The 57,671-nt window shown below is 57.2% G+C and carries 35 protein-coding genes (1 of these 35 running past the window's edge); 12 read left to right on the top strand and 23 right to left on the bottom strand.

Translation table 11 applies throughout. The features are described from left to right. A protein-coding gene (locus tag AKU79_RS15280; protein ID WP_050524447.1) for a calcium-binding protein crosses the window boundary here: on the bottom strand, positions 1-985 show its start. 1,556 nt of this gene lie to the left of the window's left edge; only the first 985 of its 2,541 coding nucleotides appear in the window; its start codon is at positions 983-985; the stop codon falls past the left edge of the window. A gap of 189 nt (positions 986-1,174) precedes the next feature. Between AKU79_RS15280 and glf the strand changes: the two genes are divergently transcribed. Both glf and AKU79_RS15270 read left to right on the top strand, forming a co-directional pair. Next, positions 1,175-2,341, top strand: a complete 1,167-nt coding sequence (gene glf, locus AKU79_RS15275) for a UDP-galactopyranose mutase (RefSeq protein ID WP_082224072.1) — start codon at positions 1,175-1,177, stop codon at positions 2,339-2,341. A 186-nt stretch (positions 2,342-2,527) separates the two neighbouring features. Then, the gene (locus tag AKU79_RS15270) at positions 2,528-4,414 is read left to right on the top strand and encodes a heavy metal translocating P-type ATPase (protein WP_231580206.1); all 1,887 of its coding nucleotides are present in this window, start codon (positions 2,528-2,530) and stop codon (positions 4,412-4,414) included. 86 nt (positions 4,415-4,500) lie between these two features. On the opposite strand, the gene AKU79_RS15265 is transcribed toward AKU79_RS15270, so the two are convergent. After that, positions 4,501-10,548 carry a glycosyltransferase gene (locus AKU79_RS15265; RefSeq protein WP_050524446.1) on the bottom strand — a complete coding sequence of 2,016 codons (6,048 nt, stop codon included), beginning with the start codon at positions 10,546-10,548 and terminating at the stop codon, positions 4,501-4,503. A gap of 151 nt (positions 10,549-10,699) precedes the next feature. Between AKU79_RS15265 and AKU79_RS15260 the strand changes: the two genes are divergently transcribed. Together AKU79_RS15260 and AKU79_RS15255 are read left to right on the top strand one after the other, a co-directional pair. Next, the gene (locus tag AKU79_RS15260; RefSeq protein WP_156209812.1) at positions 10,700-11,470 is read left to right on the top strand and encodes a hypothetical protein; all 771 of its coding nucleotides are present in this window, start codon (positions 10,700-10,702) and stop codon (positions 11,468-11,470) included. 174 nt (positions 11,471-11,644) lie between these two features. After that, positions 11,645-12,553: an alpha/beta hydrolase family protein gene (locus tag AKU79_RS15255; protein WP_231580220.1), complete on the top strand. Its 909-nt coding sequence runs from the start codon at positions 11,645-11,647 to the stop codon at positions 12,551-12,553. Between the two features lie 6 nt (positions 12,554-12,559). Here AKU79_RS15255 and AKU79_RS15250 read toward each other — a convergent pair whose 3' ends face one another. Genes AKU79_RS15250 through bglB form a run of 7 tightly spaced genes read right to left on the bottom strand, consistent with a single transcriptional unit; the run spans position 12,560 to position 21,422 of the window. After that, positions 12,560-13,618, bottom strand: coding sequence for an ABC transporter ATP-binding protein (locus AKU79_RS15250; RefSeq protein WP_050524444.1), 1,059 nt, complete (start codon positions 13,616-13,618; stop codon positions 12,560-12,562). A 9-nt stretch (positions 13,619-13,627) separates the two neighbouring features. Next, a complete protein-coding gene (locus AKU79_RS15245; protein WP_050524443.1) occupies positions 13,628-14,677 on the bottom strand; it encodes a carbohydrate ABC transporter permease in 1,050 nt (349 codons plus the stop codon). Next, positions 14,674-15,687 carry a carbohydrate ABC transporter permease gene (locus AKU79_RS15240; RefSeq protein WP_050524442.1) on the bottom strand — a complete coding sequence of 338 codons (1,014 nt, stop codon included), beginning with the start codon at positions 15,685-15,687 and terminating at the stop codon, positions 14,674-14,676. Before AKU79_RS15240 ends, AKU79_RS15245 begins: the two co-directional genes overlap by 4 nt. A gap of 3 nt (positions 15,688-15,690) precedes the next feature. Further along, positions 15,691-16,953, bottom strand: a complete 1,263-nt coding sequence (locus tag AKU79_RS15235; protein WP_082224071.1) for an ABC transporter substrate-binding protein — start codon at positions 16,951-16,953, stop codon at positions 15,691-15,693. 57 nt (positions 16,954-17,010) lie between these two features. After that, entirely contained in the window at positions 17,011-19,482 is a 2,472-nt protein-coding gene (locus AKU79_RS15230; RefSeq protein WP_050524440.1) for a hypothetical protein, read from the bottom strand. Between the two features lie 9 nt (positions 19,483-19,491). Continuing rightward, positions 19,492-20,325: a 5-dehydro-4-deoxy-D-glucuronate isomerase gene (gene kduI, locus AKU79_RS15225; RefSeq protein ID WP_050524439.1), complete on the bottom strand. Its 834-nt coding sequence runs from the start codon at positions 20,323-20,325 to the stop codon at positions 19,492-19,494. Beyond that, entirely contained in the window at positions 20,322-21,422 is a 1,101-nt protein-coding gene (gene bglB, locus AKU79_RS15220; RefSeq protein ID WP_050524832.1) for a beta-galactosidase BglB, read from the bottom strand. Before bglB ends, kduI begins: the two co-directional genes overlap by 4 nt. A gap of 107 nt (positions 21,423-21,529) precedes the next feature. Here bglB and AKU79_RS15215 point away from each other — a divergent pair, with 107 nt between their 5' ends. Continuing rightward, positions 21,530-22,585, top strand: a complete 1,056-nt coding sequence (locus tag AKU79_RS15215) for a LacI family DNA-binding transcriptional regulator (RefSeq protein WP_050524438.1) — start codon at positions 21,530-21,532, stop codon at positions 22,583-22,585. Between the two features lie 21 nt (positions 22,586-22,606). On the opposite strand, the gene AKU79_RS15210 is transcribed toward AKU79_RS15215, so the two are convergent. The 4 genes from AKU79_RS15210 to AKU79_RS15195 all read right to left on the bottom strand — a co-directional run bounded on the left by AKU79_RS15210 (position 22,607) and on the right by AKU79_RS15195 (position 26,824). Further along, positions 22,607-24,142, bottom strand: a complete 1,536-nt coding sequence (locus AKU79_RS15210; RefSeq protein WP_156209810.1) for a glycosyltransferase — start codon at positions 24,140-24,142, stop codon at positions 22,607-22,609. Further along, positions 24,139-24,855 carry a sulfotransferase gene (locus AKU79_RS15205; protein ID WP_050524436.1) on the bottom strand — a complete coding sequence of 239 codons (717 nt, stop codon included), beginning with the start codon at positions 24,853-24,855 and terminating at the stop codon, positions 24,139-24,141. Before AKU79_RS15205 ends, AKU79_RS15210 begins: the two co-directional genes overlap by 4 nt. A gap of 92 nt (positions 24,856-24,947) precedes the next feature. Then, the gene (locus tag AKU79_RS15200; RefSeq protein WP_050524435.1) at positions 24,948-25,607 is read right to left on the bottom strand and encodes an ABC transporter ATP-binding protein; all 660 of its coding nucleotides are present in this window, start codon (positions 25,605-25,607) and stop codon (positions 24,948-24,950) included. Positions 25,608-25,618: 11 nt separating this feature from the next. Next, on the bottom strand, positions 25,619-26,824 hold the full coding sequence (locus AKU79_RS15195; protein WP_156209808.1) for a sugar transporter: 1,206 nt from the start codon (positions 26,822-26,824) through the stop codon (positions 25,619-25,621). A gap of 82 nt (positions 26,825-26,906) precedes the next feature. Here AKU79_RS15195 and AKU79_RS15190 point away from each other — a divergent pair, with 82 nt between their 5' ends. Further along, on the top strand, positions 26,907-27,719 hold the full coding sequence (locus AKU79_RS15190; protein WP_050524434.1) for an ABC transporter permease: 813 nt from the start codon (positions 26,907-26,909) through the stop codon (positions 27,717-27,719). 5 nt (positions 27,720-27,724) lie between these two features. Here the strand turns inward: AKU79_RS15190 and AKU79_RS15185 are convergent, their stop codons facing one another. Further along, a complete protein-coding gene (locus AKU79_RS15185) occupies positions 27,725-28,726 on the bottom strand; it encodes a glycosyltransferase (protein ID WP_050524830.1) in 1,002 nt (333 codons plus the stop codon). Positions 28,727-29,008: 282 nt separating this feature from the next. Here AKU79_RS15185 and AKU79_RS15180 point away from each other — a divergent pair, with 282 nt between their 5' ends. Both AKU79_RS15180 and AKU79_RS15175 read left to right on the top strand, forming a co-directional pair. Continuing rightward, complete coding sequence (locus tag AKU79_RS15180; protein ID WP_050524433.1) at positions 29,009-29,782, top strand: endonuclease/exonuclease/phosphatase family protein; 774 nt, start codon at positions 29,009-29,011, stop codon at positions 29,780-29,782. A 1-nt stretch (position 29,783) separates the two neighbouring features. Then, positions 29,784-31,316 carry a phospholipase D family protein gene (locus AKU79_RS15175; RefSeq protein WP_050524432.1) on the top strand — a complete coding sequence of 511 codons (1,533 nt, stop codon included), beginning with the start codon at positions 29,784-29,786 and terminating at the stop codon, positions 31,314-31,316. A gap of 117 nt (positions 31,317-31,433) precedes the next feature. On the opposite strand, the gene AKU79_RS15170 is transcribed toward AKU79_RS15175, so the two are convergent. The 8 genes from AKU79_RS15170 to AKU79_RS15135 all read right to left on the bottom strand — a co-directional run bounded on the left by AKU79_RS15170 (position 31,434) and on the right by AKU79_RS15135 (position 44,116). Then, positions 31,434-33,248, bottom strand: coding sequence for an SLC13 family permease (locus AKU79_RS15170; protein ID WP_050524431.1), 1,815 nt, complete (start codon positions 33,246-33,248; stop codon positions 31,434-31,436). 257 nt (positions 33,249-33,505) lie between these two features. Then, positions 33,506-34,507, bottom strand: a complete 1,002-nt coding sequence (locus tag AKU79_RS15165; protein WP_082224091.1) for a C45 family peptidase — start codon at positions 34,505-34,507, stop codon at positions 33,506-33,508. Positions 34,508-34,512: 5 nt separating this feature from the next. Further along, on the bottom strand, positions 34,513-35,973 hold the full coding sequence (locus AKU79_RS15160; protein ID WP_050524429.1) for a biotin carboxylase: 1,461 nt from the start codon (positions 35,971-35,973) through the stop codon (positions 34,513-34,515). A gap of 16 nt (positions 35,974-35,989) precedes the next feature. After that, positions 35,990-38,716 carry an aminotransferase class I/II-fold pyridoxal phosphate-dependent enzyme gene (locus AKU79_RS15155; protein ID WP_050524428.1) on the bottom strand — a complete coding sequence of 909 codons (2,727 nt, stop codon included), beginning with the start codon at positions 38,714-38,716 and terminating at the stop codon, positions 35,990-35,992. Positions 38,717-38,773: 57 nt separating this feature from the next. Then, positions 38,774-39,787, bottom strand: coding sequence for a carbon-nitrogen hydrolase family protein (locus tag AKU79_RS15150; RefSeq protein WP_082224069.1), 1,014 nt, complete (start codon positions 39,785-39,787; stop codon positions 38,774-38,776). A 60-nt stretch (positions 39,788-39,847) separates the two neighbouring features. Next, positions 39,848-40,276 carry a universal stress protein gene (locus AKU79_RS15145; protein ID WP_050524427.1) on the bottom strand — a complete coding sequence of 143 codons (429 nt, stop codon included), beginning with the start codon at positions 40,274-40,276 and terminating at the stop codon, positions 39,848-39,850. A 10-nt stretch (positions 40,277-40,286) separates the two neighbouring features. Continuing rightward, entirely contained in the window at positions 40,287-43,028 is a 2,742-nt protein-coding gene (locus AKU79_RS15140) for a TRAP transporter permease (RefSeq protein WP_050524426.1), read from the bottom strand. A gap of 131 nt (positions 43,029-43,159) precedes the next feature. Further along, the gene (locus AKU79_RS15135; protein ID WP_050524425.1) at positions 43,160-44,116 is read right to left on the bottom strand and encodes a TAXI family TRAP transporter solute-binding subunit; all 957 of its coding nucleotides are present in this window, start codon (positions 44,114-44,116) and stop codon (positions 43,160-43,162) included. A 47-nt stretch (positions 44,117-44,163) separates the two neighbouring features. Between AKU79_RS15135 and AKU79_RS19370 the strand changes: the two genes are divergently transcribed. Both AKU79_RS19370 and AKU79_RS15130 read left to right on the top strand, forming a co-directional pair. Beyond that, complete coding sequence (locus tag AKU79_RS19370) at positions 44,164-44,571, top strand: hypothetical protein (RefSeq protein ID WP_197087363.1); 408 nt, start codon at positions 44,164-44,166, stop codon at positions 44,569-44,571. Between the two features lie 339 nt (positions 44,572-44,910). Continuing rightward, complete coding sequence (locus AKU79_RS15130) at positions 44,911-47,259, top strand: DEAD/DEAH box helicase (RefSeq protein WP_050524424.1); 2,349 nt, start codon at positions 44,911-44,913, stop codon at positions 47,257-47,259. 62 nt (positions 47,260-47,321) lie between these two features. On the opposite strand, the gene AKU79_RS15125 is transcribed toward AKU79_RS15130, so the two are convergent. Then, a complete protein-coding gene (locus AKU79_RS15125) occupies positions 47,322-49,877 on the bottom strand; it encodes a response regulator (RefSeq protein ID WP_050524829.1) in 2,556 nt (851 codons plus the stop codon). A gap of 245 nt (positions 49,878-50,122) precedes the next feature. Here AKU79_RS15125 and AKU79_RS15115 point away from each other — a divergent pair, with 245 nt between their 5' ends. After that, positions 50,123-55,579, top strand: coding sequence for an alpha-2-macroglobulin family protein (locus tag AKU79_RS15115; protein WP_050524422.1), 5,457 nt, complete (start codon positions 50,123-50,125; stop codon positions 55,577-55,579). Beyond that, positions 55,579-57,627: a penicillin-binding protein 1C gene (pbpC, locus tag AKU79_RS15110; protein ID WP_050524421.1), complete on the top strand. Its 2,049-nt coding sequence runs from the start codon at positions 55,579-55,581 to the stop codon at positions 57,625-57,627. The genes AKU79_RS15115 and pbpC overlap by 1 nt, the downstream gene beginning before the upstream one ends. Positions 57,628-57,671 lie beyond the last annotated feature (44 nt).

Here is a 57,671-nt window from a genome sequence, read left to right as displayed (position 1 = left end):
CATTGGCCAACACCGCAGTTTCGATGCTGACTACATTCATCAGGCCGGCGCCGACGGTTTGGCTTATCGTTTCAAGGTGAAGCAACTTGCCATCTGGCAAAAGCGTGAACAAGCTCAGCCCGTCATCGGCGCCGCCTGCCACCACAAAAACCCGGTCCCCGACCTGTGCGACGGAAACGGCATTTACACCGCCAAAGCGGGTACCAAGCGTATCAAGAACGTGGTCGACCGTCTTCAAACGGCCCGTTGCATCTATTTCGAGGACGCTCAGGGAATCACTGCCGCTGCTGCCCAAAATGACCCAAGTTTTGCCAAAGGCAGTCACGGTTTCAAACGCGGTGGGGGTGTTGATGCCCAGCCCCTGTTCGCCGCCGACTTCCATTACGCGTGTAAGCGCGCCGCTGTTGGTGTTAATGCTGTAGCTGCTGATGCTTTGTGTGCCGTATTGCGCTGACAGCAAAAAGCTTTGACTGCCGATTTTGACAGTATCCAGCACCGAGACGCTATTCAGGGTGATTTGCTGGGCAGTAACTGCAGTTGCCGTATGCAGCATCACCTGCCCGCTGCCCTGAGCGACGCTGTAATAAACGGTTCCGCCGGTCAGTTGGGCAGCCGCAATCACATTGCTGCCGCTGGTTGCGTTGGTTCCCGAAGTCGTTGCAAAATTTCCATTGGCGTCAAGGGTATAGTGCATCGTTGCCGTGCCAATCCCGACAGCCAGCGCAATCGTGCCATTGGCCCCACCGCTCGCCGTTGCCATCCCGCCACTGACGCCGTTGCGTTGGTTAATTGAAAAATATTCGGTGTCTGCTACGCCACTTACAACACCGTTTGTCCCGAGCCGATACGCGGCCAGCCCGCCATTCACCCCGGTCAAAGACAACAAATAGCTGTGACCGGCCAAATCGACAACTTGCAGCTTGCGGATGTCACCATCGAGCGCCACGTCTCCGGTAACCACACGTTGTCGATACGCCAGATACATTTAGCCCAACCCTTGCATGTTCAGTGATTCAGTTTGACAGCGCATCAGGGATCGAAGGGGACAGAAAGCAGGCGGAAACAGGCCGCTTTCTCCTCTTTTTAAGTGCCTTTTCATTAGTTTTTAACGCTTGGGATGGCACCTTCGCTTGGCAGGTGCGCGCCCGAAGGCGTGCGATTTGAAAGGGCAGGGATGAAGTTTCTGACTGTGGGTGCAGGGCTTAGCGGCGCGGTATTGGCGCGGGGTTTGGCGCAGGCCGGACATATGGTCACTGTGATCGACAGCCGTCATCATGTTGCGGGAAACTGCCATACCGAACGCTGCACCGAAACCGGTGTGCTGATACACGCCTATGGCCCGCATATTTTTCACACCGATGACGCAGAGGTGTGGGCCTATGCGAACAGATTTGCGCGGTTCATGCCCTTTAGCAACCGCGTCAAAAGCACTGTCGACGGTGCTGTTTATTCCTTGCCCATTAACTTGCATACGATCAACCAGTTTTTCGGCAAGACGTTTAGCCCCAGTGAAGCGCGTGCCTTTATTGAAACCACTCAGGCTGACCGATCGCTGACCAACCCGCAAAATTTTGAAGAACAGGCGCTGCGGTTTATCGGGCGCGACCTTTATGACGCGTTTTTCAAAGGCTATACCGAAAAGCAATGGGGCTGTGCCCCCTCTGCATTGCCTGCCGCAATCCTCAAACGGTTGCCCCTGCGGTTCAATTATGATGACAGCTATTTTTCGCACCGCTTCCAAGGCATTCCCGAGCAGGGGTATACGGCGATGGTCACGTCAATTCTGAACCATGTGAATATTGATGTGCATTTGGAAACCGCCTTTACCCGCGCTATTGAGGCCACAGTCGATCATGTGATTTGGTCAGGACCATTGGACAGCTATTTTGGCCACCGGCTTGGGCGGCTTGGCTATCGCACACTCGATTTCGAGCGCTTTGTCGCGCAAGGCGACTGGCAGGGATGTGCGGTAATGAATTATGGCAGCCGTGATGTGCCGTTTACCCGCATCACCGAACACAAACATTTCGCCCCGTGGGAAATGCATGACGCCACTGTTTGCTACCGCGAATATGCCCGCGACTGTGGCCCGACAGATACCCCATATTATCCGATCCGTCTGGTTGCGGAAAAGGCACTGCTTGGTCAGTACCAGGATTTGGCAGCGGCTGAAAAAAATGTAAGCTTTGTCGGGCGGTTGGGAACCTATCGCTATCTGGATATGGACGTAACCATCCGAGAGTCGCTGGATTTATTGCCACTGCTGTTGGCGCGCTTCGGCCATGTTGGCGCAGGCCAAACCGCGCGAACAACCCACATCGGCAACAGCCTAAGGATATGACATAGCGTTATAGGTATTCTTGCGTCGGAAATTGGCAAACCGCCTTATTTTTTTCCTTGGCTTTGCCCGAGGCCGCCCCAGATTTTGAAAGATTTGACAGGTCGGATTACTGCGTCAAAATGTGCTTTGCGGGTAGACCATGGTGACAAAGCCTTTTGTTTTCATTTGAAACGTTGAATGCTTCGGATGCGGGAAACAATGGGCTGGATACTGCAAATGGTGAATGATCGGTTCAAAGTCGTCCTTTTGCTTGTTGCGGCGTCGGGTTTGTGTTTGGGGCTGGCCAGCTATTTTTCGGGCTATCCTGATATTGCAAACGTCATTTGGTTTGCCTCGGTGGTTCCAGTGCTGGCGGCGCTTTCAATCGAAATTTTGCGCAGCCTTTCACGGGGCGAGTTTGGGCTTGATATTGTCGCGGCACTTTCGATGACGGCCGCGCTGGTGTTTGGCGAGGAATTGGCCGCCGCGGTTGTGGCTGTGATGTATTCCGGTGGTACATTTCTGGAAAGCTTTGCCGAAGGTCGCGCGCGCCGCGAAATGCATGCGCTATTGGCGCGGGTTCCGCGGATAGCGATGCGGCACAGAAACGGCGGGCTGGAAGAGGTCTCACTTGATGAAATTGGGCCAGATGACGTGCTGCTGATCCGCAAAGGTGATGTTGTTCCGGTGGATGGCAAAATCGCGTCGCTTGCCGCCTTTGTTGACAGCTCGGCCCTGACGGGTGAATCGCTGCCCGTGCGCCTGTCGCAAGGCATGGAGGCTATGAGCGGGTCTACAAATGCGGGTGAGCCGTTTGATCTGATCGCGCTTCGCCGGGCCGAGGAAAGCACCTATGCCGGGATTGTGCGGCTGGTTGAAGCGGCGCAGCGGTCCAAGGCGCCGATGGCGCGGTTAGCGGATCAATGGTCGCTGGGGTTCTTGGCGGTTACGGTTGCAATTGCCTTTGCCGCCTGGTGGTTTACGGGCGACCCTATTCGGGCGGTTGCGGTTTTGGTGGTGGCGACGCCTTGCCCGCTTATTCTTGCTGTACCGGTGGCCTTGGTTGCGGGCCTGTCGCGCGCTGCCCATTTCGGGGTTTTGATCAAAGGCGCAAGACCGCTTGAGGCAATGGTGCGCATTCAGACATTGATCCTTGATAAGACCGGAACACTGACGGACGGCCGCCCCCAGATCGTGGCGATTAATTGCAACGCGGGTTTTGCCGAAAGCGACATTTTGCGGCTTGCGGCTTCGCTCGATCAGGCCTCGAAACATCCTGTTGCGCAAGCGGTTGTTCAGGCTGCACGGGCGCGGGGTATTGATTTGGCGGTGCCGTCCGAGGTTGCCGAGATTGCAGGCGAAGGGGTTATCGGGCGTGTCGACGGCCATAATATCGTTGTGGGTGGTGATGGATTTGTCGCGGGGCGCATAGGCCAAAAGCCCGGCGATCATTCGGCGCTTGTTGCTGGTTCTGTTTTGGTGGCCGTGGCGGTCGATGGACAGATGATAGGGCATCTTGTCATGGCAGATCCCTTGCGAGAGGGCACGCGCGATATGCTGGCCAAGCTCCGCCATGAAGGCATCGCGCGCATTTTGCTGGCAACAGGCGACCGTGTCGAGGTTGCCAGGCGGGTAACAGACGGTCTTGGTCTAGACGGCATTCATGCTGGTTTGACGCCGGACCAAAAGGTTCTGCTTGTTCTTGTAGAGCGCAAGAATGGCCCGGTGATGATGGTGGGAGATGGCGTCAATGATGCGCCTGCGCTTGCCGCCGCAGATGTAGGGGTGGCAATGGGCGCCCGAGGGGCCGCGGCATCGGCAGAGGCTGCCGACGTAGTTTTGCTTGTCGACAGAATAGACCGGCTTGGTTTGGGGATGGAAATCGCAAAGGCCTCGCGCCGAATTGCCCTTGAAAGCGTGGTGGCCGGGGTAGGGTTTTCTATTGTCGGCATGATCGCGGCTGCCTTTGGGTATTTGACCCCTGTCCAAGGTGCGCTGCTGCAAGAGGCTATCGATGTGGCTGTTATCTTGAATGCGCTGCGCGCCTTGCATGTCGCGCCCAACAGGGATGCAATTTTGAATCAGGCCGCCTGATCAACGCCCGGTGATCGCACCGGGATCGAGGACCGAACAGAAGAACTATTGGCTCGCGCCAGCTGAAACGCTAGCTGCATTCACCGCTATAACCTGCGTTTGACGAAATCAACAGTTGACCAGTGTTGCGAATGGTCCGGGTCAAAGATCACACTGCGCCCTTCTGAAACCAAGGCGAGGTATTTGCGGTATTCTTCGGCATCGTTGAAGTGCTGGCCGCGCATGACTTCGGCTTGCGCTTTGCGTCGAAAATCCGCGTTATATTTGAAATGGGCGAACAGCAACTCGCGCTGGGCGATGCGCACATCGCCGACGAAATGCAGCCCCGCAGAAAGCCGCATCCACGGTTGATAGCGCAGCAACGCAAGCTTTTGCGCCACAAACAGGCTGCGATGAGAACCTTTTATCAACCGGTGCCGCAGTGCCGAGGTCCAACAAGGTTGGTTCGAATAGGGACCATGCGTCAATGTGTTGGACAAGAAAGGAACGCTATCGGCAAATCCGGCCTGATCAAAAGGCGAGCCTGTGGCAAAATCGGCCTCTTCCAGCGGCCCTTGCGGATACATATCAAGCATGAAGATACGGGCAGCATCGACATCGGCAAACGCAGGCTGTCTCAGCAGTTCTGGCAATGTCTGGGATTGCCTTTCTTGCCAAACCAGCAGTTCATCGGCATCTGCCACCAAAGACCATTTCCCGACGCGAAAGGCCGACATCATGGCCTGTTGCCACGCGACGCCGTAATGCGACAACTTGTAATCTGTATCGACCGAAAACAGCGTCACATCGGGTTGCTGGGCCAGATACTCCAAAGTGCCATCGTCCGAACAATTGTCCGCGATCAGGAATGCCTCGGCGCCCAGTTTGCGGTAGTGGTTCAGAAAATGCGGTAACATGAACATCTCATTGCGCATGCAGGCCACCACGGCCACCGCTGCATTGCGGGCATTTTCTACGCTCTGCTCGGTGCTGATAAGTTCCAGCGCATTGCTTTGGTAACCCAGTTTTACATCCTGATAGCTGGGCCAGATTTTGCGTGGCCAGAGCCCGGGTTTATCCAGCCGTGCCAGCGCGTCGGCCTGATCGAGATGGGTATCCAGATGCACCAGCTGCAAAGGCGCGGTCTGGCTGGGGTGGAAACTGTTGTGCCACAGGGCCACAGGGATAGCGGCGCCATAAGTTCGGCGGCGCATGGAAATGCGGTAGTCTTGTTCATTTGGCCGGATGTCGCGCATCGCCAGCAAGTCGCCCAACATCTTGTCTTCCATAAACGACGTAGCGATCAGTTGCTGCCCTTCGGCGCTATCGGCGGCCTCCAGCGCTGCGGCCATGGCTGTGCGGCTAAGGGCATAGCCGGTACCGCCATCGGCATACTCGCTCGGCTCGGGCGATTTATCCAGATCAAGCCGACCCCGCTGAGAGCTGGATTTGCCTTGATGCCATTTGCGATCCATCTGTCCAACGGCACGATAAAGGTATCGACCGTAATAGTCGAACTTGCGGTAACTGAGCGATTGGAAAAACAGAGGGGCGTTCAGAAAGCAATCATCGTCGATTTTCAGCATGTGCCCGTAGCGGGTATTGTTATGGACCCATTTAATGGCGGCTAAGGTCTTTTGCGGCAAGCCTTCGTAATCATCGGGCGCATCAAGGTGCACGATGTCGTTGGTTCGTGTGCCATCCCCGCCACCGACAACCACAACATAAGGCACGCCCAGATCCACAAGCCGGCCAAGCCAGCCTGCGCGCATAGCGGGGATGCGGCTATCAAGGTATGGCACACAGGAAAACACGGTGACGATCGTGTCAAACAGCGGGTGCCCGTCAGGCAGGCCACCGTTGTCAGCAACGGGGAACATGGCGAGAGGAATGGCAAGATCATCGACAAGTGCTTGCGCCGCAGGCAGCAAATCGGCACGATCTGTCAGGCGGCGCAAAGGTTGGTACAGGGCGGGCGCGGAACGCCAGCTTTCAGGCGGGGCGGCGCCAATTTGCGCACTGTCAGCTGTGGATATACTGTCAAGCATTGTGACCGTTGTTCGAACCCAATCGCAGAAAACCTCTGCGCGGTCAGGGCTGGTATCGTGCAAGGCGTCTATTATCGACACTGCAATACCCAGCCCCAAATGATGCGAATCTGCATCCGAGATCTGGCCAAGACTGTCGGTCAAGGCCGCCGCCAAGCTATCTTGCGATGGGTCTTTCAATAGCGCCAAGGCTTGCTGTGTCGCATGTTGTTGGGTTTCAAGATAGGGCGCGCGCGGGGTTTGCGGATAAAGATCGGGCAAAGCCGTGCGCGCCATTTCGGCGACCTGTGGCTGAACCGGCGCGCTGCCCGGAAAGGCCATATGCCGCAGAATATTGCGGCCAAGTGTATTGCTGTTGGGGGTGAGCAGAGCGCCCAGATCGGCCGGGGCAATCGCACCTTCGCTGGCGGCGGGTAGGCCTGCGGGGCCAAACAGTTCGCGGCGCATTCGGGGGGCATCGACGGCTTTCTCAGTCTCGAACAGGCGCAGCGCCTTGTCCTTTTGCGCCGCGTCTGCGTGATCTGATGCAATCACGGCAAAGGCCGCTTGGGCCTGCAACAGGTCGAATGGCAAATCAGATGCCCCCGCCAGCTCGGCCCAGAACTGGCGTGACAGGCCATAGATCTGTACGCAGATGGCCACAGCATTTTGCTGCTGATCCGGCATCAGGCGGTGACGCTGAAGGATCAGTGCAGCGGCGGTGCGGGTCAGCTCATGGCAGTGCAATCGGTCCCAGTAATTGTCCACGCGGGCCCAGAGAAAGGCGCAAAAAGCATCGAACATATAGCTGCGACTGCGTGCCGGTGTTTGGGGCTGCGAAATGCAGATACGCACGGCCCATGCGATGGCCGGTGTTACCAGCCAGTCGGTTGTGGGTTCTTTAAGGGTTGTCAGGTCTTTGGCGGCCTGATGATAGCGTTTATCGGCCACCAGATAGGGCAGGTTAGCGGAAACCGCCCAGCGGCTGCCTGCATGCGGCAAGGGCAGCAAGCCCCGCGCTTTGGCAAGCTGGAAAAGACCTTCGAAATCACGGCCTTGGGTGCAGAAATGCTCGGCAAGCTCTAGAAACAGGGGTGCCTGCGCCGCGGGCGAAACTTGCATGAGCGCCAAAACAGCAAGCGGATCAGGCCGTTGGGCCGGCGCCACCGATTGGCTTTGGGCCAGACGGGCGACAACGCTTGCGACCTCTTGGTCAATCGGGTCGTGTAAGCTGGGGGGGGGCGTAAGTGGTGTGGGTGGCTGCGAAATCGGCCCCGCGTCGTCATCTTTCACAAAGCTTTGAACATCATATTGGGCGGCCAGCCTGTCCAGATGTGTCAGCGCGGGCACCGAAAGCAATGGTCGCAAATTGGCATAGCGGACGTGTTCGATCAGGGTAAGGCACAAGGTGCTGTCACTTGGTGCAAGCGGCAACAACAGCAAAGCCTCGATCCGCGCGGCAAGGCAGCTGCGGGTTAACGTCAACCGATCCGTTCTCGCGCCTTGAACCAGCTCTAGCGTCAGGCCTTTGTCTGCGGACAAGTCGCGCCAAAGCGAGGCTGGAACCAGAGTGGTCGCTGTGCCCTGTGGCGCCGTGATGAGGCCTAGCTCGGCAGGCGGCTGGTTTGCATCACAGGTCAGCGAATGCCGTAAGGCGGTTGGGCTCGGGCTGCGTAAACGCAGGGTAAGGCGGCTGTCAAAGACCAACGCGGCCTGCGGCATTTGCGGCAGCAAATGGATGGGCATAAAGCCGCCATTGGTGTGGAAACCTTCGATCATCCCCAGTTCGGCAAAGCGGGCATCTTTGTGTTGGCCTTGCGTGCCAAGGTTAAATATCTCGGCCCCATCCAAAAGGACGCGCACGCAATGCGGGCCAAATTCAAGGGTAACTTCAGCGCTGGTTGAAGGCAGCGTCACCGCACGGCGGATTTCGGCTTTCCACTGACCATCCGGACCTTGGCTGTTGCATACCGCAAGTCCCTCGTTTTGGCGCAACGACAGGTGAAACAGCACCTGATCACGTCCTGCAGCTTGAAAATATATATTGGCGTAGGAGCTTAAATGAAACTTGGCCCGCAGTATCAGCAGCCCGTGATCTTTCAAATCAAAGGCGTGCAAAGGCCTGCTTTCTTTGGCGGGCAAGGTGGCGGATGCACGACGGTTGATTGCGATTCTTCCGATCCGCCCCATACGTCCTAACACTACCCCTATTGGGTCCAGCATTCGCGCCAGCCGGGGCCCGACAAACGGGTCAAGACCGGCATCCCGGTTTGCCCCATAGCCGTGCCACAGCGCGGTACAGGCAGCGCCTGCCAGCATTTGCCATCGAGACAGACGGCCTGTGTAGTCGCCGAAATAGACCTGTTCGCGCAGCGCACGGGCGAACAACCTGCGCTGCCAACCCTCCGGCAAGCGTGGTGCATTGCCTTGTGACATGACGCGCCCCACGGCCTGCACAAGTGCTGAATGTCCGCGTGCAAGGGCAAGTGCCCCCCACGGGATGTGCCAGCGCTCAAAGCCATCATCGCGCATTGCTATTAATGCGCCTGCATGGGGAATATAGGTGGCGCGCGCCGCCAGCAGGGCCACGTTCAGACACAGCGCCCAATCCGGACGCGGGCCGCTGGTGAAGCCCAGCCGATGTAGACCAAGGAATGCCCGCAAGAAAATCTTGGCGCTGCAATGGGCTTCAAGGCTGATTGCCTGCGCAGGTGTCAGCATTGACAACCCCGCAGGCGGCGCGCCAAGCGGCCACGGCCCCATATCAAGCATACCATTGTGATAGCTGGTCTGGTCTGTATCGCGATGGGCCAGTTGCATTTGGGTTATGCCAAACGCGGCCTCTGTGTGCAGCATTGCCTCAGTGCGTTGCAGCAAGGTCCAGGGTGTCAGGGCATCACCCGTTTGAACAAACATCACATAGGTTCCGCGTGCCTGTGCCAGCCCGTGGTTAAAGCCTGCACCTTCGCCTTTATGTGGTGCGCATATGGTTTGCCAATGGCTTGGCATGTCAGGGTAGCGTGCGACCAACCTGCGCCGCGCGGCTTTGCTTTGGCATACAATCAATGCCTCAAAGCCTGGCGCGGTTTGATCGCGCAGGGCAACAAGACTGCGATCAAGCGCTGCGCGATCTTTGCCATCCCAACTCAGGACCACGCTAAGCGGCAGCGATCCTGCCATCTCTATGGCCCAGCTGCGACCGATGCCGGCGTCCCAGTCGGGGCTGTATGTCAGACCATGCTTTTGCAAGAAAATCCGCGCGGCATCGGCAAAGCGTGCACGGCGGTCGGCATCTGCGATGACAGTGCTGCGTTCAAAGATCAAGCGGCTGGCGATGCGCGCAAAAGCGGTTTGCCCGCCGGGGCGGGTTGCGGTGTCAAACTGCCGCCCAAGGGTTTCAAGCACGGCAAACTGGTCGAAAACACGTTCATCGTCTTGTGTGGTGATCTGGCCTGTTCGCCCGCGGGTTTGCAGGTACAGTGCCTCGGGCAGATGCAGGATGTGATCGGCGCGCGCGGCAGCACGGTAGAAGAAGCCATGATCCTCGAACCAAATGCCTGTATCAAAGCGCAAGCCCTCGATCAGCGACCGGCGGTAAAGTTTGTTCCACGCCGAAGGAAAGTGGACAATCACGTCGCACCAGTTGTCTAGCGGATAGCGTCTTAGCGCGGTATGCTGGCCCAGATCTGCATGGCCGTGGATGGCAGAATGCCTGCCGCCGCTGCCGTCTGCCGCGTTGAATTGAATTGCGCAGGCCACCCAATCGGCGCCCGAGTCTTCCAGCACCTGCCACATCCGCATAAGGTAGTCGGGCATAACCCGGTCATCACTGTCGACAAAGGCGATATAGCTGCCTGTTGCGTGGTCCAACCCGGTGTTGCGGGCCGCCGCAAGACCAGCGTTTTCTTGCCGGATCAGGCGAAAGCGCGGGTCCCCTTGGGCAGCCGCCAACGCAATGTCGCCGCTGCCATCGGTTGATCCGTCATCAACCAGCAACACCTCGAATTCGGTCAAGGTCTGGGCCCGCACGCTTTGGATGCAGGCAGCCACATGTGCTGCAACATTGTATATCGGGACAATCACCGAAATACGCGGCGCGCAACGGATGTTAGAGGCAGATATTGTCATTGTGTGACGGCTTTGAGAGCAAATTTCATAGAATTGTTGTTTCGCAACATACTCTTTGGGTAAAGCGCCATCGTCGAAAACGCACGTTTCTATTTCCCGTTTTGCGCGAATGATGTATAAGAAACACAACCGACGCGCTCAGGAGCTGTTTTTGAGTTATCCCTATGTAATCTGGACGATGCGCCGTACTGGCGGCACGACGCTTGCGTCATTGCTGAGCACGCTTTCCGAACACACAGGCATTCAGCACGAGCCTTTCAACACCGAGCGCATCTACGGCCACATTTCCGGTGCATTTGCGCAGACCGGCGATATCGCGCAACTGCGGGCGGACCTGCATGCAAGCCTGGGGAAAACGCCTTTGGTCAAGCATTGCCATGAGTTGATGTCACCAGCCTTTAACGAGGTTTTGTTGGAGGTGAGTACTGCGCTGGGGTATCGGCATATTATTCTGGACCGGCACAGCGAAGCAGACCGTATCATATCGCTAGAGCTCGCCTATCTTACGGGTGCTTGGGGCAGTGATGCCGCACAAAAAATCTATCCGGCGATCGAGGCTGGTGAGATTGTCTTGGACCCGTTGAATATTCAGCGCGCTGTGCAACACACGCGCCAGTGCATGACCCGCCGGCAAGAGTTGGCAAAGATGATGGACGCGGCAGGCCTTTCGCCTTTTGTTGTCTATTTTGAAGACGTCTATAGTGACCCCAAGGCAGGCCGCTTGCTGATCAAGCGTTTGTTGGCGTTTCTGGAAATCCAGATCAACGATCCGGTCGCCTATGATAAGCTTGTCGATGATGCACTGCTAAGGCGCGGCCAGAAATCGGCGCGAATTTTGCAGGCCGTCCCCAATGCAGCTGTGGCGAAGCAAGAGCTGGAAGCAATGCTGCGTACACAGGCACCTGTCTTTCGGGCAAGTTGAATTTATCCCAGTCGCTTTTGCCGGTGGGCAAGGATAACGCGAACCGGTTAGGGGCGAAGCCGCAGCCATGGCACCAGTCATGCGGCAATGGTTGTTTTGTGCTTGGGCGTTGAGTTAGGGTCGGCTAGCCTGCCGCAAAGCAATCGCGCAAAATACCTTGGATTGGTGCTGCAAATGACCCCCAAAGCGGCAAGTTTGACAGATATGTTCGAGCTGTTCGACCATCCATTGCGCATGGCTGATTGCAGCAAACATCCTGCAGAAACAAACGGCGCAATCGTTACAGAGCTGGCTTTTGCGACTGCCCAGCAAGAATTGATACGGGGGGTCTTTTGCCAACCCGAAAATCGTACAAAGCCATTGCCAGCGGTTCTGGTAATTCACGCACATGGCGCGCGCTTTGACATTGGCGCGGATGAATTGATGCATGGTCGTCCGGCGTTGCACCGCCCCTTGGGGCCAGATCTGGCCAGCCTCGGGATTGCCTCACTTTGTCTCGATATGCCCTGCTTTGGCGGTCGCCGCGATCAAATCGAAAGCGTGGCGGCAAAGGCCCGCCTTTGGGAGGGGCGAAGCCTTGCCGGTCAGATGATGGGCGAATGCAAGTCTGCGTTGGATTGGCTAAGCCAGCACCCGGATGTTTTGCCAAAGCAGATCGGGGTTTTCGGAATCTCTATGGGGGCGACGCTTGGGTATTGGCTGGCCGCGATGGACACCAGGGTTTCCGCTGTAGCACATGAATGTTGCCTGAGCGATTTTCGGGCGCTGATTGAAACGGGGGCGCATGATTTACACGGGATATACCTAACTATTCCCGGCCTGCTGGCCCGCATTTCGAATGGTGCACTTGCGGGTATGGTTGCCCCGCGACCGCAGTTCATCGGTTTGGGTGATCTGGACCCGCTTACGCCACCGTATGCTACCGACATTGCGCTAACCCAACTTCGCGACGCCTATGACGTTGCCGGCGGCACGTTGGTCGTGCACCGAGAGTCAGGCGCCGGGCATCAAGAAACCGCGGCAATGCGCAACGCGTTGCTGAAGTTCTTTGCCGATACTCTGGTCGGGTCAGGACACGATTAACCGCCTTCAGCCTGTTTTGACCCTTTGACCTTGTGCATCAAAAACATGCAGCGCGGCAGGGTCAAAGGCAAAGCGGATCTGGCTGCGAAGCGCAAGATCGGGTTGACCGGGCAGCACCGCAAGCAATCGGACGCCACCTTCCAGTTCGGCATGAACCACACTTTCAGCGCCAAGTGCTTCGACCAAAGTGACCTTGGCTGTGAGGGGGCCGTTTTCATCAAGGCGCAGATGCTGGGGCCGCAAGCCAAACGTAACCGGACCAGCCAGATCAAGATGCGGCAACTCAAGCTTTGTGCCGCCCTCAAGCAGGAAGCTGCCTTTTGTTTCGGGGGTAGCGGGCCATAGGTTCATACCCGGTGCGCCGATGAAGCCGGCAACAAAAAGGTTATTCGGCACGTTGTAAAGGTTAAGCGGCGTATCAACCTGCTCAACCCGACCTGCGCGCAATACGACGATCCGGTCGGCCATGGTCATAGCCTCTACTTGATCATGGGTAACATGGATCATCGTCGCCCCAAGGCGGCTGTGCAGGGCGGTCAATTCTGCGCGCATGGATACGCGCAATTCAGCGTCGAGGTTTGACAACGGCTCATCCAGCAAGAATGCCGTGGGCCTGCGCACAATGGCCCGCCCGATCGCAACACGCTGGCGTTGCCCGCCCGACAACTGGCCCGGCCGCCGATCCAGCAGGGGTTCTATCTCTAACAATCGGGCGGCATCGGCAATGCGCTCGGCAATTTCGGCCTTGGGCATTCGGGTGTTTTGCAGGCCAAAAGCCATATTCTGCCAAACGGTCATATGCGGATAAAGCGCATAGCTTTGGAACACCATTGCAAGGCCACGGTCGGCAGCGCTGCGCCGTGTCACATCTTGTCCGTCAATCTCGATCGTACCGCCTGTCGGCCGATCAAGGCCTGAAATCATGCGCAACAAAGTGGATTTGCCACAGCCCGACGGGCCGACAAACACCACCAACTCTCCCTCGTTTATCGACAGGTCAATGCCTTTCAGAACCTCGACAGCCCCATATGCCTTGCGAATATTATGTAATGCGATGCGACCCATGCCAGACCCCTATTTCAGTCCCGATCCGGCAATGCCGGCAGTTATGAAGCGTTGTAGAAAAATGAACACCAACACGACCGGAACCATTGTCATAACAGTCATCGCCAACAGATAGTGCCATTGTACATTCAATTCGCCCGCATAGGCATTCAGTCCTACTTGCAGGGTATATACCTCTTGCCGCGACAAAACGATCAACGGCCAGAGAAAGTCGTTCCAGCGCCAAACCACCGAGAAAATGGCCAGCACGGCCAGCGCAGGCGCCGTAAGGGGCAGGACGATGCGCCAATAAATCTGCCACTCGCTTGCATGGTCCATGCGGGCGGCCTCTAGTAATTCGTAGGGGATAGTCAGCATGTACTGCCGCAGCAAAAACACACCTGTCGGCGTCGCGACCGTGGGCAAAATCACCCCCCAAAGCGAGTTTATCAACCCGACGCCCGAGATGATGGAATAGAGCGGCACCAGAATGACCGACAAGGGAATCATCAAAGTCGCAACAATCAGCACGATAACAAAACCACGCCCGCGAAACTCGTATTTCGACAAGGCAAAAGCCGCCATCGAGTTGGTGAGAAGCGTGATCAACGTGGCCATCGTGGTTACGAAAACCGAATTTTTGGTATAATTCAGGAAGTCGAACTTTAAGAAAGGGTCGGTATAGTTGGACCAGGAAAATCCAATGTCCCTTTCGGGGGTTCGGTTCGCGATGTTGATCTTTTGGATGGTGCCGGGATCGGCCGGATCGACCATTTGCGCGACTGTGCCAACGCGGCGTACCTCGGCCAAGGTGCGGGTGCCAGCGTCATCTGTCACCTTGTATAGCGGCAATGGGTTTTCATATCCTGCAACTATGACGCTGCGGGCCTCATATGGCATCAAAGTCGGCGGAAATTCTGACAGTTGCGCAGGCGACTTCAACGAGGACAGCACCAGCCAGAGCGCGGGCCCAAATACAATGAACAGCCCGGCCCCCAGCCAGACAAAGGTTACGATATCCGTCCAATCCCAATTGGAACCGGCTCGCCGACGTGACAGGAAGGCCCAAGCACGGGTCATTTCTGTTTACCCTTCTTTTCATTGCGGTTGCTAAGGCCAAGCTGCACCAAAGTAAGCACAATCAGCACGCCTCCCATAAGGATAGAGGCGGCAGATGCCAGTCCGGGGTTCTTCAACAGCGAGGCAAAACCGACTTCATAGATATATTGGGTCAGATACAGCGTTGCTGTGCCAGGCCCGCCCCCTGTCAGCACATAGGCCTCATCAAAAACCTGAACTGCGCGGATCAAGGACAGCACAATCACAACAAGCAGGTTTGGCATTAGTAGCGGCAAGGTAATGCGCCAGAACACGCGGCCGGGCGGGGTGCCATCCATCTCGGCGGCTTCATAAAGGTCGCGCGGGATAGCCTGCAAACCGGCCAGCAAGATCAGTGCATAAAACCCGAGATGCGCCCAAATTGTGATGCCAATGGTCGCGGCAAAGGCCCATCCCCGTTCCAGCAGCCAATTCACCGGATCAAGCCCAACACCAACAAGGGCCGCATTCAGCGCGCCATTGCGATCCAAGATCCAACGCCAGATCAGACCTACGACAACAGGCGACAGCAAAACCGGAAAAAAGAACATTGCGCGCCAAAAGCTGCGCCCCATGATCTCACGGTTCAAAATCAGCGCGGTGGCAGTGGCAATAGAGATAAGCAATCCAACCTGTACCACGACGAAAACAGCGGTGTTTTTCACCGCGGTCCAGAACTGATCTTCCTGGCAGGTCAGTGTATTGGTGTAATCGTCGCAGCGCAGTAGCCGCTCATATTGGCCCAAGCCGACAAAGTCGCGATCGCTTAAAAACAAGGCGCTGCCCGAGGTCGTGGAATAGACGATGTTAATAATCAGTGGAAACAGCACAAACACACCGAAAATCGCCATGTTCGGCAAAAGAAAAAACGCGATCATGCCGCCTTTTCCAGTCAAACGCTGCCAAAGGCGCAGTGGTGCCTCGGCCAATCCGGCGATCCAGCCGAGGGGGGCCGCAATCACGGCCCCCAGTATGCTTGCCAAGGGTTTCATGCCCTATTTCGCCGCCGCAACCTGTTCAGCGATGTCGCTGTCGATTTTGGTATAGGCATCATCCAGCGTCAGTTCGCCTGCCATAACCTGGCTGATCCGGTTGACCAGCGCCCCGTAATACGCCGAGGCCCACTTCCACGACGGCAGCGCTGCGGCGGCGGGTGCTACCTCGGTCGCGGCCGAAACGAACTTATCCAAGGCGGCGCCTACGTTCGGATCTTTTGTATCCCATTTCAGACCGCCCTTTGTCACAACGCCAGCATGCGCCGGCAGAAACAGGGTCCGCTCGGAAAACTCTTTCACGATTTCTTCGCTTCCCAGAAACTCCATGACTTTGGCAACATCTTCGGGGTTTTTGGTGTATTTGACAGCGACCAAGGCGGCCCCACCGGCAAGGCCGGAACAAGCCACTGTTCCACAGGGTGAACCAATAGCGACCCAGTCAAAACCCGTGCCGATTTTGCTGGAAAGGTTCGCAATTTGCCAGGAACCGGAATAATAGAACGGGATTGCCGCGTTAATGAAATCATCGGCTGCGGCGCGATAGGTCGAACCCGACGCCGCGACCCATGTATCCTTTAGCATTTTGCCATCGGCAACCCAGCCGACCAGTTTTTCGGCAAAGGCTTTGCTTCCGGCATCCATCGGCGCTGGCATACCATCGGCTGCAATATAGTTGGCACCATAAGAAGCATTCGGCCCCGATATCCGGTGACCGGACCGGTCAATCGCAAAGGCCGCAGCTGTACCTTGAGATTTTGCCACTTCGGCAGAGGCATTGACCCAATCATCCCATGTTGCACCAGCGCCCGGCATCGCGACGCCGGCCTGTTCAAACAGGGTCTTGTTGGCAAAGCCGCCCGTCAGGGTCAACTGGGTCATGAAACCCGTGATGGCATCGCTGCCGTCTTCGCGCATCCAATCGGCATAGGCGCCAAAGTTGGTGCGCCAATAGTCTGGATCAGAAAGATATGGTGTCAAATTCAGCCAATGCGGCGCAAGCGTTTTGATGTTGGTGACGCGTGCGATGTCGGGGCCGCTGCCTGCCTCAAGCTGGATCTGCAACTGTTCCTGCACGACCTTATAGGCAACTTCGTCAAGGATAACGTTAATATCGGGGTTCTGCGCGTGGAACCGCGCGAGCAAGTCTTTCATGACCTCGCCTTCGACACCATCCGAATACCACATCATGCGGACATCGCCTGCCATCGCCGTGCTGGCCAACAGGCTTAGCCCAAGTGTAAATGCTGTAACTGTCTTTTTCATTTTGGTCTCCTCCCTAGAGTCTTTTATGAATCCCCGGGGCATTTTGCCCCGCGTCCTTTAACAGGTTGTGTTCCGGTACCCCTCTACCGTCCAATCTTGCGGGTTCAGCACCCGTTCTTCTGCTTCGACCCGCCCGTCAGCGTGGAAAACGACCTCGCCGTACTCGGGGTCCTCAATCGTAAGCGTATCATGGATGCCTTGCATGCCAACCACTGAAAGCGTCGCAAAGCGCGTGGCAAAATCGGCCAAGTCATCGGTTTGACCCATGCGCAAAATCCACCAGTTCTGACGTCCGGCAAGCCGCAATTCGCAGCCTGCGGTTGGGCCTTCTGCCAATGGAGAAAGTGGTCCAGAGGCGCAAATCGCCATTGCCCCCCGGCCTGAACGTGCGGCAGCTGTGGTTTGGCCGACAATCACCTCATCAAATGCTGCCGTTGGAAACCACGCATGCGTAAAGTCGGGCTGTTCAGCTTGTCCATCGAATAGCAAGACTGCCAAGCCGCGGTATTGTTGGCAGCGCGGGACCGAGGCAGACCCGCCCCAATATGACGGGCGGCCATAGCCAGAGTGAATTACCTCACCCGGATGATTGATCCAGATCTGCGCATCAGGATTGGTGCCGATGCGACCATGAACAAGCGTTTCCTGATAGCCCCATTCAAACCAGCGATATGCTGCAATCGACCCCATTGCCCAATCCGGTGATTTGGCGTGGTACATTTTCGCAAAATGCCCCTGGCCTTGGGCAAAGGTCCATTCTTGTTCTCCGGCTTGCAGACTGGCGATTTTGGCAAGCGCGGGGTCAAGCGACAATCCATGATCGCGCAGCGCAAGTGCAAGCCCCGGCACACAATGGAAGCGTGCGCCAAACTGGCCCATTCCCCAAAGCATGCGGGTAATAGCAGACAGTTCAAGCGTGCGTCCGGCCCGCAAGGTGTGTTCATAGCTACGACCTTGGGCAGCGGTTATCACCCCGTGATGCGATGAATTGGCAACCATCAGGATCAGCCGCGCTATTGCACGTTCGGCCCGCGCGCGGATATCGGCATCCGGGGCCAAAGCGAACAAAGCAGTCAGGCCTTTCAGGTCAATCGGGAAATAAGGGGCCGAGTTGAATTCGGCCATTTCCCATTGCTCGAAATGGGTTAGCCAAGCCAGCACCCGCGCCCGCCCTGTAGCAGATTGTTCGGCACCACTGCGGCCCGAACGGCGGAAAGTTGCATCTGGCAGCATATGGCCCGCCAGATAGGCCGCGGTATGAAATAGCAGCGCGTGGTTTTCGCTGAAATACCACTGCACGTCATTGCCCGGCTCGTCCATCCAATAACGATAGCCAAGAACGGCCGCATCAATCCGCGCACGCAGCCTTTCCGACATCAGATCGCCATAGAGCATTCTGCCCCATAACAACGGAACCAGCGCGAAATCAGCGCAATCCCAGCAATCTTCAATCGCTGGAAGGGTCGCATCAATCATCGCCTCGGTTTTGTCACCGCCAAGCCCTTGGGCCAATCGCGCCAAGGCTGCCACAGTGTCGGGCTCTGCGCGATGGGCAACCCAATCCAACGCTTCTTCGATGCGGGTTGGCAAATCGGCAGCTGCGGTCCCTTGTGTGGTCAGGTCACAAACCTCGACGCCAAAAGTGCGCGTTGCACAAAAGCCTTGGGCCGTCAGTGTTGGAATGAAATGGCGGAAATCCCCCGGCAGGTTTTCAGCAAGATCAACAACCAATCGCGCTGCACCTGCGGGTAAATGCCGTGCGCGGGCCTCGGGGTGATGCGACATGAAATCGCCTTCAACCCGAATGGCCACATCAACATCAACCGGAATCGGGGCGGGCAACACCAGCGCCACTTCGCCGCCGGTATAGGCGGGCGCATCGAAATGCATGGTTGCAAGTGCACGCTCCATCGCGCGGGCCAGATCGGTATCGCATTCGGTCGGAATGCCTGCCTCGGCCTCGGGGCCGGACATCCAGTCTAATTGGATAAAATAGCGCGCATCACGTTCGGCCAAATCATCAAAAAAGATATGAACCGCGTTTTCCCCTGCCTGTAACAGCACATCAAACTCGGCAGAGCTTTCTGCATTGCGTTTGTAGGGGGCCATCCAGCCCAGTTCGACGCCGTTCACCAGAATGACAGCCCCGCCGCAGGTGCGCAGCCGCAATCGCGCAAGACCTGCCTCTTTGGTGCGAATAACAGTTTCAGCCCAAGTGGCCACATGGGTCGGGCGGAACCAGAAACCTGACAAATCCAAACGCGGCGAGCCAAAGGGCAACCAGTTGCGCGTCGAGGTAAACGCCCCCGACACTTCGGGGCGCTTTCCACGTCTTTCCGCAGCAAACTGCGTCCGGCACGGATACTCATGCGGGATAAAGTTCTTATCCTTTGTCAGAAAAAAGAACGGGTCCATCTCGCCCTGCATCGGCAGATCGGGAAGATCATAACGGCTGTCAGTTGTGGCCCCGATGCGCCAATAGCCAATCGGGGTTCCTTTGGTCAGGGGATGGGAAAGATAGCCGTGCATATGAAATGCTTACCTTAAGGTTGAGACTGGGACGGGGTTGAAATCGGTATAGGCTTGGTTTTCGCCGGTCATGCCCCAAACAAAGGCATATGGCCCGGTTCCTGCGCCCATATGGATCGACCACGCCGGAGACAGAACGATGTCGCCATTCGCAATCACCAGATGCCGCGTCTGGTCAGGTTTACCCATGAAATGCATGACGCGATCTTCGGCGCCCATGTCAAAATAGCAATAGGCCTCCATCCGGCGTTCGTGCAGATGCGGCGGCATGGTGTTCCACACACTGCCCGGCGCAGGATCGGTGATACCCATCAACAGCAAGCAGGATGGAGAAACCTCGGGGTGGATATACATAGCAAGGCTGCGCATGTTTGATTTGCCTGCCTCACCCAGCACGATCCGCTTTGCCTGCGCCGATGTAATCAACCGATGGGGATGATCTGCACCAGCCGGCACAGAGTTAAGGTAGAACCATGCGGGATGTGCTGGGTCGTCACTTTCCATCACCAGTTTTTGCGCGCCGCGACCGATATAAAGAATGTCACGATTGGCAAGGTCAAAGCGTTGGCCATCTATGGTCACGCGGCCGGCACCGCCCAAATTGGCCAAGCCCATTTCGCGCGCCGAAAAGAAATACTCGGTGCCCAGTTCCGCGCCATCCCCAATCGTCAAGGCTGCGTCGGTAGGGCAGGCGCCGCCGACGATCATGCGGTCAATATGGGTGTAAGTCATGTGCAAGGAACCGGGGGTGAATGCTTGCTCGACCATGTAATCGCCGCGCAACCTGTCGGACGTAGAGGTCATCACATCTTGCGGGTTTCCGCCATAACGCACGTCCATCATGCCAACACCTCTTTTTCCCCAAATTGCCCTTCGGCCTCAACCAGGCTAAGAATTGCAAGCGCTTGTCCGTATCCGGTGGGCTGCAAGGGAATATCGCGGTAAAACTGCAGATCATGCCCCATGCGGGTACCGTAGGATACATTCTGCAAGGTGCCATGCGCATCGATATTGCGCATCACGGCCGCTATGCCGCGCCATCCAGCCTCGGCCCAAGCTGCATCGCCAATGCCTTGCCGTGCGGCCTTAAGCAAGCCATAGGCGAATCCCGCAGTCGCACTGATTTCTTCATAGCTGCTGGCATCATCCAGCAAGGTCCGCCACGCGCCAGAGGCGGCTTGTAGCGGAAGCAGCGCTTGCACTTGCGCCGTCAAAACCCCTTCCAGATAGAGCCGAACCGAGGCCGGAATATCTGCAAGTTCGAACAGGTCCAGAATACAGGCGGTTATCCAGGCATTGCCTCGGGCCCATCGGGCGCGGGCAAAATTATGCCGTCCTTTGAACGTCCAACCATGAAACCAAAGCCCGGTTTCGGGGTCGGACAAATAGCGTGCATGAACCAGAAATTGCCGTATTGCCTCGTCGACAAGCGCGCTGCGGCCAGATGCCTGCCCATAACTGGCCAAGAACAAACCCGCCATGAACAGGGTATCATCCCAAAGCTCGCCCTCGTTGATTTTGTCAGAGACATCATGCTGGAATCCGCCCTCAGAGGTACGTGCGGCGTCTCGCATCAGTCGGTTCGCCCAATCGTCCAACACCGGTTGCCAACGTGGATCACGTGTTTCCGCCCAAAGCACCGAAAGCGCAAGCATCGGCGCGGTAGTATTGATGTTCAGCGGCGGCAGTGCTTTGGCAAGTTGATCCGAATACCAGCCTTCCAGAACCGCCAGTAGCTTGGGGTCGCGGTGGCGCCGCCAAAGCTGCACCAGACCATACAGCCCGACGCCTTGCGGCCATTCCCAACAGGTAAAACTGATGTAATCGCTGGCCGTACCGTCAAGGTTCGGTTCGTCAAACTGCGCCTCGGGGCGAAGGTTGGTCATGCCTTGAACCAACAGATTCAGGCTATGACGAATATCAGCGCCGTCCAGATGCATCTGCCCCCCTCCCAAGGTCGCGACCAATGAGCAATACGATTGCTTGAGAAAATTATTTGTGCAATGTGTAAATTTTTTGCAGAAATCCCTACGGCAGAGGCTTGGAAATGACAGCGACACCCAAAGCAAAGAAGGCCAAAGCAAGCCGACGTGTCCGGCTTGCCGATCTTGCCGAGGCCTGCAATGTCTCTATTGCAACGGTATCGCGCGCCCTGTCAGGCGAGGCCGGGGTGCGCCCCGACCTGATAGAACGCATTCAGCGCGCGGCTCAGGATTTCAGCTATGCCTTGCCCTCTACGATGGCGGGTCAAAGTATTCTGGTTCTGGCCAGTGCGGCCGCGATGGAAGATTTTGCCCGCAGCCAGTTCACGCTAAACGTGATGCAGGGGATTGAAGATCACGCCAAGCTGCTTCGGGCGTCAGTGACCACGCAGGCGATCGCATCAACCGAACAAGAGCAAGAGGTTTTGGCCAAAGCTGCAGAAGACCCTAACATCGTCGGCGTGCTGTTTTTGACCCTTGATGATGAGCAAATCCTTGCCGCCGCACGCGGGTTTCCAAAGCCGGTGGTGTTGCTGAACGGTGATGATCCATCGATGCAGTTCAGTTCGGTCGCTCCTTCAAACCGTGCAGCCGGGGCGCTGGCCACGGACTATCTGATCGGCCTTGGCCATCAGCGCATCCTGTTCCTGATGCGGCGCGGACGCCGCACGATTGAGCGCCGGTTCGAAGGTTGGCGCGACCGCATGTTCCCGCGCGGCCGTGACTATGATCCGTCCTTGGTCATCGAGGTTAGCGACTGGCTGCCAAACCTTGCGGCCCAAGCCATTCATGAACGCATTGCGCGTCAAGGCTGTGATTTCACCGCAATTGTTTGCGCGGGGGATGTACTGGCCCAAGGGGCAATGCAGGCGTTGCAATCGCACGGCCTTTCCGTGCCCGACGATGTTTCGGTTTTGGGCATGGACGGCTTGCCGCAAGGCGCTTTCTTGCAGCCGCCACTTAGCGCCGTTGCGATGCCGATGCGCGAAATCGGCGCGGCGGCAGTTGATCTGATCCGAGATGTGCGCAGCGGCCCCGCAATGCCCGCCCGCCGGATAGAATTTGCGTGCCGGCTTGTTCAGCGCGGCTCTTGTGGGCCTGCACCTTCGATCCGGCTTTGATCAAATCTGCCAGTTTAGCGATCAGGTTTTTACTGGTGCAGATCGGGCTGCGGGATCTTGGCCGCGGTAGATCTTTAATAAATCGGCAACATGGTCCTTTACCGACCTCGGGGTCATAGCGCCGCGCCAATAGGATTCCATATCAATTTGCCCTGCCAAAAGGGCCTGTATGCGATTGGTAAAACCGCCAATATCACCGGGCGCAAAGACCATATCGGCGCAATTTCCCAATTCCGGGGCACCGCCCATCGCGGCGGTCAGCAAGGGAATTTTCCGCGCATGCATTTCTATTGCCACTTGCGGCAGGTTGTCGTGCCAGAGTACGGGTATTAAACCCACATCTACAGGCGCCAATACAGTTTCCAATTCTGCATGGGTATAACCGTCGTGATAAATCACACCTGCCAAGTGATCCTTTAGACGGTAGACGCGCGCCATTGTCGTTTGATCGGCGGCGCGGGCCGCGATAACGATGCGGATGCGCGTGGCAATCGAAACCGGCAATGCCTCTAGCGCGTCAAGCAAGAAGTAAAAGCCCTTGTCGCGGCGCATATAGCCCAAATAGCCTAATGTGAGGATGCTTTTCTCAGGCGTAAAGACTGTTGCTTTTGGTCCAGATGTACCGCTGGTCGTGTTTGCCGCAAGGGTTCCGATGTAGCTTGTGCGGGTTCGCTCTGGCGAGATTCCATAGCGATGCGCCAATACACGCACGGCATTTGAGACACACAGCACCTGGTCACAATGGCTGTTGATCAGGGCGGTCATATCACTGCGGCGCGTCGCAAAGGCCGCTGCCAGCTCTGCTGCAGCTTTTGAATTTGGGGCAGGCGTCAGGGCGTTGCGTTGCCGCATTTGCCTAAGCCAACGAAAGGCATGCGCGCCGCGCCGGCCAAACGCCCGAACGCCCCTGAACATGACATCATATGCCAGCGTGCCAGGCCGCATTCCCGCACATCGCATGCGATATGATATTCCATAGGAAAGGCGTACCGCCTGCGCATCGCGCTGATAGGGCAAACATGTCATGCACCGCGCACCGCCCTGAAAATCCTCGCAGGTCTGACTTTCATTTACCCACAAATTCACTTGTGAACAGATCGGATAATAGTTGTGCAGCGACAAAATAACCTTCGTCTGCGGATACCGGCTTTTTATTGTCAGCACCTCGGCGGGCAACCCTTCGAGGTTGTTGAAATGGATCACATCATAAGGGCCCGTCTGCGCGACAAAGTCGAAGAATGCCTCTCGGGTCGGCGGGTGCGATACCTGCGCCGGATCACCAAAGCTGCTATGCGCCGGCGCCAATATACCGGAGTTGACAATTTCATACCGGCGATGTCGGTTCCTTTCGGGCCCGTGGCGCACGGCTTCCCAGCGCGGTGCACAGAAAGGCAAGTCATAACTAAGGCCTGCCGATAGGAAAAAAGCCTCTATACCGCTCTGTGCCCCTAGCTCCTCAATGATATTGCGTTGGTAAACAGCAACGCCGCCGCCGCGCCCTTCGACATCCAGATAATCGACCCAGTTATAATACAGGATCCGCAAAGGTCGGTTCAAATTTCGGTCTCCAACCAACTTCCCAGACCGATTTGATTGAAATAGTAGCGGATTGGACGCGGGTCTTCGAACCGATCCTCGATCGCGTTGCTGCCCTGCTTGACCAACGCACTTTTCATTCTCCTATGGTGTTTGACCTCTAAAAAACCGCAGATCAATTCTTCGAAACCCGGTTTGAACAGATCGCAATATTCATAGGTGACTTTGGGGTTAGGAAGCCCCGCCAACCACAATGCAATCAAATGGTCGAAAGTTGCATATTCATGCCAGCGGTGGCTGATCTGGCGCGGAGTGGCAACGATCTTGCGCTGAATATGCGCGTCAGCCTTGGTCTGGGCCCATTTCTTGCTTTGAAAGGCTTTGATCAAGGATGATACCTGCGCCAGCCTATTCTCTCGCCAGACATAGATGATGGACAACTCAGGGTCGGCAGCCAGTTCTTGAAGAACTTTCAGATTGTGACCGATCATGAATTTAAAGCCGCCACTGAACGCGCCCCGCGCGGCGGCGTTTTCAAAAAAACGGTGCATATGGCCGACCGGATCCTTGTCTCGCCCCAGCACGGCGGCATGGCTGTCGTCTTCCTTGTCATCAATCACAGCGTAAGGATTGAAGTGCTCGCCTGCGCAGATCACATCGGGATGCGCGTTTAGCAGGCTCATCAAATAGGTTGTTCCGCTGCGCGGCAGTCCCAAAATCACAAAGCGTTTCATTGACAGAGGTTCCTATTCGCGCAGTTGGGTATTGGTAAAAGGGGTGGTGGCATTTTATGGATCAGCGGGCTTCTTGGCCTGCGGTGCGCGGGTCAACTTCGGTCGATGGTGGCCAAATGTGCGTGGATGGCCTTATCTACATCTTCGAAATAGGTCAGGTGCCCGTCTTCCAGCAAAATGGCCGCATCGCAAAAGCTGCGCACCTGCGCCATTTCATGGGTCACAAGAATGGCGCTTGATGTTTTCATGCGCTCTTGGAACAAGGCTTGGCTTTTGCGGCGAAATGCGGCGTCACCGACCGCTGTCACCTCGTCAACCAGATATGTATCGAATTGAATGCCGAATGACGCCCCGAATGTCAGGCGCGATTTCATCCCCGAGGAATAACTGCGCACCGGCATGGCAAAATGTTTCCCCAAATCAGCGAATTCTTCGACAAATGCGATCAGTTCATCACTGTCCACACCGTAAACCCTTGCAATAAAACGGATATTTTGCGCACCGGTAAGGTCGGGGTGGAACGACCCCCCAAACCCAACGGGCCAAGAGATTGTGCCATCCGACACCACCCGCCCTTTGTCGGGCCGCATCGTGCCCGCAATCAACTGCATCAGGGTTGTTTTTCCGGCGCCATTTAACCCCAGCAACGCCAACGACTTACCGGTTGGCAGTTCGATATTCAGTCCATCTATGACAATTTTCTGACGGCCCTGCACCCAATAGCTTTTGGTCAGATTTTCAAACCTTATCATCTGCAGACCTGTCAGCTTCGGTCGCGAATGGAATAGTAAATCAGCGTCATGCTTGCCCAGCCAAGCAATAGAAACAGCCCTGCCAGACCAAAGATCACCCAACGGCGCGGGTACTCGCTGGTTTGGGCCAAGGTGGGTGCAATATAGGTGGCCAGATACCGGCTTTGCCGCGAGGCATTTGCCCGCGCAATGTCAAGCGCTGCCCGCGCCGCGCGGTAACTTTCTTCGGCGAAATTGCTGTCTACGGTCAGACCTTCGTATTCGGCGATCAGCGCGGGATAATCACTGCCTTCGCCATTCGAGGATAGGTCTTTGCGCTCATTCGCAATGCGTTGGCGAATGACGCTGATCAGCCGTTCGGCCTGGCTTAGCCGCGGGTTGTTTTCGCTGGTGACGCCCGTCAGCAAATCCAGCTCAATCAATGATTGCGCCAATTGTTGCTGCAAATTGTTCATCACACCCATCCGCCCGCGAAGATCTGAGGCCGGATCGACGATCTGGTTTTTGGACCGAAAGGCCGTTAGCGCTTCGCGCGCCTGCTTTAGCTGAACAACCGCGTCATCAAGGTCTTGTCGCGCATAGCGCATCGCATCGGCACGCGATTGTTCATTCAGGGCGTTGATCATGTCCTGACTCAACCGCAAGATTTCAACGGCAATGTCGCGGGCTTTTTCAGGCGTAAAGGCCAGCACCCGCATTTCCATCAACCCGGTGCTGCGATCAAACGAGAGCTTTACGATCTGGCGCCAATATTCCTCTAGATCTTCTATGCTTGCATTTTCCTTCAGCGCGAAAACCGGATCAAGCGAACGATAACTGCTGTAATAATCGCGCAACCCAATGTTTTCATCGACCTTTTGCACAAGGGCTTGGCTAAGGATGAACTCGTGCAGAATATCCCCGTCCGACGATACCGAGCCACCGGTAATGCTTGCCAGACCGCCCATCAAAGCAGACGCGCCTGCCCCTTCCTCTTTGCGAACTGTAAACCCGGTAAGTGAGCTGTATTGATCTAGCGAAATCTCCCAAAGATAAAACGCAATTGCGGAAAGCGGCAGCAATACGATTGCCAGAAATGACATGACCAAACCATAGTGGCGACGTCGGAACCGCGCCGATTGCACCGCATTGCGCACAGGTGGCTTTGCCTGTGTGACGGGCGGCAGAACCGGTGCCGGGCGGTCAGTCACTTCGGCCTTCGGCGTCATTTTGTTCATGGCTTTTCCAAAAGACTATTTACAGTTGTATTTCAACATTTACATACTACCATAACGAATGCCAGTACTGGAATAGCCTGCAATGTTGCTTCGATCAGCCCAAATCAGCAAACCAGCGCAGGGCTGTACCCGTAGCTTTGCAACGTTCAGGGCCATTTCCGCCCTTATCCTGCGCGAAATGGCAACGCGATACGGGCGCTCGCCGGGGGGGTATGTTTGGGCATTGCTAGAACCCCTGGGTAGCATTATCGCGCTGGGCTTTGGCTTTTCGTTGCTTGTGCGTACCCCGCCGCTCGGCACTAGTTTTCTATTGTTTTTCGCAACGGGGTCTTTGCCCTTCGGGATGTATGGCAATATTGGATCGGCCGTAGGCCGCTGCATTAACTTTTCACGTGCATTGCTGTTTTACCCCGCCGTCACTTGGCTGGACGCTGTTCTGGCGCGCTTTATCCTTGGCCTTTTGACCGAGATTTTGGTGATGGCAATTATTCTTGCAGGTTTGGTCATAATGGCAGACAGCCGCACGCTTTTGGACATAGGGCCCATTGTGCTGTCTGTATCTTTGGCGGCGGTTTTGGGTTTGGGCGTGGGTCTAGTGAACTGTGTCCTGTTTGGACTTTTCGACATCTGGATGCAGATATGGGGCATCGTTATGCGGCCCCTCATGTTGATTTCGGGGGTGCTTTTTCTGTATGAAAGCATGCCAAGCAGCATACAGGGGATCTTGTGGTATAACCCGCTAATGCATGTCACAGGTTTGATGCGGCGCGGGTTTTACAGCAGCTACGAGGCCTCTTATGTCAGCATCAGCTATGTGTTGATGTTCTCAATGATCTGCATCTTTTTGGGCATCGTTCTGATGGGGCGGTTTCACCGTGATATCCTGAACCGTTGATCCGGTTAGCGCCATCGGGGTGCAGCCCATTTCAGCACGCGGTCATGCGCGACATCTGTGCGCTGCATTACCCCATCGCGAATGGCGCGGCCAATCAACAACAGATAGCGCGCCCGCTCACCAGAATAGAAACGTACCTTGAGCACCCATTTTACCACCATCAAAAGCAGTACCAACCAGAACCACCGCCCAGCTGCCAAGCGGTATACCATCAACAGATTGCGAAAATGGTAATAGGCCTTCCACAACGGACGAAACCGCTGGTCGCCCACTGATAATGTCGTGAAATCATGCTCGAACCGGATTGCGGGATCAAACAAAATCTGGCCACCTGCCTGCCGAAGACCCAACGAATAAAGTACATCATCGCCGTAAATGAAGAGCGATCCATCCGGATACCCCACCGTATTTATTGCCCTGCGCGAAATGAACAGCCCGACAAACGACCCGCTATCGACCGGCCTGTAATCTGTGCCCGCATAATCGGCAGCATTCAGATGAAATCCGTCGCGCCCCTGTCCCCGCAGCACGGCTGTCAGGGTCCGTAGCACCATACCCCGGTGCCAGAACGGGTTGAGCGTTGGCCGGTTCATGTCACAAATCCGCCCATCGGTATGATAAACTGCGGCAGCCCAGGCCATCGCTGCGTTGCGGTCAACGCTCTGGAATGTTTCAACCGCGCCGACAAGGGGGCGGGCATCATCATCCATGACCAAAATCCAGTCAGGGTCAAACTGCGCGACGGCAAAGCGCATCCCTTGTTCAAAGCCACCAGCGCCCCCGCTGTTAACCGAACAACGCAGCACAATAAGGCGCGGGTGATCTTGGGCGGCAAGCCAGTCGGCAGTGCCATCGGTAGAGGCGTTATCCACCACAATCACGCGGTCCAGACCTTCGGCCAATGCCGCCAGCAACCGTGGCACAGTCACTTGCAGCTGGGCCAGCCGGTTATAGGTCACGACAACCGCAACGAGTTTTTGTGAAACGGGCGGCGGTTGACGCACCATTTTCGACGTATCCCTATTCAAGTGCCATTTATGGCGGAAATCATAAGACACGGGCCAAGCCATATTACCAAGTCTGATGACAACGGTATGTCCTGCCTTGCTGCTTGTCCATTGCCTGCAATCGCACAAATCGCCAAAAGGTTGTGCCCATTCAGGTGCAATATGTTCCGTATTGCATTTGCCGCAACTTTTGCCATGCGCAAGGCTTTGTGACAGTTTGAAGTTGTGGCAAGCGGGTGGCCGGGCGAAAATGACACCGTTACAGATATAAGGTGAACTATTGTGACCGAGTTGAAACTGGTCAGCTGGAACATTCGCGCAGGCCTTGGCCGCGACTTTCGGCGGCGGCCACTGCGTACTGTTCAGGCAATCGCTGGCTTTGATGCCGATGTGGTTGTGTTGCAAGAGGCCGATTTTCGCATGCACCCGCGCCCCGCCGCGCTACCAAGCCACCAAGGCAAGATTGGCCCCTTTGAAGTCGTCGATCTAACCCCAACCGGCGTTGGTCTTGGTTGGCACGGTATTGCAGTGCTGAAACGTCCGGAAATCCACGTTGATGCTATTTATCGTTATGATTTGCCCGCGTTGGAGCCGCGCGGCGCTGTAATCGTAGACCTAACAATTGCGAATGAACCTGTTCGCATCGTCGGAGTTCATCTGGGCCTGTTGCGTCGCAACCGCCGCAAGCAGATTGCGTTTATCGCTGAACAGATGATGAAACTTGATCGCAGGCCGGTCATCATTGCAGGCGATTATAATGAATGGCGTGATCAGTTGGGTTTGGAAACGATGCCAAGCTGGTTGCATGTTCACAGCCCGGGCCCGACATTTCCCGCAGGCCGACCGTTTTTGCATTTGGACAGATTGGCATTTAGCAACGAATTTGCACTCTTGGAAAGCGGCGTGATTGCCGACCCGCGTGCAGCGATGGCATCGGACCATCGACCAGTTCGGGGCCAGTTTCGACTGGCGCAGAAATGTCATCCCAATGAACCTGATATGCGGGCACAGCAAGCCGCCGAAACGAAATTAACTGGCCACAAGAAAGAGAGATAAGATGTTGCTCTTTCTTACCTATCTGATTGCAACTGTCGTCACTGGTGCCAGTGCGGTTGTTTGTGCGCGTACTCTCTTTCCGTCGCCACCGGTCAGGGCGCGCGCAAACAGCACGGCCATGCCAGCACCCGCCGCCGGGCCCTTGGCCTATGCAGATAGTCAGGCGGCGTCGGGCCAAACGGGCGTCGCGACCCTGCTTGGTGGCGAAGACGCCTTTGCCGCAAGACTGGTCCTTGCCAATGCTGCCGTATCGTCGATTGATGCGCAGTACTATATCTGGCGCGGTGATCTGACGGGATATTTGCTGCTGGACGCATTGCAAAGTGCGGCAAATCGGGGCGTGCGGGTGCGCCTGTTGTTGGATGACAATGGCACAACAGGCCTTGACCCAGAGCTGGCAGCGCTGAATGCCCATCCCAATATTGAGGTTCGGCTCTATAATCCATTCAATCTGCGCCGCCTCAAACCCCTATCATATGCGTTTGATTTCTTTAGATTAAACCGCAGAATGCACAACAAATCCTTTACGGTTGACGGCCTTGCCACAATAATGGGTGGGCGCAACGTCGGGGACGAGTATTTTGGCGCCGACCAAAACGCAATTTTTGTTGATTGCGACGTTCTGGCGATGGGCGCGATTGTACCCGAGGTTGCGGCCGATTTTGACAAATACTGGGCAGCGCCGTCGGTGCATCCTGCAAGCTATATTCTTGCGCAGGGCCGGGGCATTGACCCTGTTTCTGCGGGCTTGGCATCCTATTCCGATGACCCGCGACTGTCGGATTATCGAAATCTGGCAATTCACTCCGACATCGCTAGCGCGCTCGTCAATGGTGATTTCGGCTTGGAATGGACAAATGCGGTACTGGTTAGCGACGACCCCATAAAAGGTGAAGGTGCGGTACCGCGCGAGGATTTGCTAGCCGTCCGGTTGATGAAAGCGGTGGGTAAAATTGAAAAGAAATTCGACGGCATTTCTCCCTATCTGGTGCCAGGGTCGGCGGGCGTAAAAGCTTTTTCCAGGCTAAGGGCGCAGGGGGTCAAGGTGCGCTTCTTAACCAATTCTCTCGAAGCGACAGACGTGCTGGCTGTCCACGCGGGATATACCAAGCGACGCATGCAGATGTTGCGCGCAGGTGTGGGCCTGTATGAACTTTATGCAAAGATTGGTACGCAAATCCCAAAAAACAAAATTGGTCCTTTTGGTTCCTCTGGTTCCAGCTTGCATGCCAAAACATTTGCCGTAGATGGCGAGCGCATCTTTATCGGGTCATTCAATTTTGATCCTCGTTCGACCACACTTAACACCGAGATGGGCCTGTTGATAAAAAGCAAAGCTATGGCGAGCGGGCTGCATGATGCTTTTGACAATGGTTTGGCCGGAATCGCGTGGCAGGTACAAAAACGCGGGCGCAAACCTGTATGGATTGATCCGGAAACCGGCGTCAGCACGCATAGCGAGCCTGGCACAGGTCTGGTCAAACGGATAGCGATTGCGCTTATCGGTCGTTTGCCTGTCGAATGGTTGCTTTGATCCGACGCCAGCTACCGCGCGGATGTTGCACGCGGCAAAACCCTGCTGCGCGGTTTGATTGCAAAGCGCGGATTTTACGTTGACCTGCTCTGGCAAACGGATCTGTCGGAAAAGGCGTCAAAAATCATTCAAGGCCCAGATCGCAAGGCAACTTGCAACGCCAACCACCACGTTCATCAATAGCCCAACCCGCAAGAAATCGCTGAACCGAAAATTGCCAGCGGCATAGACAAGCGTGTTGGTCTGATAGCCAATCGGTGTCGCAAATGACGCCGAGGCGGCAAGCATAATGGCATAGATAAGCGGCTGTGGCTGGATGTTCAGGCTTGCTGCCAAACTTATCGCCAGCGGCGTCAGGATGACCGCCACAGCATTGTTTGAAACGACCTCTGTCAAAAAAGAGGTGAGGGCATAAATTGCCAAAAGCAGCAGTATGGGGGGCGCATGGGAAAGCGCGGGTGCCAGCGACTCTACAAGTCCTTTGATCAACCCGGCATTTGCCAAACCTTGACCCACCGCAAGCATCGCGAAAATCAAGACAAGTATCGACCCGTCAATTGCCTGCCAGGCGTCTTCGGCTTCAATACAACGGGTCAGCAAAACGATCCCCACGCCAACAAGTGCAAGCGCCGCAATCGGCGCAATGTCAAAGATCGACAAGGTAATCACGCCCAACAAGCAGGCAATGGCGATGGGTGCGCGCCGACGCCGAAAGGGCCGGGCAACCGGTTCGGATGCGGCAATCAAACCGGTGGATGAAATGACCGCAGCCACCGATGCGGCTTGCCCCTCTAGCAATAGCCGGTCGGCGGGCCGCAACCGGACTTCGGCAAGCTCAGACCCCGCGCTGTGGCGGTGCCGGGAAACCCCAAGCAGTCGAACGCCAAATCGGCCAGGCCATTCAAGGTTGCGCACGATCCGCCCCGCGCCCGACCGTTCAGGCGTAACCATCGCCTCAACTTGAATGAGGTTGCTTTCGCCTTCGTCATCCTGGCGCGGCTTTAAGTTGCTGTTCAGGCCAACAAGATACTCTTTATCTTCTTCGAGCGTCAAAATCTCAGACCGTGACGCGTTCAGCACTATTCTATCGCCGGGCAAGATCTTGGCCTCGGGTTCGGGGCGCAGGCGTTCAGACCCACGCAGCACTGCCACAAGATGTGAAAACTGAAGCCCTTTCAGATCCTCGAGCAGAACCGGTTTCGCGTCCTCATCCTTTTCTTCATCTTCTGCTCGCATCCAGCGCACTTCGGTCAGAAAATTGAGATCATCATTTTCCAACGCAGCACTTGACGTTTCGCGGTCAGGCAGCAAACGCGGTCCAAACACCAGCAAGGTCACCCCTCCGGCAAGACAGGCCGCAATCCCGTATGGCAGGATCTCTAACATTCCCATTGCGGGCAATCCTTGCTTGCGGGCCACGCCGTCGATCAGCAAATTGGTTGAGGTTCCAACCAATGTGAGGGTGCCCCCAAGAATTGCAGCATATGACAATGGGATGAGCAGTTTTGACGAGGGTGCCTCAAGGGCCTGCGCGATGCGTATGACCACCGGAATCATCACGATAACCAGCGGCGTGTTATTCATCAGGCTAGAGCCGATGCAGATAACAACCAACATCCCTATGATTGCCAACCAGCCGCGCTTGACGGCCAGATCGACAAAAAAGCCTGATATGGACTCAACAACCCCAGTGCGAACTAGCGCACCCGAAAGAATGAACATCGCTGCAATGGTGATCGGCGCGGGGTTTGAAAAGACCTCTAGGGCCTCATCGGTCGAAATGTAGCCCATTGCCAAGAACGCGATGGCCCCGGACGCAGCAACTGCCGAAGGGGGCAAGCGTTCGAGCATAAAACCCGCAAATATTGCAACCAAAATTGCGAGAGAGATTGCAGTTTGGCTCTCGGCAAAAAACGCACTGACAAAATCCATTAGCTGTCCACCATTCTACTGCCATATTTCGAAAGCCGGTCAAAAGTATCAACGATTTGATTTGTATCGTATTCTACCAATATAGGCGCAGGGCGTAAGATATCGCAAATGCAACATTGATCAGTTCCAATTTGCGCTGAGTTGCGCTGGAAATGACTTGGGGATGTTCAGCGGCGAAGCAATTTTTGGCCTGAAAATGCCGACCCCACCTTTGATTGTTCTTGAAGCTGCCCAACGTTTTCCGCCATGCGAAACTGCTATTGGTTGGCCTCTTGTGGTGTGGCTTTTGTTTCGGGCGTGTAAATGACGCGGAATTCATCTGGCCCACCGTAAAGGTTTAGCGGCCATGTGCCACGAGGCCAGCGCAGTTCCATTTCGCCCAGACGCGGGCGATAGACGGCGGTGTAAAGCGTGCCAAACCCGCGGTCAAAGGCGATGGAATAAAGCGGCGGGCGCAGAAAGGCGGCAATAAACTTTTCCTGCGGCTCAATATGCCCGGTCAGGCGTTGCAGCAAGAAACGCTCGCGTTCCACAGTGGCAGTGGCGCGGGCGTGGGCATCCCATTCCACCTTTTCCTGATGGTTGGTTGCCACGGCTGCATGGGTGATAATCGCAGGACGGTCAGGGGCCATAAGGGCGGTCAGAAAGTTGCGCTTGGCGTCAAGTACGGTGACGTTATAGCTCATATGTGTGGGAATACGGGCAAGGGCGGCGCCGGCCTGTTCGGTGGTTTCGCAGGTTTGCAGCACATAACGCAAAATCAGCGGCACGCCGAAACCGTCACCCACGACGCGCCTGCCACCAAAGGTCAGCGACACAGCAAGCCCTGCGTCATTCATACCATCGACAAGGCCCCAAAACCCGTCCGAGGTGCCAATGACATTGCGGCCTTGCCAGCGGGTTTGCAGCACGACGCGTTCAAACGCATTCGGGTTATAGTCGTAGTTGCGGACCAGCATCGGTTCCTTGCCCGGCCAGATCGCTTGGCTGCAGCCCGAAAGATAGGGCGGCGGGCGATAAAAGCTAAGAAACCGCGCGGCAAGATCGCCGCCACCGGCCTGTGCGCACAGCTGGTCATACAGCGGCACGATTTCCGGCATATGGATCTTCAACGCCTTCAGGCCTTCCCAATAGGTGGGACGCGCGTCAATGCCTTCGCGCATCCACCATGTGTTGTAGGCAGGCCATAGCTCAGCGAATAGCCCGGCCCATTTGGGGCCGGGCTGATAGTCTGGCTCGCTTATGCTGCGCCAAATCAGCTTCATTACATGATCTTGAAGGCCGGATCGCCAAGGGCTGGTCCTGCCTCGGCTACGGGCATCGGGTCGGCCTTGAACGCCGATTTGATACCGTGAATCCACCGTTTCGCGCGCTCGTTCAGCATAAAGCTGTTGGTCATCGACCGACCACGTGTCACCAAGATACCCAGATCGGCGCCTTCATAGCGGTAGTCACCCTTTTTAAGGATGCGCAGGAAGAACGCCTCGTTCTCTGATTCAACGGCCCGGCGGTGATAATCGAACCGGTCAAAGACCACGCTGCCGTCTTCCTTCATCTTGTAAATGCCGGTTTGGGGCGCGTCAGACAGGATATCAACACTGTCTTCGGTGTGTTTGATGACCATCTGGCTCCAACTATCGATCATGTTGGGGTTGGCCCAGCGGCTGTTCAGCTCGGCCACGTCAAGCTTGAACGCGGCTTTCGAGAATTCCAGCAGGTGGAACAGGAACAGCGGTGCATCGGCATGGGCAAAGGCCGCGTGGTTGGTCATCGAGCTGGCACCAGTGATGCGGGGGTTCAACTCGCCCAGATAAATCTCACCCGACTTTTTGTCGATCAGGAAGTCGAGCTCGAAATAGCCGCGATAGCCTTCTTTGCGCAGCTGTTCACCGAATTTAAAGGTCAGGTCACGGGCCTGTTGGCGTACCTTGGGCGGAAAGGCGGTGGATAGGATTTCATTGCCACACCAGCCGCCACGATAAGGCGTCAGCTCCTTGAAGCCGACAAGCTCGGTCATAAGCGGGCCAACGATCGTACCTTCCTTGGTGGCACAGGCTTCAATCGCGGCACCACGGCAGTTGATGCGCTTCATGATCTTGATCTCACCTTCGCCGATGATCTCATGCTCATGGCGGCGGAAATCGGCTTCGGATTTGATAAAGAAGGTGGTATGACCAGAGTCGCCATAAGCCGATTGCAGCACCAGGTCATGGCCGATACCGGCCTTTTCGCAGGTTTTCTGCAAGTCTTCGTAAGATTTCACCTCGGCCAGCACGTTTGGCACCGACGGCACGCCCGCCTTGTTGCCAACGCGGACAGTTTCGATTTTGTTGTCCAGCTTGGTGCGCAGCTTGGATTTCGGAAACCAGACTTCGGCGCCCAGTTCCTTGGCCAGACGCTCGGTTTCGGCGTCAAACATCAGAAATACAAACTTGGGCTTGCCACCGCGGCGTTTTACAAGGTCGATGACCTCTTTGTGCTGCAGCAGATAGTTGTTGATATCCTCAATACTTTGGAATTCGGCATGCGGCTGTTCAGACGGGCAGAACACGTTGGGGTGACGCCCATCATAGCAATCCAAGTAGCAGATATATTTAAAGTTTTTGCACCATTCATCAATGCCCAACAGGTTAAAGTTGGTCGCCGAGATGAAGTAAACCGGATCTTCGTTGCGGTGAAAAAAGCGACGAATCTCCGAGATGTTCGCAAGTTTTTTATCGTTCATTATTTTCTCCCTGTTCTTATTTACTGGTTTTTTTAGCAACCTGTTTGGCTAGAATTTCGTCGGTGAACACCCGCAGCCCAAGGTCGGCGCGGTAACCGTGAATTTCGCTGACATCCAATGCCCGCATAAAGGTAAGGATTTCACGGCTGATAACTTGCCCTGGCACCAGAATGGGGAAACCGGGCGGATAAGGGATGATAAACGAGGCCGAAACCACCTCACGCCCCTTTTCGATTTCCATCAAAATATCGCCGTTCAGGTCAAGGTAATCACAGTTGTTTTCATCATAGGCCAGAAAGAACGGCGTGCGCAGATCGCCCTCTCCGGTAACGGGGTCGGCGCAGAAGGCCGGGTGGAAATGCGAAAAATCGGGCAAGGGCGGTAGGTCTTGCATCAGGTTTTTCACACGCTTTTCAAACGACAGGCGTTCCATTTTGGACGCGTCGTCCAACTTTTCGTCCAACTCTTTGGCGATCTCGACCAGCACCTCAATCAGATAGGCAACCGACGACCGCGTGGTGCCGATATTGGTCATGAATAGCACGGTATTGCGCGAGGTCTTGTTGATCTGGATGCCGTATTTATCCATCAAGATATCGGTCTTGAAGGTGTCGCCATCCCAACCTGTGCCGCCCACAGCCAGCGTCACGCGGGTTGCATCAAGGACAAATTCGTCCTTTTCCCAGCAGTTCCACGTGTCTGTCCAACCCTGTTCGGGGTCGTAATAACTGGTGACGCCGCTTTCGCGGTGTTCCTCGGGGATCATATCGCCTGCAGCCAATACCTTGAAATACTTTTGCAAAAGCGGGTGCGTTGAAATGGCGCGGCGCATCGACATCGCGGCCTCGACCTGCCGTTGCACAAACTCGAACCCTTCCAGCTCTACCTGCCGGCGACCAACATCCAGACTGGCGATGATCTGATAGTTCGGGCTGGTTGACGTGTGGGTCATATAGGCTTCGTGAAAGGCTTCCTCGACCTCGCCTTTGAAATCCTGATCGTTGACGTGGATCATCGAGCCTTGGCGCAGACTGGTCAGGGTTTTATGCGTCGATTGCGTGGCGTAAACCCGCACACGGGCCTTGGGCGACGGGATAAGCCGCGTTTTCAGCAGTGTCGCCTCATCGGCATCTTTCAACTTTTCCTGCTGCTTGGCATAGGCCTTGGCATGCGCAGGGCTGCGCAGCCGTTCGCGCAGGTTATTGGCCGCGTTCATGCCGGTACGCTGGCGGTAGGTGGGGCCAAAGCGGGCAAAGGCAAACCACGCCTCATCCCACAGGAAAATCAGGTCGGGCTTAATGGCAAGGCATTCTTCCATCACGCGTTCGACGTTATAAACGATGCCATCAAAGGTGCAGTTGGTCAGCAGCAGCATGCGCACGCGGTCCAACTTGCCCGCCGCCTTCAATTTCAGCAACTGATGCTTGATTTCTTTCAGCGGTACTGCGCCATACATCGAGTATTCGTTCAGCGGGTAGCTGTCGAGATAGCAAACCTGCGCGCCGGAAAGCACCATGCCGTAATGGTGCGATTTGTGGCAATCACGGTCTACCAGCACGATATCATCAGGGCGGACCAGCGCCTGCACCACGATTTTGTTGCAGGTTGAGGTGCCGTTGGTGGCGAAAAAGGTTTGTTTCGACCCAAAGGCGCGGCTGGCCAGTTCTTGCGCCTCTTTGATCGGGCCGTGGGGTTCCAACAGGCTATCAAGCCCGCCCGATGTGGCCGAGGTTTCGGCCAAAAAGATGTTGGGGCCATAGAACGCGCCCATATCCTGAATCCAGTGGCTGCGCGTGATCGACTTGCCACGGCTGATCGGCATCGCGTGGAAAACGCCTGTTGGCTGGCGCGAATACTCTTTCAGCGCGGTAAAAAACGGGGTGTTATATCGTGCCTGAACGCCGCGCAGGATGTTCAGATGCAGCTCCATAAAGTCTTCTTGGTTATAGAAGACACGGCGGCAAATGCCGAGATCAAGACCAGCAATATCTTCGACCGAACGGTCGGTGACAAGGTAGGCATCAAGTTCCGGGCGAACCTTGGCAATCAGGCGGCAGAGTTCGGGGCCGAGATCCTCAGAGGCGATATCTTCCAGTTCTTCGGCGCCACCGGCACGATTAAGGTATTTGGTCAGGATCGGCAGCTCAACATCCGATTCCAGCTTAAGGCCGGGGCGGACGATGATCGCCTGAATATTGTGGTTGAACAAAACGCCGATCAGCGCGTCTTGCAGGCTGGGCACGATGACCGGTTCGTAAATGAAATCATCCTCAACGCGGCGCATCGAGGTCATATTGTTCTTGAGCCAGCGTTCCTGATGCTCGTTCACGTCATCGACGATCATCACCTCAAAATATGGTTTGGCGAGCGAGCGTGCATCGGGGGGCAGCAGTGCCACTTCGTCTTGGTCTTCATCACGGCCTTCGCGGTCCAGCGGGATGGTGCGACGACGATAGGCGCCAGTGCTGAGTGCACGGTTGACGCGGCTGACAGCATAGGACAGTTCGCCCAGATGGTTGTGTTCAAACTGGCGGCGCATGATTTCAAAAGCAGTGGTGCCGGGAAAGGCCCAATACCGTTCGATCAGCGCGAGGGAGGCGAACAGTTTGGCCGCTTCGGCATAGGTTGCCTTGGCGCGGCGGCTATCTGGATTTTTGACCAAGAAATCCAGCTTTTCGCGTAAACTGCTCCACCGGTCAGCGCGAAGCTGAACGGCGGAATAGTAGTCATTCATCGACTGCATCGTGTCGTCCCTTTCTGTCGGCAATCGGGCGATGCAGGCAACAGGCCTGCGCCCGTGTTAGCCGGTAATTGTTTTACCAGACAACCCCGCGCCCGGCATATCTATGCCGGTGATCGGTGCCACCCCTTTTGGTTGCGGTGCGCCGAAACCCACTGCTTCGGCCTCGGCAGAGCCGAGCACCACATTTCGCTGATCGATTTGCAGCTCGGCGCGCGAGCCTTGCTGCTGTTTTTCCAATGGCCCCAATGTGTGCAAATAGGCATCTGTGCCACTGGTCCGGTCATAGATCGAGAAATCGACTGGGCGGTCACGGAAGCTTTTCAGCACTTGGCCCAATCCGCGCATGCCGGCTGCACGCTGGCGGCGCACATGGTCAAGATCAAGTTCAATCGGGAACATGTCTTCTTGGCCGGCAGACGAGTGGATGACCGTCGAGGTCGGGTCAACAACCACCGAGCGTCCGTTACCACCAGCGCCCAAGCCATTGACGCCAAAGACATAGCACTGAAACTGCGCCGCTGTTGCACGTGCAATGGCGATTTCGGCGTCACGGTCGGCAGTACCTGTCAGGATTGGCAGCAGTAGCACCTCAACCCCTTGCGAGGTCAGTTGGCGTGTCGTTTCAGGGAACCAGACGTCATAGCAGATCGACAGGCCAAAGCGGCCCACATCCGGCACGTCAAAGATACAAAACTCGGTCCCCGGCGAAACCCCCACTTCATAGGGCATAAACGGAAACATCTTGCTATAGGTCTTAACAATCTCGCCCGCAGGGTTGATGACGACCGAGGTGTTCAAAATCCGGCCATCTTCGGTTTTTTGGTACATCGAGCCGGGGATCAACCAGATATGGTGACGCACGGCGGCAGCCTGAAACCGCTCGATATGTTCGTTATGCAGGGGCAGTGCGTGCTTGGTCAGCGGGCCAAAGGCGGCCAGCTCACTGAACATAACCATTTGTGTCCAAGGATAGACGTTCATCAGAACGTCCAGCCGTTGCAGCATGCCATCGACGTTGGGTTGCAGGGCATTGACGTACATTTGAACGCCGGCGATCGCGAAAGGAGTCATTTCATTTCCAGATTGGTTATGGGCGGCGGCGCGGTTCTGCGCCGTCTCGCCTGCCTTCTATCACCGCACCACCAAAACGGAAACCGGCGAATGACGGACAACCCGGTCAGCGTTGGATCCGATCAGAAAATCGCGCATCCGGTCAGGCGGATGGCTGCCCATAACCACCAAATCTGCCCCAATCGCCTTGATTGCAGCCAAAATTTCATCATGGACGATACCTGAACGTACATGCGCCTCGGCGTGTTGGTCATCGGGGATCAGGGTTTCCAGCAGCTCTTTTAAATCTGCGCCGGTTTTACGGATCGCTTTGCTTTCAAAATCTGCGGGAAAGAAGCCTTCGACCACAGGCATAGTATATGCGGGCACAACGGTCAGGACATCCAGTTTCGCCCCCCAGTCACGGCAGAGCTTTAGCGCATCTGGCAGGGCTTTTTTCCAACTTGCAGGCTGGTTTATATCAATCGTCAAGAGGATGGATTTGTACATTTTGACCTCCTCAGGCAGTTACTGGACGGCGTTTTGGCGCGCGCCCACGTTGCAACATTACAACCAACGCAAGCAGCAGCAAGGCCGGAATAAACATCCAGTATTTGGAAGGCACCGACACAGGCCGCAACACACGCAATACCTCTTGATCCCAATCCAAACCGGCGGTTTGGGCGGGGCTGTCATAGGCTACATCGTCGATCAGCATCTTGTCGCCATCGCTGCGGAAGGCAAGGCCAGCCGCGGCAAGGCGTTCTTCGCCTGTGGCCTCATTCCCCATCGGAATAAGGGCCACAAATTCGATCGGGTCGCCCAGATCGTTGACGCCTGAAACACGTACCCGCAGATCCTCGCCTGTCGGGGTGTTTGCCGCGGCCGCCGCGATTTCAGATGGCGCTTCCTCGGCATAGGGCGGGAAGGCCATGTCCATCCAGAAACCGGGGCGGAACAGGGTGAAAGCCACCAGGATCAGCGCTGCGGATTCGTAAAAGCGGTTCTTTACAAGGAACCAGCCTTGGGTGGCCGCCGCGAATAGCAGCATGGCGATGGTCGCGATACAGAACACGAATATGCCTTGCGCAACTGTCACATCGATCAACAACAGCTCGGTGTTAAAGATGAAAAGGAATGGCAAAGCGGCGGTGCGCAGGCTGTAGAAAAACGCAATGACGCCGGTTTTGATCGGGTCACCACCCGAAACCGCCGCAGCGGCAAAGCTGGCAAGGCCAACGGGCGGTGTAACATCGGCCATGATGCCAAAGTAGAACACGAACAAATGCACAGCGATCAGCGGCACGATCAACCCGTTTTGCTGACCCAAAGTGACGATAACCGGTGCCAACAGTGCCGATACCACGATATAGTTTGCCGTGGTCGGCAGGCCCATCCCAAGGATTAGCGACAGCACAGCCGTCAGCAGCAAAATCCCCATCAGGTTGCCACCAGACAGCACCTCAACCACATCAGCCAATGCCGAGCCCACGCCGGTTTGGCTGACGGCGCCTACGATGATACCAGCGGTCGCCGTGGCGATACCGATACCGATCATGTTGCGTGCGCCGGTTTCCAACCCGTCCAGCAGGTCGGTGATGCCTTGACCGATGTCACGTGCAAGGTTGCTTTCGCCGCGCATGATGGCGGTAATCGGGCGTTGGGTCAGCAGGATGAACACCATATACATCGTCGCCCAAAACGCTGACAGGCCGGGTGACAGGCGGTCAACCATCAACGCCCAAACCAGCACAATCACCGGCAGGATAAAGTGCAGGCCCGAGCGGATAGTCGGCCCCGGCAACGGCAGTTTGGTCACAGGTGCGTTCGGGTCGTCCAGCTCTAGCGGTTCTTCTTTGGATGCGATGTAGAGCAAGCCAACATAGGCCGCCGAGATGAAGGCAAAAATGATATAGCCAGCAGCATTCGGGAATGCAGGGCGAATCCAGCCCATGCCATAGTAAACGGCCAGTGACAGCGCGCAGATCACCGCAATGGTAAAGGCGATGCCGATCAGGCGTTGCACGATAGGCTTGGGCGTATAGGCGCGGGGCAGGCCTTCCATGCCGGCTTTCATCGCCTCAAGATGCACGATGTAAACCAGCGCGATGTAGGAAATGACAGCAGGCAAGAAGGCATGTTTGACCACGTCAAAATACGGGATGCCGACATATTCGACCATCAGAAAGGCAGCAGCCCCCATGACCGGCGGCATGATCTGGCCGTTGACGGATGAGGCAACCTCGACCGCGCCGGCCTTTTCAGCGGAAAAGCCGACCTTTTTCATCAAAGGAATGGTAAAGGTGCCGGTGGTGACCACGTTGGCGATGGACGAACCCGAAATCAGGCCGGTCATGGCCGACGATACAACCGCCGCTTTGGCCGGGCCGCCGCGCATGTGACCCATCAGGGAAAACGCGACCTGAATAAAGTAGTTACCGGCGCCGGCTTTATCCAGCAAGGAACCGAACAACACGAACAGGAACACGAATGACGTAGACACGCCCAAGGCGATGCCAAACACGCCTTCGGTGGTGATCCATTGGTGGTTCACGATTTCCGACAGGTTGTTGCCTTTGTGGGCGATGATGTCGGGCATCTGCGGGCCCAGCACGGTATAGGCCAGAAATGCCGACGCTACGATCATCAGCGCAGGCCCCAACGCGCGGCGCGTGGCCTCAAGCAGCACCATCAGGCCAATAACCGAAACGATAAAATCCTGGGTGATCGGCGCGCCAACGCGGCCGGAAATGTCACGGTAATAGACAAACAGGTAAAGCGCGGTGGCGGCGCCAACGGCAGCCAGTGCCCATTCCCATGCGGGGATTTTATCTTTGGGCGAGCCGAGAAGAACCACGCCAACCATCGCCAAAACGACCAAGGCGATCCACCAGACCGAGGAATCCTCTTTGGCAGAGATAAAGAACAACGCGCCAAGGATTATCGGCACGGCAACGCCCAGAATGGTCTGGAACTTGGTGCTGGCAGCCGGAAAGGCGGCAAAGGCAAGAAACAGCGCAAAGGCAAGGTGGATCGAGCGCGCTTCGGTATCGTTGAACACACCCGCACCAATCATGAACGGGATGGGCGAGGCAAACCAAAGCTGGAACAGCGACCAAGCCAGCGCGATGACGGTGACGAACACCCCGACTGACCCTGTTGTACCACGCGCACCGGTATCGGAGGCGGCAACGATTGCATCAAGCTCGGCTTGGCTCAGCCCGACTTTTTCGCTGTGTTGTGCTGGATCATTTTGTGCCATTGCATATCCCCGTTGGCCGCATGACGGCGCTAGTTTTTGTTCTTATCTGCAATTCTGTCCGGCCAATTGCGGCGTGCCGGATACGCGCGAAAGCTGCCCGTGCGCGGGTTGGCGCACGGGCTAGGGGCGGATTACATCCAGCCGCGCTCTTTGTAATACTTGATCGCGCCGGGGTGCAGCGGAGCTGACAAACCGTCTTTGATCATTTCTTCTTCTTTCAGGTTCTCAAAGGCTGGGTGCAGCTTTTTGAATCGGTCAAAGTTGTCGAATACGGCTTTGACAACTTCGTAAACCACCTCATCTGGCACGTCAGCCGAGGTGACAAAGGTTGCCTTAACGCCGAATGTTTCCACATCGTCAGGCGTACCTGGGTACATGCCGCCGGGGATAACCGCTTTGGCATAGTAAGGGTTGTCGGCAATCAGCTTGTCGATTTCAGGGCCGGTGACAGGCACCAGATGCGCGTCGACGGTCGAAACAGCCTCTTGGATCGAGCCATTGGGGTTGCCCACGGTATAGATGATCGCGTCAACCTTGTTATCGCCCAGTGCGGCGGCTTGCTCGGCTGGCTTCAGCTCGGATGCCAAGGCGAAATCGGCCATGGTCCAACCTTTTGCAGCCAAGACCACTTCCATAGTTGCCAACTGGCCCGAACCGGGGTTGCCAACGTTAACGCGCTTGCCCTTCAAATCGTCAAACGTCGCGATATTCGCGTCGTTACGTGCGATCACGTTAAAGGGCTCTGAGTGGACCGAGAACACAGCGCGCTCTTTGTCAAATTTGTCGCCTTCAAATTTGGCCGAGCCGTTATAAGCGTGGTACTGCCAGTCGGACTGGGCCACACCCATATCCATATCACCCGCCTTGATCGCGTTGATGTTGGCAATAGAGCCACCGGTCGAAGGTGCTGTGCACTTCAGGCCGGTTTTGGGCGTGTCACGGTTCACGAGGCGGCAGATCGACTGACCCACAACAAAGTAAACACCGGTTTGGCCGCCGGTGCCGATGGTGATGAAACGCTCTTCGGCGCTTGCGGCAGTGGCAAGTGCCATGGATCCGGCAAGAGCCAGAGATTTCAGATAGGTCATGTGTAACTCCCGTCACATTGGTTAGCGTTTTTGCTTCCGCTGCCTTCGTGGCTACGGTTCTTGGTATTCGGCATGATCCGCGCCTGGCAGGTTTGACCCTGCGCGCACCGCCAGTTCATTTGGCCGCCATTGCTATTGTTGCCCGCAAGTCGGCTTGCGGCTTGGGTGAATTGAGTGCAGACCAAACCATAGACCAGCGCCCATACCTTAATCTGATCAATTTATTTCCAACAGCACCAATCCGGTTGCGGAGCGCAAATGGCAGGTCGGGCGATTACCTCCCTGAAAGAAATGCGACCAACACGGCGGCTGCTCGTATACTGCGCAAATTCCAAGGTTGGTTAACCCAACATGTACGAAACACAGGAATTAATGAAGCGGCTGCAGCACTGTTCCGTGTATTCTGTAAAGTCAGCTTAGGGGGGATGAATTTCAAATTCAATAGACATATTTGATACCCGCTGAAACTGCTATTTTATAACTTAAAACAGGTGGTTAAGTGTGAAAATGTGCTGATTCTACACGGCTCCGCCAAAGCACGAAACTCTGTGACGGGGCCAAAAAGCGGCTTTCGCCAAATCGCTTTGGCTTGGTGGATCGGCGATTGCGGTGCCCTTTGAAACGGCGAAATTACGCCGCCTTCAAGGTTTCGGTGGACTCGGCGAAGTTTTGCGCGTAGATGGCCCGCTTGGCCCAGAGATATTCCGGTGCTGGCGGGCGAGGAGGCTCGATGCCAGTCAGGGGTGAGCGGCCTTTGAACGGGCAAAGCAACGCCCCCTGATAGGTAGAAGATAATGGAAAATGTGAATATCGCCGGGCCATTGGCCGCGGCGCTCGAAGCCAAGGGCTATGCGTCCCTTACCCCTGTGCAAGAGGCAATGCTGGCCCCCGAAGTCGAAGGCCGCGATTTGCTGGTTTCGGCCCAAACCGGTTCGGGCAAAACGGTTGCCTTTGGTATTGCGATTGCAAACGATCTGTTGAACGGGGCCGACCGGTTCTTGTTTGCGGATGTGCCGATGGCGCTGATCATTGCCCCAACCCGCGAATTGGCGCTGCAAGTGGCGCGTGAGCTGGACTGGCTCTATGGTGAGGCTGGCGCGCGGATTGCGACCTGTGTTGGCGGTATGGATTACCGGACCGAGAAACGCTCGCTTGACCGTGGCGCGCATATTGTTGTCGGTACACCGGGCCGTCTGCGCGACCATATTGACCGCAAATCGTTGGATCTGTCGGGCCTGCGCGCCGCTGTTCTGGATGAAGCGGATGAAATGCTCGACCTCGGGTTCCGCGACGATCTGGAATATATCCTGTCCCAAGCCCCCGAAGACCGCCGCACCCTGATGTTTTCGGCCACTGTGCCAAAGGCAATCGCGGCACTGGCCAAAGAATTCCAAAACGACGCGCTGCGCATTCAAACCGCAGGCGAGGCCAAGCAGCACGTCGATATCGAATACCGTGCGCTTTCCGTGCAGATGCGCGACCGTGAGAATGCGATTTTCAACCTGCTGCGTTATTATGAGGCGCCGACCGCGATTGTGTTCTGCAAAACCCGCGCGGCTGTGACCTCGCTTATGGGCCGCATGGGCAACCGTGGGTTCAAAGTTGTGGCGCTATCGGGTGAGCTGAGCCAAGCCGAGCGCACGAACGCGCTGTCGGCCCTACGCAATGGTCGCGCCAATGTGTGTATCGCAACCGATGTCGCGGCACGCGGCATCGACCTTCCGGGGCTTGATCTGGTTATCCACGCCGATTTGCCCAGCAACTCGGAAACCCTGTTGCACCGTTCGGGCCGGACTGGCCGCGCCGGTTCCAAAGGTGTTTCGGCGCTGATCGTGGTGCCATCCGAATTTCGCAAGGCGCAGCGCTTGGTGCAAGGCGCCAAGCTGGTTGTCGAATGGGGCTCGGCCCCTTCGGCCGAAGAAGTGCAGGAACGTGACGACCAGCGCATTCTGGAACACCCCGCACTTGGCCCGAATGATGGCGAAGATGGCACGCTGGCGCAGGTTCTGCTGGACCGTTTCGGCGCCGAGCAAGTGGCGCAGGCTTTCGTGACCATGTGGCGTCAAGGCCGGTCCTCGCCCGAGGTGCTGTCGGATGTGGCCAAAGTGGGCGAGCGTCCCGAGCCAAAACCCCGCGGCGAATTTGGTGCCTCGGTCTGGTACACGATTTCGGTTGGTCATACGGGCCGCGCCGAAGCACGTTGGTTGTTGCCGAAAATCTGTGAAGCTGGCGGGATTACCAAAGACGGTATCGGCGCCATTCGCGTGCAAACCGAACTGACCTATGTGCAGATCGGCAAAGATGTCGCCGATAAGTTTGGCGCCGGTGTGGCGCTGGAAGAAGGCGTCGAAATGAAACGGATGGACGGCGAGCCCGCGATTGACCGCGATCGCCCTGAACGCCCAGTCCGTGCGCCACGCGAAAAACCAGCGTATAAGCCAAAGCCATCACGCTTTGTCGAAGATGACGCGCCGATGCCCGAGCGTAAACCCTATACCAAGCGCGAACCTGCGGCAAAATCTGACTGGTCGTCCGATGATGGCGCGCCAAAAGGGTTCGAAGCACGCGAGGCTGATAAGCCGAAACGTGCGGCCAAGCCCTATGCCAAAGCCGAAGGCGCAAAACCATATGGCGAGAAAAAGCCCTATGCCAAGGCTGATGGTGCCAAATCCTTTGGTGACAAAAAGCCCTATGCAAAAAAGGCCGATGGCGACAAGAAACCTTGGGTAAAGCGCGAAGAAGGTGACGGCAAGCCGTGGGAAAAGCGCGATGCCGCCCCCCGCAAGCCTTATGCCAAACGGGCTGATGCCGCCGAGGGCGCCAAGCCTTACGCCAAGCGCGAAGACGGTGCGAAACCCTATGCGCCACGCGGCGCCAGCCCCGAAGCCGGTGGCGAGCGCAAGCCACGGTGGAAAGCCGAAGAAGGCACTGCCAAGCCGCGCTCGGCCGGGTTCAAATCGCACGGCGGCAAGCCTGATGGCGAGGGCCGTCCAGCGCGGTCAGCCGGGTTCAAGTCGCACAGCGCCGAGGGCAAGAGCTTTGGCAAACCAGGTGGAAAACCGGCAGGCAAGACATTTGCCAAGCCTGCCAAGCCAAGGGCGAATGATACCAGCAAGCGTTTCGTGCCGCCGAAAAAGGGCTGACAAGTAGCTTTAAGTTTTGAAATGGCCCGGCGTTTTCTGCCGGGCCATTTTGCATTCCGGGGTCAGGCCACTTCGGACTGCGCATCCTCGGGGTCAACGACCGGCCAGGCATCGACCGGGCAATGCGCAACCAGCGCCGCAGTGATCGCGGTTTTGCGCAAAGGTTTGGTAAGATATTTGTCGATACCTGAAGCAAGGATCGACGTGTCATCCCCATCCATCGCATGGGCGGTCAGCGCAATAATTGGCACATGGCTGTCCGTGCCGATTTCACGCTCTCGTATTGCGCGGGCGGCCTCTTTTCCATCCATTTCCGGCATGGATATATCCATAAAGATAAGATCAGGCTGCAAGTCTGCAAACATCTCCACCGCCTCGCGGCCATTATCGGCAAAGCTGAGGTCGATCTGCAAATCCTTTACCATTTTGTGAAAAACAAGCTGGTTGGTGCGGTTGTCTTCGGCGGCCAGCACGCGCATGGCGCGGTGGGCAGCGGTTTGCGGGGGCTTTGGTCGGGGGGCGGGCGGCGGTGCCGTAAGGCCGCGCAACCGTCGGTACAGCTCGGACCGCAACAGCGGCTTTTGCAAGACCGCCGAAAGTTGCGCGTTTTCACTGCCTTCGCGGGCGACCGCGGGGTTTGAAGAAAACAGGACGATGGGAATATTATAGCCGGTTTCGCGCAGCTTCTCTGCCAGCTGTACCCCGTTCATTTCGGGCATTTCATGGTCGGTTATCAACACGTCATAATCGCGGTCTCGGGCCAGCTCGGCAATAACTTCGGCAGCTGAACGACACAGCGTAACCTGCATGCCGCAAGTCAGCAGTTGGCGTTCAAGTATCGTGCGGTTGATGAATTGGTCATCGACGACCAACGCGCGGCGCAACAATACCGGATCGGGCGGGGCAGACTGATCTTCGGCAATGGGAAGTTGCAGGCGAAAGCCAAAGCAAGAGCCTTGGCCCAACTCGCTGTCAACCCAGACCGAGCCATCCATCCGTTCAATCAGGCTTTTTGAAATTGCGAGGCCAAGGCCGGTGCCTTCAAACTTGCGGTTTGCAGCAGATTCAACCTGATTAAACTCGCCAAAGACATGCTCAAGCTGATCGGCGGGAATGCCGATACCAGTATCTTCGACGGAAATATGCAACTGCTGGCTGCCCGGATCGTTTTCCAACCCGACGATGCGGATCAGGACATGGCCTTCTTCGGTGAACTTCACAGCATTGCCGACAAGATTGGTCAGAACCTGCCGCAAGCGACCAACATCACCCACAAAGCGGGTGGGCAAAAACAGATCATAATCGATCATCAGATCCAGCCCGCGCTCGCGGGCGCTGGGTTGCAGCAGCATTGCAACCTCATGGATCAAACGTTCAAGATCAAAGGGTTCGGGGTGCAGGGTCAGCCGTTCGGCTTCAATCTTCGAATAGTCCAGAATATCGTTGATGATGACCAAAAGCGCCTCACCCGAGGACCGGATGGTTTCGGCGAACAGGCGCTGTTCCTCGGTCAGGCCGGTATCGCACAGCAGTTCGGCCATGCCGACGACGCCGTTCATCGGGGTGCGGATTTCGTGGCTCATATTCGCGAGAAAGGCCGATTTGGCGCGGTTCGCGGCTTCGGCTGCTTTGCGGGCCTCATCCAGCGCGGCTTGTTGTTCCTTTTGGTGGGTGATGTCAACGCGCAGGCCGACCCGGCCGCCATCGGGGGTGGGTTGCTCGAGCACGCGGAGCCAGCGGCCATCTGTCAGCTCTTGTTCGCGCACGATAGGGCCAGTCAGCGGCTGGCCGATGCGTTCTTCAATCCAGGCTTCCTCGCGTCCGGCTGCATCGGCATAGACGCCTGCGGTGACGCCGGCGCGCAGAATTTGCTCATAACTGATGCCAGGGGTCATCAGGGCTGCGCTTTCCGGGTAAATTTCCTTGTAGCGCTGGTTGCAGGCCAGCAGCCTTTCTTCGCGGTCAAACAGCACAAACCCATCGGGAATCGCCTCTAATGCGGCCCAAATGCGCATTTGCTGGGTGGTGTTCAACGCCACGCAAACCATATCGCCATCGCGTGCCCGCCGATCCACAAGCCGCAGCCACTGGCCGTTGGTGGTTTGAACTGTTTCATGCGGAATTGGGTCATTGTCCCAGCGGGCCAACATACGTTCCACCCATTCGGCGGGGCTTTCCTCGCCCAAGTTCACCATACCTTCCTCAGCCGTCAGTTTCAGAATCTCGCGGTAGGGTGTGCCTGGGCCGATATTATAGTCGGCATAGGGAGAAAGGTAGGCGCGGTTGGCGACCAGAAGCCGGTGTTTGTCGTCGAACACGGCAAAACCATCATGCAAGGCATTCACCGAATCGCGCAGCCGCCGCTCCGCCATCACGGCCGAGGTATGGGCCGCCTCAAGATCCGTTATGAACCGCGAGTTCTGGCCTTTGAGCATCTGCGCCTCGGACACCGCGGCCTTGGTCATATGGCGCTGTTCGACGATTTGTTCCGACAACGCCCGCGCATGCAGCGCCAGCTTTTCATTGGCGGCGAAAAGTTCGCGCTGCTTTTGTTCCAGCAGGCGTTCTGCCCCTAATCTTGCGCGCCGCTCTTTCGCCAATCTGTCTACGATATCCATACGCGGTTCAACCATTGCCATCAGATTCTTGGGCCATATCGGGCCTTCTGCCCTTTGCTATGTCCAAGATTGGCGCAACAAGATGAAGCGATGGTTAATGGCGAAAGAGTTTGCCAGAATCCTTGCTTTATCGCAGTGGGGCATGGCAGAGTTATTGCAAGCTTGCGGGCATTTTTGGGCAGCGGCGGGTTTGTTGGTTTGGCATGACGCACTGCCCCGGATTATTTTCGTTAGGGGTTTTTAGAATGAAATTGTTTCAGAGAATCGGCTTCGGTGTCGTCGCAGCTGTTTTGGCGCTCGGTCTGCCCGCGATCAGCACAGCGCAAGATTTGGTACCGGAAAAGCGGTTTGTCATGACCCGCGACGTCGATTTGCCCGGTGGCGATATTGCGACCTTGTTCGATACCGTGCTGGAGGCGTGCCAAAGGGCGTGTTTGTCCAACAAATCGTGCACAGCATTTACGTTTAATGCGCGCAATGGCTCTTGTTTTCTAAAGGCCGGGCCTGGGTCGCCTACGGATTATGCCGGTGCGTTTTCGGCGTTTGTGGTTTCGTCCGCGCCGGGGGCCACGGACCTTGCGCAGACCCGGTCAAAGCAACTGACCTTTCTGAACCCTGGCGATTTTTCAGATGCCAAAGCCTTGGCCGAAGGGCTTGCCGCGCGGCATTTGACTGGCCCGTGGAGCGCGGCCGAGCATATGGAGGCCGCACGGGCCGAAGAGGCGCAAGGCAGCGTGTTGCGGGCCAGCTCTTTTGTCGGGGCGGCGCTGAACCTGACCGATGCCGCCGAGGATTGGGCCGAATATGCACGGCTGTTGCAGGTGGCAGCGATCAGCAATCCGAATTCCCGCAGTGAACTGCAGGAACGCGCCTTGAACGCCAGCATCAACGGCTATCTGCGCGCAACCTCGCCCGGTTTGCAGCATACGCTGTTGGTTGAAATGGCCGAGATGCTAGAGGCGCGTGGCCGTGGCCGCGACATGGTGCCTGCGCTGCGATTGGCGCAAGAAATCCAGCCGCGCAGCGATACCGAGGTGGCGCTGGATGAGGCCATCGGGAAATACGGCTTTCGGATTACCGAGCATGACGTGCAATCCGATTCCGCCCGCCCTCGCATCTGCGCGACCTTTTCGGATGACCTTGCCAAAACCGGTGTGGATTTCGAAAAATTCGTGCAGGTCGATCAGGCAGGTTTGACTGTCGAAAAATCCGGCGATCAAATGTTGTGTGTCGAAGGTGTTTCGCATGGTGAGCGCCACAGCCTGACCTTTCGCGCGGGTATTCCGGCAGCCGATGGTCAGACCACGGTAAAGCCGGTTACGATTACCGCCTATGTGCGCGACCGGACGCCGGCTGTGCGCTTTCCGGGGCGGGCCTATGTGTTGCCAAAACTGGATGATGGGGCTGCGCTGCCGGTGGAATCGGTCAATGCCGCCAAGGTTGATCTGACGCTGTTTCGTGTGACCGACCGCAACATCCTGCGCGCCATTCAGGGCGATTATTTCGGCGAACCGATGTCTTATTGGCGCGAGGATGATTTTGCCCGCGGTGTCGGCGCGGAAATCTGGAAAGGCGAGGCCGATCTGGCGGTTGAGGTGAACAAGGATATGACCACCCGCCTGCCGATGACCGCGGCTTTGGCGGGCCAAGGTGCCGGCATTTTTGCACTGCGGGCGCAGATACCCGGCACGTATGGTGATGAGGTGGCCCCGGCGTGGCAGTGGTTTGTGGTCTCTGATCTGGGCATCACGTCATTGTCGGGGATTGACGGGTTGCATGTTGTCATCCGCAGTCTTGGCACGGCGGGGGCAAAGCCGGGGGTTTCGGTAGAATTGCTCAGCCGCAGCAACGAAGTGTTGGGCACTGTCGCGACCGATGCGCAGGGCTATGCCGTGTTTCCGGCTGCTTTGACGCGCGGCACAGGGGCGCTGGCGCCTGCGATGCTGGTGGCTAAGGATGGCGCCGACGACATGGCGTTTTTGTCGCTGACGGACCCGGAGTTTGACCTGTCCGATCGCGGCGTCGAAGGGCGCGAACCTGCCCCGCCGATTGACGTGTTTTTGACCACGGATCGGGGCGCCTATCATGCCGGTGAAACCGTCTATGCGACAGCGTTGGCACGGGATGCCGACGCAGCGGCGATTGATGGCTTGCCCTTGACCGCGATTGTAAAACGCCCTGACGGCGTCGAATATTCCCGCGCCTTGGCCGAGGATGCGGGCGGCGGTGGCCATGTCTTTGCTCTGCCCATCGCAGGCAGTGCGCCGCGTGGGACATGGCGGTTGGAACTGCTGGCCGATCTGGATGCAGCCCCCTTGGCCGCGAAAACCTTTCTGGTTGAGGATTTCTTGCCCGAGCGGATCGATTTCACGCTCGCCCTGCCCGAAACCCCGATCCGGCTGGGCGATACGCCCGATTTGACAGTGGATGCCAAGTATCTGTTCGGCGCCCCCGGTGCCGATCTGGCGATCGAAGGTGATGTGATCTTGCGTGCCGCCAAGGGCCTTGCGGCCTTTCCCGGCTACACATTCGGCCGCGCGGATGAACCGTTCAACACCCGTATGGAAGGGTTTGGCGGGGACATGACCGATAGCGATGGCCATGCAGTGGTATCCTTGGCCATGACCGATGTGCCAGACCCGGCGCGCCCGATGGAGATTATCGTTGTGGCGCGGGTTGCCGAAGGCTCGGGCCGGCCGGTGGAACGCCGCATCACCCGCGCTTTGCAGCCCTCGGCCGCGATGATCGGGGTAAAGCCGCTGTTTGATGGCGTGGTCTCAGAAGGCTCAGACGCGCGGTTTTCTGTTGTAGCAGTGGGGCCAAATGAAACCCCCGTTCCAATGGCAGTGAAATGGGAGCTATCACGCATTGAGACCCGCTATCAGTGGTATCAGGAATATGGAAATTGGTACTGGGAACCAGTAACCAACCGCGAACGAGTAGCCGATGGTGTGGCCGACTTGGGCGCGGCACCGCTGGATATTTCGGGCGCAGTGCAGTGGGGCGAATACGAGCTGGAGGTTGTGCAAACGGATGGCGGCAATGCCTCGACCACGCAGCAGTTCTATGCCGGTTGGTATGCGCCTGCCGATGTAACCGCAACGCCTGACACGCTGGAACTGTCACTGGATAAACCGGCCTTTGCGCCCGGCGATGTGGCGCAGTTGCGCATTGTGCCACGGGCTGCAGGTACAGCGCTGGTGTCGGTTCTGTCCAACCGCTTGGTCACGATGAAGATGGTTGAGGTAACCGAGGGCGAGAATATCATCCCGTTGGATGTAACGTCCGAATGGGGCGCCGGTGTCTATGTCACCGCGTCCGTGTTGCGGCCAATGGATGTGGCTGCGGGCCGCAACCCTGCCCGTGCGATGGGCCTTGCCCATGCCAGCATCGACCCCGGTGAAAAGGCGTTGAACGCAGTGATTGAGGTTGGTGCCGAAGTCGCCCCGCGCGGCCCGATGGAGGTTGCAGTAAAGGTAGACGGGTTGAAAGCAGGCGATACCGCCTATGCCACAATCGCGGCAGTAGACGTGGGGATTTTGAACCTGACGTCGTTTAAATCACCTGACCCAAAGGCGCATTACTTTGGTCAACGCAAGCTGGGCGTGGGCATTCGGGATGTTTATGGCCGCTTGATCGACGGGTTGAATGGCGCGGAAGGCACGGTGCGGTCGGGTGGTGACAGTGCGGGCCAAGCGCGGCTAGAGGCACCGCCTCCGACCGAAGAGCTGGTAGCCTATTTCACCGGCCCTGTCACTGTTGCGGCCGATGGCTATGCCCGTGCCACGTTTGATCTGCCCTCGTTTAACGGGACTGTGCGGGTGATTGCGGTTGTCTGGTCAAAAACCGGTGTCGGGCAGGCGCAGGCTGATGTGTTGGTGCGCGACCCTGTGGTTGTCACCGCATCCGTGCCGCGCTTTATGGCGCCGGGTGATCAAAGCCGGATGTTGCTGGAAATTGTCCATGCCAAGGGACCAGCGGGTCGCATGGGGCTGGATGTGACTGCCAATGGTTTGACGCTGGGCGCAGTGCCTTCGGGCTTTGACCTGGCCGAGGGCGGCAAAGCCGTGTTTTCGGTGCCTGTCACGGCGGGGGCCGAAGGCGTGCAGTCGGTATCGGTAGCGCTGACCACACCTGATGGCAAACAACTGACCAAAACCTTGCAGATTCCCGTTCAACGCGGCGACCCCGAAATCGCCCGCACCACGCGGCTGGAACTGGCGGCGGGTCAAACCTTTACGCTGGATCAAGCGGCGTTTGACGGGTTTGCGGCGGGGTCTGGCCTTGCCACGATGGCTGTCGGCCCGATTGCGCGGTTGGATGCGCCGGGGCTGCTGGCGGCGTTGGACCGCTATCCCTACGGTTGTACCGAACAGATCACTTCACGTGCCTTGCCGCTGATCTATTTTGACCAAGTGGCGCAGGCGATGCAGTTGAAAGGGGCAGATAATATCAGCACCCGCATCACCCAAGCCGTGGCCGAGGTGCTAACAAACCAAGGCTCCGAAGGTGGCTTTGGCCTTTGGGGGCCAAGCCAAGGCGATGCGTGGCTGGATGCCTATGTTACCGACTTCCTAAGCCGTGCGCGCGCACAGGGTTATGCTGTGCCGGATGTCGCGTTCCGCTCGGCTTTGGATAACCTGCGCAACCGTGTGAACTATGCGTCCGACTTTGATGAGGGCGGCGAGGCATTGGCCTATGCGTTGATGGTTCTGGCCCGCGAAGGGGCGGCGGCGATTGGTGATTTGCGTTATTATGCCGATGTAAAGGCCGATGCTTTTGCCACCCCGATTGCGCAGGCACAACTGGGGGCGGCACTGGCCAATTACGGCGACCAACGCCGCGCCGATGCGATGTTCACACGTGCCGGTGCGCGGATCGCTGCGTATCAGTCCTATAATGATGTGCAAAGCTATCGCGCCGATTACGGCAGCAGCCGCCGTGACGCCGCAGCAGTGCTGACATTGGCGGTTGAGGCAGGGTCCAACGTGTTGGACCGTGAAGCGCTGGCCGTGGCCTTGCGGCCCAATGGGCGCAACCTGTCTACGCAAGAGGCGACGTGGACGCTTCTTGCCGCCAATGCGCTGATCGACCGGCCCGGAACCGATGGCATCACACTGAACGGTGCCGCGGTTGATGGGCCTTTGGTGCGGGTGCTAAAGGCAGGTGACGCGCAAACCGTCGCAGTGGCCAATGGCTCCGGCAAACCCACTACCCTGACGCTGACAGCCTACGGCGTGCCCGAGGTTCCTGGGCCGGCGGGTGGCAACGGCTATGCGATCACACGCAGTTATTACACGATCGAGGGCGAACCTGTGTCGCTCGACGGTGGGGTAAAGGCGGGTGAACGCTTGGTTGTGGTGCTGGAAGTCATCCCCTTTGGCACCGCCGAGGCGCGGCTAATGGTGGCTGACCCACTGCCCGCAGGGTTTGAGATTGATAACCCCAACCTGCTGCGCGGTGGCGATGTGGGCGGGTTTGACTGGCTGGATGTGCAAAACGATGTGGCGCATAGCGAGTTCCGCCAAGACCGTTTCCTGACGGCCGTGGATTGGAGCGGCAGTGACAGTTTCCGTCTGGCCTATGTGGTACGGGCGGTCTCGCCGGGCAACTTCCACCATCCGGCGGCATCTGTTGAGGATATGTACCGCCCCGATTACCGCGCCCAATCCGATGCGGGCCGCGTTTCCATTACCGAGTGATGCTGCGCGCGCCGGTTTTCAAGGCACGGCCTCTGTTCGCATTGGCCTTTGCCCTTTGGGCAGGGGCCATTGCGCGGGATGCAGGCGACAGGTGGGTCGATGCAACGGTTCTGCCTGATCTGGCGATCGAAACCTCGGTCGAGGTGCTTGCCCGTGATGGGCGCTTGCTGCGCGCCTATACTGTGGCCGAAGGGCGCTGGCGCATGGCGGTGGCCGAGGGGGCGGTAGATGCCGGTTTTACCGCCGTGTTGGTGGCCTATGAGGATAAGCGGTTTTACAGCCACGCGGGCGTAGACCCTTGGGCGCTGGCGCGTGCCTTGGGGCAGGCATTGCGCCATGGCCGCGTGGTTTCGGGGGGCTCAACCCTGACGATGCAGGTTGCGCGGTTGCTCGAGGATTCTGGGACCGGCCAATTGGCGGGCAAGCTGCGGCAAGCGCGGGTGGCACTGGCGCTGGAACGGCGGCTGAGCAAGGCGCAGATTTTGCAACTTTACTATGAAATCGCGCCATATGGCGGCAATCTGGAAGGTGTGCGGGCGGCGTCACTCGCCTATTTCGGCAAGGAACCAAAGCGGTTGACGCCTGCGCAATCGGCGCTGTTGGTGGCCCTGCCGCAATCGCCCGAAACCCGCAGACCCGACCGCGCGCCCGATGTCGCAAGCGCGGCACGGGCAAAGGTGCTGGCCCGAGCGGTGGCGGCAGGCGTGATAAGCGCCGATCAAGCAGCGGCGGCGCAGCGAGAGGCTGTACCGCTGGTCCGGCGCGATTTTCCGGCGCTGGCCCCGCATGTCGCCGACAGGGTTGTCGCGGCAGCGCCGGATGCAGCCCTGCACCGCACAACAATTGACGCCGCATTGCAAGCGCGTTTGGAGGAGTTGGCCGCACAGGCGGTCGCGGCCCAAGGTGATCGGCTGCAGGTGGCGATTGTCGTCGCCGATCATCGCTCGGGTGAAATGCTGGCGAGTGTGGGGTCGGCGGCCTACCGTGCCGACGCGCGGCAAGGCTTTGTTGATATGACGCGGGCGTGGCGCAGCCCGGGGTCTACGCTAAAGCCGCTGGTCTATGGCTTGGCCTTTGATGCGGGGCTGGCGCATCCCGAAACCTTGATCGAAGATAGGCCGATGGATTTTGGCGGCTATGCGCCGCAGAATTTTGACAAGGTGTTTCGCGGTATGGTGCGGGTGCGTGAGGCGCTGCAACTGTCACTAAACCTGCCCGTGGTGGCGCTGACCGACGCTTTGGGGCCCGCCAAACTGTTGGCGGCGATGCACCGCGCGGGGGTAGATGCGCGGGTGCCGGGGGGCAAGCCGGGGCTGGCGATCGCGCTGGGCGGGCTGGGCGTGACGCTTGAGGATATGGTCAGCCTCTACGCCTCGATTGCGCGTGGCGGGGTGGCACGGCCGTTGTGGGTGACGGGTGCGGGTGTTGATGGCGTGCGCGTGCTGTCGGCGGTGGCGGCGTGGGAGGTGGGCGATATCCTATCGGGCATGCCACCGCCTGCGGGTGCGCCAGTGAACCGATTGGCCTATAAAACCGGCACCAGCTACGGGCACCGCGATGCCTGGGCGATTGGCTTTGACGGGGCGCATGTGATTGGCGTCTGGATGGGGCGGGCCGATGGCACGCCTGTGCCGGGGGCCTTTGGTGGTGATCTTGCGGCGCCGGTGTTGTTTCAGGCCTTTGCGCGGTTGAAACGGGGGTTAGAGCCTTTGCCAGCGCCCCCGGCCGCGACCTTGATGGTGGCCAATGCCGGTTTGCCGCAGCCGTTGCGGCAGTTTCGGGCGCGCGCGGCCGCGTTTGAGGTGGCGGACGCGCCTGCGGTGGCCTTTCCGCCCGACGGGGCGGAAGTAGAGCTGATGGAAGGCGGTTTGCTGCTGCGGGTACGCGGCGGGGTGGGGCCGTTTACATGGTTGGCCGATGGGCAGCCCTTAGTCGTGGCGGCGCGCGGGCGCGATAGTGTGGTGCCGATGGCGGGGCCGGGGTTTGTGGTTTTGTCGGTAATTGACGGGGTTGGCAGATCGGCGCGCGCGCGGGTTAGGTTACGCTAGTGGCCGGCGCTGGGGGAGGGGCTGTCTGCCCCTCCCCCAGACCC

The sequence above is a fragment of the Pseudorhodobacter wandonensis genome, assembly GCF_001202035.1.
Lineage (GTDB): Bacteria > Pseudomonadota > Alphaproteobacteria > Rhodobacterales > Rhodobacteraceae > Pseudorhodobacter > Pseudorhodobacter wandonensis.
The sequence above is the reverse complement of the archived record's forward strand: the minus strand, read 5'-3'. Positions and strand labels throughout refer to the sequence as shown.

What these genes read in the sequence shown, in the direction of transcription:
- AKU79_RS15170 (WP_050524431.1), bottom strand. Translation starts at nt 33,248, where the DNA reads ATGGATTTTGTCAGTGCGTTTTTTGCCGAGAGCCAAACTGCAATCTCT.
- AKU79_RS15160 (WP_050524429.1), bottom strand. Translation starts at nt 35,973, where the DNA reads ATGAACGATAAAAAACTTGCGAACATCTCGGAGATTCGTCGCTTTTTT.
- AKU79_RS15205 (WP_050524436.1), bottom strand. Translation starts at nt 24,855, where the DNA reads ATGAAACGCTTTGTGATTTTGGGACTGCCGCGCAGCGGAACAACCTAT.
- AKU79_RS15115 (WP_050524422.1), top strand. Translation starts at nt 50,123, where the DNA reads ATGAAATTGTTTCAGAGAATCGGCTTCGGTGTCGTCGCAGCTGTTTTG.
- bglB (WP_050524832.1), bottom strand. Translation starts at nt 21,422, where the DNA reads ATGCATCTGGACGGCGCTGATATTCGTCATAGCCTGAATCTGTTGGTT.
- AKU79_RS15125 (WP_050524829.1), bottom strand. Translation starts at nt 49,877, where the DNA reads ATGGATATCGTAGACAGATTGGCGAAAGAGCGGCGCGCAAGATTAGGG.
- AKU79_RS15190 (WP_050524434.1), top strand. Translation starts at nt 26,907, where the DNA reads ATGTTGCTTCGATCAGCCCAAATCAGCAAACCAGCGCAGGGCTGTACC.
- AKU79_RS15185 (WP_050524830.1), bottom strand. Translation starts at nt 28,726, where the DNA reads ATGGTGCGTCAACCGCCGCCCGTTTCACAAAAACTCGTTGCGGTTGTC.
- AKU79_RS15150 (WP_082224069.1), bottom strand. Translation starts at nt 39,787, where the DNA reads ATGACTCCTTTCGCGATCGCCGGCGTTCAAATGTACGTCAATGCCCTG.
- AKU79_RS15245 (WP_050524443.1), bottom strand. Translation starts at nt 14,677, where the DNA reads ATGACCCGTGCTTGGGCCTTCCTGTCACGTCGGCGAGCCGGTTCCAAT.
- kduI (WP_050524439.1), bottom strand. Translation starts at nt 20,325, where the DNA reads ATGATGGACGTGCGTTATGGCGGAAACCCGCAAGATGTGATGACCTCT.
- AKU79_RS15140 (WP_050524426.1), bottom strand. Translation starts at nt 43,028, where the DNA reads ATGGCACAAAATGATCCAGCACAACACAGCGAAAAAGTCGGGCTGAGC.
- AKU79_RS15200 (WP_050524435.1), bottom strand. Translation starts at nt 25,607, where the DNA reads ATGATAAGGTTTGAAAATCTGACCAAAAGCTATTGGGTGCAGGGCCGT.
- AKU79_RS15135 (WP_050524425.1), bottom strand. Translation starts at nt 44,116, where the DNA reads ATGACCTATCTGAAATCTCTGGCTCTTGCCGGATCCATGGCACTTGCC.
- AKU79_RS15145 (WP_050524427.1), bottom strand. Translation starts at nt 40,276, where the DNA reads ATGTACAAATCCATCCTCTTGACGATTGATATAAACCAGCCTGCAAGT.
- AKU79_RS15255 (WP_231580220.1), top strand. Translation starts at nt 11,645, where the DNA reads ATGACCCCCAAAGCGGCAAGTTTGACAGATATGTTCGAGCTGTTCGAC.
- AKU79_RS15215 (WP_050524438.1), top strand. Translation starts at nt 21,530, where the DNA reads ATGACAGCGACACCCAAAGCAAAGAAGGCCAAAGCAAGCCGACGTGTC.
- pbpC (WP_050524421.1), top strand. Translation starts at nt 55,579, where the DNA reads ATGCTGCGCGCGCCGGTTTTCAAGGCACGGCCTCTGTTCGCATTGGCC.
- AKU79_RS15240 (WP_050524442.1), bottom strand. Translation starts at nt 15,687, where the DNA reads ATGAAACCCTTGGCAAGCATACTGGGGGCCGTGATTGCGGCCCCCCTC.
- AKU79_RS15155 (WP_050524428.1), bottom strand. Translation starts at nt 38,716, where the DNA reads ATGCAGTCGATGAATGACTACTATTCCGCCGTTCAGCTTCGCGCTGAC.
- AKU79_RS15270 (WP_231580206.1), top strand. Translation starts at nt 2,528, where the DNA reads ATGCGGGAAACAATGGGCTGGATACTGCAAATGGTGAATGATCGGTTC.
- AKU79_RS15175 (WP_050524432.1), top strand. Translation starts at nt 29,784, where the DNA reads ATGTTGCTCTTTCTTACCTATCTGATTGCAACTGTCGTCACTGGTGCC.
- AKU79_RS15230 (WP_050524440.1), bottom strand. Translation starts at nt 19,482, where the DNA reads ATGCACGGCTATCTTTCCCATCCCCTGACCAAAGGAACCCCGATTGGC.
- AKU79_RS15250 (WP_050524444.1), bottom strand. Translation starts at nt 13,618, where the DNA reads ATGGGTCGCATCGCATTACATAATATTCGCAAGGCATATGGGGCTGTC.
- AKU79_RS15130 (WP_050524424.1), top strand. Translation starts at nt 44,911, where the DNA reads ATGGAAAATGTGAATATCGCCGGGCCATTGGCCGCGGCGCTCGAAGCC.
- glf (WP_082224072.1), top strand. Translation starts at nt 1,175, where the DNA reads ATGAAGTTTCTGACTGTGGGTGCAGGGCTTAGCGGCGCGGTATTGGCG.
- AKU79_RS15195 (WP_156209808.1), bottom strand. Translation starts at nt 26,824, where the DNA reads ATGAACAAAATGACGCCGAAGGCCGAAGTGACTGACCGCCCGGCACCG.
- AKU79_RS15235 (WP_082224071.1), bottom strand. Translation starts at nt 16,953, where the DNA reads ATGAAAAAGACAGTTACAGCATTTACACTTGGGCTAAGCCTGTTGGCC.
- AKU79_RS15265 (WP_050524446.1), bottom strand. Translation starts at nt 10,548, where the DNA reads ATGACAATATCTGCCTCTAACATCCGTTGCGCGCCGCGTATTTCGGTG.